The sequence below is a fragment of the Microbacterium sp. 22296 genome, from assembly GCF_052045385.1.
Classification (GTDB): domain Bacteria; phylum Actinomycetota; class Actinomycetes; order Actinomycetales; family Microbacteriaceae; genus Microbacterium.
This window is the reverse complement of record NZ_JBQEOS010000004.1, coordinates 62,275-108,745: the sequence shown is the minus strand read 5'-3', so window position 1 is coordinate 108,745 and position 46,471 is coordinate 62,275. Positions and strand designations below refer to the sequence as shown.

The following is a 46,471-nucleotide window of genomic DNA, read 5'->3' as shown; positions in this document are numbered from 1 at the left end:
CTCCCGCGGCGCCGCACTCTCACGGGCGCAGCAGCACCTTGCCCACGCGGGGCGAGTCGCTCGCGGTGACGGCGTCGACGATGTCGTCGAGGCCGAAGGTGGCGGCGACGGGGAGGGTCACGGTGCCGTCGGCGAGGTAGCGCGACAGCTCGCCGAAGAGGGCGCCGCGGGTGTCGGCATCCATCGTCTTGCTGACCACGCTGCCCCAGAAACCCTTCACGGTGGCCTGGCGGAAGATGATGTCGCCGGCCGAGAGCTCGAGCTTGCCCGCGCCCATTGAACCGAAGATCACGAGCGTGCCGTTCTCGCTCAGCAGCGACAGCACGTCGTTGCTGGCGGAACCTCCGACCGAGTCGACGCCCGCGACGATCTTCGCGCCGTCGGCGAGGGCGAGGGCCGTGTCACGCCAGTCGTCGGCGTCGGTCGAGACGACGTTGTCGATGCCCTGCTCGGCGAGTTCGGCGACGGCGCTCTGACGGCGCACGAGGCCGATCACGTGGATGCCGCGAGCCTTGGCGATCTGCGCGACCATGCGGCCGACGGCCCCATTGGCGGTGTTCTGCACGATCCAGTCGCCCGGCTTCAGGTCGAGCGAGTGGAGCAGGCTGATGGCGCTGAAGGGCATCGACACGAGCTGCGAGGCGACCTCGTCGCTCAGGCCGTCGGCGACGGGGATGAGGCCCGCGGCCTTGGTGACGACCTGTTCGGCCCAGACGCCGAAGGTTCCGCCGGTGGCCACGCGCTGGCCGACGGTGAGGCCCTCGACGCCCTCGCCGAGCTCCTCGACGATGCCGACCGCTTCGGTGCCGGCCGGCGCGGGCAGGTCGGGCTTGAAGCCGTAGGTGCCGCGGATGGTCCACAGGTCGTGGTTGTGGATGGGCGACAGCAGCACGCGCAGACGCACCTCGCCGGGGCCGGGGGTCGGGGTCTCGACCTCTTCGACGCCGAGGACGTCGGCGGGCTCGCCGAACTCGTGGTGGATGACTGCGCGCATGGAATGCCTCCTGTGGTTATTTTGTAACGACCGGTCTAATATAGACCCGGGCGCCTTGCCGCGCGACGGGAAGGCCCTGAGCGTGTCGATGGGTCCGGTGGCTTCGACAGGCTCAGCCACCTCGGCCCGAGCCGGAACGCAGGACCCTGAGCTCGTCGATGGGTCCGGTGGCTTCGACAGGCTCAGCCACCTCGGCCCGAGCCGGAACGCAGGACCCTGAGCTCGTCGATGGGTCCGGGGGCTTCGACAGGCTCAGCCGCCTCGGCCCGAGCCGGAACGCAGGACCCTGAGCTCGTCGATGGGTCCGGTGGCTTCGACGAAACCAGGAGATGGAGATCATGGGCAGGACGCCGAGCTTCGAGCGCACCGCCGTCGTCGACGCCGCACGCGATGTCTTCTGGCGTCGCGGCTACGCCGAGACCGGCATCGCCGAGCTCGAGGAGGCGACCGGCCTCACCCGTTCCAGCCTCTACAACGCCTTCGGCAGCAAGCGCGGTCTGTTCGACGCGGTCCTCGCCGCCTACCTCGACGACGTCGTGCGCACGCGTCTGCGTCCGCTGGGTGCGGGCGACCCCGGCGCGCTCGAGGCCTACGTCGCCGAGATGCACGCGGCGATCGCCGACGACGCCCCGCGCGCGCGTCTCGGCTGCCTGCTGCTGAACGCCGGGTCGTCGCCCCTCGCGAGCGACGACGCCGAGGTCCGCGCCCTCGTCTCGGGCTATGCGGCCGAGATGCGCGCCGCCATCCGCGCCGCTGTCGCCGACCGCCGCCCCGATCTGTCCCCGGATGCCGTGGACGCCCTCGCGGCGGTCTGCGCCTCGCTCGTGGTGGCCGGACTCACCCTCGCGCGCGCCGATCGCGATGCGGCGCTGGGGACCCTGGCATCCATCCCGGCGACGCTGGAGTCGTGGGGGCGGGGCTGATCGCGCGAGTCGCCAAAAGTTGTCGCCGCCGGGCCTCTCGAAGCGACAGATCGTGGCGAGTCGCGCGGTGAGGGTGCGGGCTCAGCCCAGCTTGACCGCGGTGCCGTAGGCGACGACCTCCTGGAAGTTCTGCGCCACCTCGCTCGTGTCGAATCGCATCGCGACGACCGCATCCGCCCCCATCGCCTGAGCGGCCTCGATCAGGCGCTGCTTGGCTTCGTCACGACTCTCCTGAAGTTGCTGAGTGAGGCCCTGCAGCTCGCCGCCGAAGAGGGACTTGATGCCGGCGCCGAACTGCACGCCGATGTTGCGGGCGCGCACGGTCAGGCCGGTCACTTCGCCGTAGACCTCGACGATCTGACGGCCGGGGACATCGTTCATGGTGGTCACGAGCATGGGCCCAGTGTGTCAGGGGGTTGCTGTCCGCGCGAGGGGTGATTTCTGCCGCTCTGTGTATACGCAAGTGGCCCAGCGTGCGTAACGTGAGCCATTTTCACGCGCGACTGCATACAATGAGAGGCGACGTGAGGGAGGTGCGACATGCGGGCGAGCGAACGCGCGTACGCGACCCTCCTCGACGAGATCCAGACCGGCGCCCTGGCGCCCGGAACGGTGCTGGGCGAGGTGGAGCAGTCCACGCGCCTGGGTGTCAGCCGCACGCCGCTGCGCGAGGCCCTGCGGCGGCTGGCCTCCGACGGACTCGTCATCCAGGCCTCGCCGCGGGTCACCGTCGTCGCCGGCATCGACGCCGACGACATCCGCGCCCTGTTCGACCTTCGTCGCGCGCTCGAGACGGAGGCCGCCCGCCTGGCCGCGCAGCGCGGCGACCGACGGGTGTTCCTCGCGCTGGCCGCGGAGTTCGAGCGTGTCGACACCGCGGATGCCGACGACTACTACGCCCTCATCTCCCGCTTCGACGCGGCGCTCGACGCCGCCGTCGACAACGCCTACCTCTCCGCGGCCCTGCGCAGCGTGCGAACCCACCTCGTGCGGGTACGACGGATGGCCCGCTTCAACCCCCTTCGCCTCTCGGCATCCGCCGGGGAGCATGGACTGATCGCGCGAGCGATCGGCGCCGGCGACCCCGAACTCGCCGCCCACGCCACCCACGTGCACCTGCACAACGCCCTGACCACCATCCTCGAAGCCCTCACGGAGGACCCCTCATGACGATCACCCACCACGTGCGCGTGCACCGCAGCGACGAGAACCTCGTCCGCGAGGGACAGCTCGCCTGGGCCCTCGCCCGGGTCGCGGTCGACCCGGTCCCCGTCGACGACGACGTGGTCGACATGATCGTCAACCGCCTCATCGACAACGCGGCCGTCGCCGCGGCGTCCCTCACCCGTCAGCCGGTGAGCGCTGCTCGTCAGCAGGCGCTCGACCACGCCGTGTCGATCGGCGGATCCGGCGCCACCGTGTTCGGGTGCGCGCTCGAGCGGCGCTCGAGCCCCGAATGGGCAGCCTGGGCCAACGGCGTCGCCGTGCGCGAGCTCGACTACCACGACACCTTCCTCGCCGCGGAGTACTCGCACCCCGGCGACAACATCCCGCCCGTGCTCGCGGTGGCCCAGCACACCGGCCGCGACGGCGCCGCTCTCGTGCGCGCGCTCGCGACGGCGTACGAGATCCAGATCGATCTCGTGCGGGCGATCTCGCTGCACAAGCACAAGATCGACCACGTCGCCCACCTCGGTCCCGCGGCCGCCGCGGGTATCGGCACCCTGCTCGACCTCGACCAGGAGACGATCTACCAGGCCATCGGCCAGGCCCTCCACACCACCACCGCCACCCGGCAGTCGCGCAAGGGCGAGATCTCGACCTGGAAGGCGCACGCCCCCGCCTTCGCCGGCAAGATGGCGATCGAGGCCGTCGACCGTGCGATGCGCGGCGAGACGAGCCCCTCGCCCATCTACGAGGGTGAGGACGGTGTCATCGCGTGGATGCTCGACGGGCCCGACGCCTCGTACGACGTCCCGCTGCCCGACGAGGGCGAGAGCAAGCGCGGCATCCTCGACTCGTACACGAAGGAGCACTCGGCCGAGTACCAGGCGCAGGCGTGGATCGACCTCGCACGCCGCCTCGGCACGGAGCGCCCCGACCTCCGTGACCCGGCGAACGTGGCATCCATCGTCCTGCACACCAGCCACCACACGCACTACGTGATCGGGTCGGGGGCGAACGACCCGCAGAAGTACGACCCCACCGCCTCGCGCGAAACGCTCGATCACTCGATCCCGTACATCTTCGCGGTCGCGCTGCAGGACGGCGCCTGGCACCACGTCGACTCCTACGCCCCCGAGCGCGCGGGCCGCGACGACACCGTCGCCCTCTGGCAGAAGGTCACCACGGCCGAGGATGCCGAGTGGACGCGCCGTTACCACTCCGAGGATCCGAACGAGAAGGCCTTCGGCGGTCGCGTCGTGATCACCCTGACCGACGGCTCGACGGTGGAGGACGAGATCGCCGTCGCCGACGCCCACCCCCTCGGCGCCCGTCCGTTCGCGCGCGAGGACTACGTCCGCAAGTTCCGCGTGCTGGCCGAGCCGGTACTGACGCCGGAGGAGATCGAGCGTTTCCTCGAGCTCGTGCAGCGTCTTCCGGAGCTGACTCCCGCCGAGGTCATGCAGCTCACGATCGTGGCCAAGCCGGGCGTGCTGGCGCTCGCGCCGGCGCCGAAGGGGCTGTTCTGATGCGCGGGGGCGGGTGCGCGCCAGTCCGGCCCGAGCCGCCGGCGCGCGAGCTGTCGCCGGCGAACACAACGCAGGAGATCCGAGCGGTTGACGCCGGAATGTTCCGCATCGCCCCGGCCCCCTCCGTCTTCTTCCTGCGTTCCGCCCCGCGGGAAGTGTGGGCCTGATGTCGCGGCCTGGGATGCGCCCGGCGCCCTCTGACAGCCGTGGGGGGAGCACAACGCAGGAGGTTTCAACAGCCCGAGGCTCGACCCTCGCAGAATCTCGGCTCCCCACCGCAGCCGTGACCGGACAACTCCTGCGTCATGTCGCGGCACGGCGAGGCGTGGCCACGGCAGAGAGGAGAGGGAACTGATGCTCTACGCCCAGACCACCCCGCAGCAGAAGCGTCGCGCGCTGCGCGAGAAGCTGGCATCCGGGGAGCTCGTGCGGATGCCGGGGGCCTTCAATCCGCTGTCGGCCCGGCTCATCGAGCGCAAGGGTTTCGACGGCGTCTACATCTCGGGCGCCGTGATCTCGGCCGACCTGGGCCTGCCCGACATCGGGCTGACGACCCTCACCGAGGTCGCGGGCCGGGGCCAGCAGATCGCGCGCATGACGGAGCTGCCCGCGATCATCGACGCCGACACCGGGTTCGGGGAGCCGATGAACGTCGCGCGCACGATCCAGACGCTGGAGGACGCGGGCCTCGCCGGCACCCACATCGAGGACCAGGTCAACCCGAAGCGCTGCGGTCATCTCGACGGCAAGAGCGTCGTGGATGCCGACACGGCGATCAAGCGCATCCGCGCCGCCGTCGATGCCCGGCGCGATCCGGACTTCCTCATCATGGCGCGCACCGACGTGCGCGCGGTGGAGGGGTTGGATGCCGCGATCGACCGCGCCAAAGCCCTGGTCGACGCCGGCGCCGACGCGATCTTCCCCGAGGCGATGCGCGACCTGGGCGAGTTCGAGGCGATGCGCTCGGCACTCGACGTGCCGATTCTGGCGAACATGACGGAGTTCGGAAAGTCCGAGCTGTTCTCCACGTCGCAGCTGCGCGACGCCGGCGTGAACCTCGTCATCTGGCCGGTGTCGCTGCTGCGGCTCGCGATGGGCGCCGCCGGTCGAGGGCTCGACGCCCTGGCATCCGAGGGTCACCTGCGCGACCACCTCGGCGAGATGCAGCACCGCGCCGACCTCTACGACCTCATCGACTACGAGGGATACACCCGCTTCGACGCCTCGGTGTTCGACTTCACCGTCGAGCGCTGAGGCGGCGGGGCCTGCGGTCGGAGCGGTTCGGCGAACCGTGTCCCGATCTGTGCAAACCGCGTCCCGATTTCGGCTGCCCGGGGCGGCTCCAGACAGCCAGAATCGGGACACGGCTCGCCTCGTCGCCCCGCCTCGCAGCCGAAATGGGGACGAAGTTCCCCGCACCGCGCCGGCAGAATCCGGCAGCATGAACACCGAGCACGACTCGAGGGAGACACGATGACCGACATCAAGAAGGGCCTCGCCGGCGTCACGGTCGACGAGACCGCCGTCAGCAAGGTGAACCCCGAAACCAACAGCCTCCTCTACCGCGGGTACCCCGTGCAGGAGCTCGCCGCCACCCAGCCGTTCGAGGCGGTGGCGTATCTGCTCTGGAACGGGGAGCTTCCGGATGCCGCACAGCTCGCCGACCTGCGCCGGATCGAGCGCGAGCATCGAGCGCTGGCAGACGACGTCCGCGCCGCGATCGACCTGCTGCCGACCAGCGCGCACCCGATGGACGAGGTCCGCACCGCCGTGAGCGTGATCGGCGCGCGCGAGACCGCGGGCATCGCGAACGTGATGGATGCCGTGGGCACCCCCGAAGAGAACCTCCAGCGGTCCGTGCGCCTGTGGGCCCAGCTGCCCGCGGTCGTCGCGTACGGCCAGCGCCGTCGTCGGGGCCAGGAGCTGACCGACCCCCGCGACGACCTCGACTACGCGGCGAACTTCCTCTGGATGACGTTCGGCGAGGATATCTGCGCACGCGCGGAGGGGGCTATGCCTGTCGAAGCCGCCGGGGGTGCGTCGGTGCCGGACCCTTCGACAAGCTCAGGGTCCTCGGCTGCGCGCTCGGGGTCCTCGGGGGCGAGCTCGGGTTCGGCGGAGGGGGCTGAGCCTGTCGAAGCCACCGGGGGTGCGTCGGTGCCGGACCCTTCGACAAGCTCAGGGTCCTCGGCTGCGCGCTCGGGGTCCTCGGCCGTTCCCGACCCCGTCGTCGTCGACGCCTTCAATCGCTCGATGACCCTTTACGCCGAGCACTCCTTCAACGCCTCGACCTTCACCGCCCGCGTCATCGCCTCGACGCTCAGCGACCTGTACTCGGCGGTGGTCGGTGCGATCGGCGCGCTGAAGGGGCCGCTCCACGGCGGAGCGAACGAGGCCGTGCTGCACGTGTTCACCGAGATCGGTTCGGCCGAGAACGTCGGCCCCTGGCTCGACGCCGCCCTCGCCGAGAAGCGCAAGATCATGGGCTTCGGTCACCGCGTCTACAAGCGCGGCGACTCGCGCGTGCCCACGATGAAGGCCGCCCTCGACACTCTCGTCGCCCACTACGACCGCCCCGACGTCGCCGCGCTCTACGACGCGCTCGAATCGCAGTTCGTCGAGCGCAAGGGCATCTACCCGAACCTCGACTACCCCTCGGGCCCGGCCTACGACCTGATGGGCTTCGACACCCTCACCTTCACCCCCCTCTTCGTCGCCGCGCGCGTCACGGGCTGGACGGCGCACATCCGCGAGCAGCAGGCGTCGAACGCGCTGATCCGGCCGTTGTCGGAGTACGTCGGCCCCGACGAGCGACACGTCGAGGGATACGTTCCGGATGCCGCCGCCGTCGAGGCGCAGGAGCGTCCCGAGGAGGCGGCGGGCTGATGTCCGAGCCGAAGATCGTCATCGTCTCGGGCGCCCGCACGCCCATCGGGTCGTTCGGGGGTGCGCTCTCGGGCGTCGACGCGTACGAGCTCGGGGCGGTCGCGGTCGCCGAGGCGCTGCGCCGCGCGGGCGTCGCCGCCGCAGACGTCGACGAGGTCGTCATGGGCTGCATCGCCCAGAACGGCCCCGACGCCTACAACGCTCGTCGCGTCGCGCTCGCCGCGGGGCTTCCCACCCGCGTCCCCGCCTTCACGGTGAACCGCCTGTGCGGCTCGGGGCTGCAGGCGATCTGGTCGGCGGCGCAGGAGCTGCGTTGGGGTGGCATCGACGTCGCGGTGGCCGGCGGCGACGAGAGCATGTCGCGCACACCCTTCCTCGATTACGGCGCCCGCGGCAACGCGCGGCTCGGCGACCGGACGCTCCTCGACGGAACGCTGGCGATCCTCACCGACCCGTTCAGCGGTCGGCACATGGGTACGACGGCCGAGGTCGTGGCATCCCGGTACTCCGTGTCGCGCGCGGAGCAGGACGCCTTCGCCGTCGAGAGCCAGCGTCGGGCCGCGACGGATGCCGCGCGTGCGGCCTTCGCGGAGGAGATCGTGCCCGTGACCACCGGTGGACGCAAGCCCGTCGAGGTGTCGGTCGACGAGCACCCGCGACCGGACACCACCCTCGAGGTGCTGGCGAAGCTGCGGTCGGCGTTCGAGAAGGACGGGTCGGTCACGGCCGGCAACTCCTCGGGCATCAACGACGGCGCCGCCGCGACCGTGCTGATGCGTGAGGACGACGTGCGCGAGAGGGGGCTGACGGGCCTGGCGACCCTCGAGGCGGTCACGACCGCGGGCGTCGACCCCGAGATCATGGGCTACGCGCCGGTCCTCGCTCTGCAGCGGCTCTGGGACCAGACGGGTCTGAGCCCCGCCGACGTCGACGTGATCGAGCTGAACGAGGCGTTCGCCGCTCAGGCCGTCGCGGTGATCCGCGATGCGGGCCTCGATCCCGAGCGGGTCAATCCCTACGGCGGCGCGATCGCACTGGGGCACCCGGTCGGAGCGACGGGCGCGATCCTGACTGTGCGCGCCGCACTCGACCTGCAGCGCCGAGACCTCAAGTACGCCGTCGTGACGATGTGCATCGGCGGCGGCCAGGCCCTCGCCGCGCTGCTGCGGCGGTACTGACCCGGGCGCTTTCCCGCGCGAGGGGTCGGAAACTGTCGCCCAGCCGTGCTCTGGGCGACCCGAGATCCGCGTGAGTCGCCGGGTTGTGTCGCCAGCGAGCCTGTCGAAGCGACAAACCATGGCGACTCACGCGCTGGGCGGCTGCCCCGGGATACTGGACGCATGAGCCTGTTCCTCCTCGGCGGTGGTCGCGACCTCGCGCGCTGCGGTGACCTGTTGCGTCCTTTCGTCGCCGAGGCTCGACATCGCGCCGCAGATCGCGCCCCCGTGATCGCCCTGTTTCTCGTGCTCGAGGCGGATGACGATTCGTCGGTCGCACGCTTCCTGGCGATGCTCGAGGCAGCGGGCGCGACAGCGGAGGAGATTCGCGTGGAGTCGATCGTCGAGGGTGAGGTGTACGACGCCGCAGCGATCGACGCCGACGCGCTGTTCGTCGGCGGGGGTCTCTCCCCGGCGTACCTGAACGCCTTCGCGCATGTCCGGGATGCCGTGATCGACCGAGTGCGCGAGGGGGTCCCGTACGCCGGTTTCTCTGCCGGATCGGCGATCGCGGCGGGACCCGCGCTCGTCGGCGGGTATCGCGTCCGCGGGGTCGAGGTCGTGTCGGAGGACGCGAGCGAAGAGCTCGACGCGATCGACGTGCGACCGGGTCTCGGACTCCTCGACTTCGCTGTGGACGTGCATGCCGCCCAGTGGGGCACCCTCTCGCGTCTCGTCGCAGCGGTCGACGCGGGGCTCGTCGCCGACGGTGTGGCGATCGACGAGAACACGGCCCTCGTGGTCTCGGCGCAGGCGGCCCCGGTCGTGCGCGGCAGCGGTCAGGTCTGGCGCGTCGAGTCCGCGGCATCCGGGGTGAACGTTCAGGTGCTCCGCCCCTGAGGGGCGATATGCGCGTGAGGGGTCGAGAAGTGTCGCTCGGCGCGGTCGCAGGCCACATGTCCCGACCCCTCGCGCGAACGGCAACGGCCCCCACCCGAAGGTGAGGGCCGTCCCGGTGCGGTGCGTCAGACGCGACGGCGGCGAAGCGCGACGGAGAGGCCGCCCGCGACCACGAGGAACCCGCCCGCGAGGGCGATGCCCCATGGCAGCTCGGTGCCGGTCTTCGCCAGCGTTCCCGTGCCGGCAGCTGCCGCGCTCGGGCTGGCCGACGGCGATGCGGTCGGCGTGCCCGTCGGCGTCGCCGTCGGCGTGGGGGTGGCCGTCGGCGTGGGCGTCGGCGTCACCGTGCCCTCGTCGACCGGGCTCGAGCCGAGCAGGTACGCGCGACCGAGCGGCGACGGTGCGACCGTCCCCTTCGCGGTGAAGTAATCGACGGTCGCCTGCAGGTCGATCTGGCCCGAGTCGGCTTTGCCGGTGCCCTGCGCGAAGGTGGTGAAGTTGTCACCGCCGGCGGCGAGGAACGAGTTGGTCACCACGCGGTACGATGCGGCCGGGTCGACCGCGACGCCGTTCAGGGCGATCGACGAGATGCGCGATCCCGTGGCGGCGTTGGGGTCGTACGCGAAGGTGAAGCCCTTCGAAACGCCCAGCGCGAGCACCGGTCGCGACGCGCCCGCGGGTTGCCACTGCTGCTCCAGCACGCTCTTCAGCTGCGCTCCGGTGAGCGAGACCGTCACGAGCGTGTTGCCGAAGGGCTGCACGTTCGCGGCCTCGCGGTAGGAGACGGAGCCGTTGTCGGTGCCGTAGAGCAGGTCGGCGCGGAGTCCGCCGGGGTTCATGAACGCGATCTGCGCGTCCTGCCCGTTGAACGAGGGGTTCTCGCTCGTCGCCCACAGGTAGACGTCGGCGACGGTGTTGCCGAGCGTGGAGTACGAGCCGCGGTCCTCGCCGCCCGATGCGTTCTTGGCGCGGGTGATATCGGTCGTGATCTTGCCGACCTCGACCTGGCCCTTCACATCGGCCGTGGCTTTCGCCTTCGCCACGATCTCGGCCGTCTCGGCCTGCGGGTAGGCGATGTACTGGCCCACCGTGGTGTCGTAGAGCGAACGCACCCCGGGCGTGATCGAGACGAGGTCGCCGGCGGCGTCCAGGTCGACGTCGAGGGTGCCGAGGTTGGTGCCGTACTGCCCGGCCTGGATGACCGGGCGACCGCCGATGGTGCACGCGTACTTCTGGTGCGTGTGCGCCGAGACGATCGCGTCCACGTCGCTGGAGGCGCCCCGGACGAGGTCGCCGTAGTCTCCGGACTCGACCGCGATCTTCGAGCAGTCGGTGCCTTCAGAGCCCTCGTGGGCGAGCAGCACGACGATGTCGGCGCCGGCGGCGCGGGCGTTCTTCGCCTCGCGGTTGGCCGCTTCGACCTGGTCGCCGAACTCGATCTGGGTGATCTTCGACGGGTCGACCATGCCGGCCGTCTGGCGCGTGACCGTGCCGACGAAGGCGACCTTCGTGCCGTCGACGTCTTTGATCGTGTAGGGCTTGAGGGCGGGGGTCTTCGTGCCCTTCTCGTACACGTTCGCTCCGAGGGCGTAGTCGCTGAACGCGTCCGCCTGCGGGTCGCCCTCGTAGCGGGGGATGACGCGGTCGGTCAGGTCGGCGAAGCCGCGGTCGAACTCGTGGTTGCCCACGGCGCTGACGTCGAGGGTCGCCGCACGCAGGGCGTCGATGGTGGGGTTGTCCTGGTCGATGAACGACTCGAATGCGCTGGCGCCGATGTTGTCGCCGGCCGAGACGAAGAGCGTGTCCGGGTTCTGCTGGCGGTACCGCTCGACGGCTCCCGCCACCACGGCTGCTCCCGCGACGCCCCCGGTCTCCTGCAGCAGGCGGCCGTGGAAGTCGTTGATCGTGAGGATCTGCAGGTCGGGCGTCTTCGGCTGCGTCGGCCGCACCTCGAACACCGTGGTGGTGCCTGAGACCTCGTTGCCCGTGATCAGCAGCGGCACACCGGTGGGCGATCGCAGCGACGAGACGAAGGTGATGCCCTCGGGTCCGAGGTCGCCCGCCGCGGCGGTCTTCACGTCGGCCGACGCGTCGCGGTTGTTGATGTACGTGACGTACGCGGGCTTCTTCGGGTCGGTGATGTCGTAGACCATCACGCCGCCCGCCCGCTCGAGACCGATGAACGCGTAGGGTCGCCCGTCGACGACGCCGACCGTGACGTTCTCGGGCTCCGGGCCCTTGTCGTCGCTGCGGTCGTCGACGGTGTTGTTGTCGTTGGAGACGTTGAACAGCTGAGGAGCGACCTCCTTGAGCTTCTGCTCGAACTGGTCGCCCGAGTCGAAGACGAGAGTGCCCTTGGTGTCCCAGATCGAGAACGAGCGCGCGCCGTAGGCGTACAGCTCGCTGTAGCACCCGTCGGCGGTGACCCCGAGGTCGGTGACGACCTTGAGACGGCCGAGGTCGGTGTCGGCGGCGCGTCCCGCGAGCGGCGACGTCGCACAGACGGGCGCGAGTCCGTCGACGCCGAGGTCCTTCACCCGGGCTTCGTCGATGAAGGAGCCCCATTCGCGTCCGTCGCCCTCGTTGGCGGTGACGAGGTAGGTGGATGCCTTGCCGTCGACGCTCGCCGAGTACGAGGCGATGCCGTCGGGCATGTACAGGCCCTTCAGGCCCGGCACGGTGCGGATGTTCGCGCCGTCCTTGTCGCTGGGGTCGAGTCCCACGGTGCCCCAGTCCTTGTAGCCCAGGGGCAGGATTCCGGTCACCTCCGCCTTCGCGAGGTCCACCGTCGCGAGCGCATTCGCCTCCTGCAGGGCGACGTAGGCGACGGTCCCGTCGACCGTGATGTACTCCGGCTCGAGGTTGCGCGAGACGCGGTTGCTCGAGAGGGTGGTCGGATCTTGTCCGGGCGCGGCCACGTCGGGCCCGAAGACACGGACCTTCGCGTCGAGGGTCTTGGTGCCGCCCGGCTCGAAGGCGCCGAAGCCGGCGGTCTTCACCGCGCTCTGCGCGGGTGCCGCGACGCTCGTGCTCAGGGCGACCACGCTCACCGAGCCCTCGGGGTCGACCGAGAAGTCGTCGGCCGGTTCGCCTTCGTTCGCGACGACGGCGTACGCGCCGTCCTTCGAGAACGTCACCATGTCGGGAAGGGCGCCCACGGTGATCTCGCCGAGCGTGGCGCTCGTGGCATCCGACGTGCCGGCGTCGAAGAACACGAGGTGGCCGGGGTCGGTCTTGGTCTCCGCCTCGAAGGCGATGACGCCGAGACCGTCGTCGCGCACGGCGACGGAGTTGGCGACACCGGTCGAGGAGATGTCGAAGAGCTCGACGGGCTTCGCGGGGTCGCTGTTGTCGAGAACCGAGACGGTGCCCGCTTCGGCGTTGACGACGAACAGGCGGTCGCGCCAGGCCTGCACGATCTCGGCGGCCGACTTCTTGTAGATGCCGGTGTCGTACGAGCCCACGGGGGTGACGGTGAGGGCTGCACCCGGAGCGCTGTTCGAGACGGGCTGGGAGACGATCGCGGCGGATGCCGCCGTGGCGCTCGACAGGGCGAGTGCGCACACCGCCGCGGTCGTCGCGGTGAACGCGGCGGCGCGGCGAAGGAGGGTCGAAGGCATGGCTGTGTCCTCGGATTCGGGTGGGGGATGCGATCGCGCGGGCGGCGCGAACTCGTGGATTCTGCCTGGATGCGGTGACGCCCGGGTGAACGGAGCGGGAACGGGGCGCCCGCTCGCTGCGTGTCGCCCCGGCCGGAGAGAGCAGCGGCCCTGGACGCCCGTGGCGGTCGTACTCTCGTGACATGAGCCAGGATGCCGCCGGCGGACCGCCGCCCGGAGCGCACACCGACGAACCGCACCGCCAGGGCCTCTCGCAGCGCCTCAACGGGCTGCGCGCCGGAGTGCTCGGCGCCAACGACGGCATCGTGTCGACCGCGGCGGTCGTGGTGGGCGTCGCGGGGGCGACGACCGCGACCGGACCGGTCCTGGTGGCGGGCCTTGCGGCCCTCGTCGGCGGCGCGATCTCGATGGCTCTGGGGGAGTACATCTCGGTGTCGAGTCAGCGCGACAGCGAGCACGCGCTCATCCAGAAGGAGCGCCGCGAACTCGCGGAGGATCCGGATGCCGAGTTCGCGGAGCTCGTGGGCCTGTACGAGGCTCAGGGGCTCTCGCGCGACACCGCGACGCGCGTCGCGACCGAGCTCACGGCATCCGATGTCCTCAAGGCCCACCTCTCGGTCGAGCTGAACCTCGACGCCGAAGACGTGGTGAGTCCGTGGACGGCGGCGCTGGCCTCGGCGGTGGCCTTCACCGTCGGAGCCGTCCTTCCGCTGCTCACGATCCTGCTCGCGCCCGTCGAGGTGCGCATCGCCCTCACCTTCGTGGCCGTGCTCATCGCCCTCGCGGTCACCGGCTACCTCGCCGCGTGGATCGGCGGAGCGCGGCGCGGGCGCGCGATCCTGCGGACCGTGATCGGCGGCGCGCTGGCCCTCGGCGCGACCTATCTCGTGGGTTCGTTGTTCGGCGTGGCATCCGCGTAGATCTTGCGCTCGCGCGTTCCCGTGGGGTCGTTGTTCGGTGTGGCATCCGCGTAGTGCTGTCTCATCGTGAGAAACGCTCTCGCGCGCAGGACACGCCTCGTCATCGCGTTTCTCGCGCGGCGGAGCGTTTCTTGGACGTGCGTCGACCGGCTTTTGCTCGTGTTCCCTATCAATTACTAGGACGTCCAGCTAATCTGGGAGGTGCGACGACGCCGTCGCCCTCACGAAGGAGAGCCGCATGGACACCACCCCTGCTCCCGCGCTCGACGCCCCGTCCGCCGGAACCCTCTCGGCCGACGAACGCGCCGCCATCCTCGACGCCGTGCGCGATTTCGCCGCGACCGAGCTCGCTCCGCACACCCTCGAATGGGATGCCGAGAAGCACTTCCCCCGCGACGTCCTCCGCCGCGCGGGGGAGCTGGGCCTCGGCGGCGTCTACGTCAACGACGACGTGGGCGGCGCCGGGCTGACACGGGCCGACGCGGTCGCGATCTTCGAGGAGCTCGCGTACGGCGATCCCACCGTGACGGCCTACATCACGATCCACAACATGGTGGCCTGGATGATCGACGCCTACGGCACCGACGCCCAGCGCGAGCGCTGGCTCCCCGGCCTCGTCGCCATGGAGGATCTCGGCGCCTATTGCCTGACCGAACCGGGCGCGGGATCGGATGCCGCGGCCATCACGACCTCCGCGATCCGTCACGGCGACACCTACGTGCTCACCGGCGTCAAGCAGTTCATCTCGGGCGCCGGCGAGGCGTCCGTCTACGTCGTCATGGCCCGCACGGGCGAACCGGGGGCACGGGGCATCAGCGCCTTCCTCGTGCCCGCCGACGCCGCGGGACTGTCGTTCGGGCCGAACGAGAAGAAGATGGGGTGGAACGCGCAACCCACGCGTGCCGTCGTGCTCGACGAGGTGCGGGTGCCGGCCGAGAACCTGCTCGGCGGGGAGGGCCGCGGGTTCTCGATCGCCATGACGGCGCTGAACGGCGGGCGTCTGAACATCGCCACCTGCTCCCTGGGTGGGGCGCGGTGGGCGCTCGACCGCGCCGTCGCGTACGTGCACGAGCGGTTCACGTTCGGCGAACCGCTGGCCGAGAAGCAGTCGGTGGTGTTCGCCGTGGCCGACATGGCCACCGAGCTCGAGGCCGCACGACTGCTCGTGCGCGATGCGGCGCTCGCCCTCGACGCCAAGGCCCCCGACACGGCCACCCGCTGCGCCATGGCGAAGCGCTTCGCGACCGATGTCGGCTTCCGCGTCGCCAACGAGTCGCTGCAGCTGCACGGCGGCTACGGGTATCTGCAGGACTACGGCATCGAGAAGGTCGTGCGCGATCTGCGGGTGCACCAGATCCTCGAGGGCACGAACGAGATCATGCGGCTGATCGTCGGCCGGAGCGTCCTCGCGGCGTGAGCGTGCGGTCGGCGGGGTTTGGGCGCCGGTCAGGGAATCCCTCGATAGATGTCGGGGGTGCGTGCAAGCATTCGGGGGCGGCAGTGTCCGCATCGCCCGAGACCTGAGACGACGGGAGTCACCATGACCGACCAGGATGCCGAGTACCAGACCATCCGCGTCGAACAGCGCGGCCGGGTCGGGTGGATCACGCTCGACCGCCCCGAGGCGCTGAATGCGCTCGACACCCGGACGATGCGCGAGGTGGTCGCGGCGGCCGAGGCGTTCGACGCCGACACGGGGATCGGAGCGATCGTGGTCACCGGCAGCGAGAAAGCGTTCGCCGCGGGCGCCGACATCAAAGAGATGGAGCAGAAGTCGGGCCTCGACATGACGCTCACCGATCACTTTGGTGCCTGGGCGCGTTTCGCCGCCGTGCGTACGCCCGTGATCGCCGCGGTCTCGGGGTACGCGCTGGGTGGAGGATGCGAGCTCGCGCTCATGTGCGACGTGATCCTGGCATCCGAGCGGGCGAGATTCGGTCAGCCCGAGGTGCAGCTGGGAGTCATTCCCGGCATGGGCGGCACCCAGCGGCTCGTCCGCGCCCTCGGGTATTACAAGGCCGCCGAACTCGTGCTCACCGGGCGCATGATCGACGCCGCCGAAGCCGAGCGCGCGGGGCTGGTGTCGCGCGTCGTCCCTGCCGACGACCTGCTCGACGAGGCCGAGGCCGTCTCTCGCACGATCGCCGAGAAGCCCCTGCCCGCGCTGTACGCGGCCAAGGCGGCGCTCGACGTGGCCCTGGAGTCGACGCTCGCCGAGGGTGTGCGCTTCGAACGGCAGGCCTTCGCCGGTCTCTTCGACACCGCCGACCAGAAAGAGGGGATGGCGGCGTTCCGCGAGAAGCGTCCGCCGTCCTTCACCCATCGATGAACGCCTCTGCGCGGCGTCGTCCCCCGGCCGGCGTTCACGCCGGGCGGGTGGGGCCGTCGTGCGCCGAGAGCGCTCTGCGGCCTCAGAGCGGCTCGGGCACGGGCGCCGGGTCGGCGAAGTCGCCGGCACCCTTGCGGAAGCGCGCGATGATGCGCACCAGCGCGATCGCGTCGTCGTCGTCGAGACCGAGGTCGGCGAACACCACGTTCAACGCCTCGGTCGCCTCATCGACCCGGCTCCGGCCCGCGTCGCTCAGCACGAGCAGGGCCGCTCGTCCATCGGTGGGATGCGGCTCGCGTGAGATCAGCCCGTCGCGGGTCAGGCGCTCGACACTGTTCGTGACGCTCGTGGGGTGCACCTGCAACCGCGTGATGGCGCTGGCCATCGGCATCCGTCCTTCGCGGGTGAAGGCGAGCAGCCGGAGCATCTCGAAGCGCGAGAACGACAGGTCGTACGGCTTGAGCGCGCGGTCGATGGATGCCATGAGCAGCTGGTGCGCCCGGATCACCGAGGTCACGACCGTCATGCCGTCGGCGGCCTCGTCCCACCCGTGTGCCAGCCACTGGCGCTTGGCCTCGGCGATCGGGTCGACCGGCAGTCGTCGCGTCATCGGTCCTCCTTCGGCTTCACGGTACCGCTCGCGCGCCGCCGGTGCCCGGCGGCGGGGTTCGGCGCGGCTCCCGGCCCGCACGGGCACTCGCCGTCGGCGGTGGGGGACGCGGCTCCCGGCCCATTCGGGCGCCTCGCGCTCGGGAAGGCAGCCGTGCGGGCTTCCGCCCCTCCGCCACGAACCCGGCCGCGGCGCCGCCGCTGCGGCATCCCTCCCCTCGACGAAGGAGACGCATCGATGAAGATCGTGGTCCTGATCAAAGAAGTGCCCGACACCTGGGGCGAGCGTCGACTCGACCTCGAGACCGGACTCGCCGATCGTGGCGCGTCGGCGCCCGTGCTCGACGAGATCGACGAGCGTGCGGTCGAGGTCGCCCTTCGGCACGCCGACGCGCACCCCGGCACCGAGGTGACGGTCGTGTCGATGGCACCCGCGTCGGCCACCGCGACGATCCGCAAAGCACTCGCGATGGGGGCGAACTCGGCCGTGCACATCGTCGACGACGCCCTGCGCGGGGCCGATCTGCTGCTCACCGCCGAGGTGCTCGCCGCCGCCGTGCGCCGCATCGACTACGACCTCGTGATCGCGGGAAACGTCTCGACCGACGGAGGCGGAGGCGTGATCGCCGCGATGGTCGCCGAGCTGCTCGGTCTACCGCAGCTCACCGGGCTCGCCGCCCTCGAGCTGTCCGACGGGGCGGTGTCGGGGGAGCGGGTGAGCGACGCGGGCACGATGCGGGTCACGGCCGAGCTCCCCGCGGTGGTGTCGATCACCGAGGCGCTCCCCGAGGGGCGGTTCACGACGTTCAAGGGCATCATGGCGGCGAAGAAGAAGCCGTACGAGACCCTGGATGCCGCCGCCCTCGGCATCGAGCCCGATGATCCGACCGTCGCCCGCTACATCATGCTGTCGGTCGCCGAGCGACCCCCACGGACGGCCGGCACGAAGATCGTCGACGAGGGTGACGCCGGCGAGAAGCTCGCCGCGTTCCTCGTGGCCGAGGGGGTGGCGTGATGGGCGTCGCGCTGGTCCTGCTCGAGGTGCTTCCGAGCGGCGTGCTCGCGGCGACGACGCCCGGCCTGCTGGCGGCCGCTGCGCGGGTCGGCGACCCGGTCGCCCTCGTCGTCGCCGCCCCCGACGCCCTCGCCGGGGCCGCGGCCGAAGCCGCCGGGATGGGCGCCGTCCGCGTGCTGACGGCGACGACGGCGCCCGACGCCCTCACGGTCCCCATCGTCGACGCACTCGTCGCGGCCCTCGATCGCGAGCGCCCCGACCTCGTGCTGGCCTCGAATGCCGTCGAACCGCGCGACGCGCTGGCCCGACTGGCCGCTCGTCGTCGGCTGCCCCTGGCCACCGACATCGTCGGCGTCGATCGCGATGAGATCGGCGTCCTGGCGCACCATTCGGTTCTCGGCGGCGCGTTCACCGTCGAGGGCGCCCCCACCTTCGGCCCGATGCTGGCCACCTTGCGGCCGGGCTCGGTCGACCTGCGTCTCGAAGCGCAGCCGCTCCTCCACGAGGAGCTCGAGGTGACGGCATCCGGGGTCCGCGCGGCCCGCGTCGAGGGATTCGCCGAGACCTCCGCGCCCTCTTCGCGCCCGGAACTCCGCGGGGCCACCGCGGTGGTCGCGGGAGGGCGGGGTGTCGGCTCGCGCGAGGACTTCGCCCTCGTCGAGCGTCTCGCCGACGCGCTCGGCGCGGCGGTCGGCGCCTCGCGCGCGGCGGTGGATGCGGGCTACGTCCCCGCGAGCGCGCAGGTGGGCCAGACCGGAGTCTCGGTGTCACCGCGCCTGTACATCGCCCTCGGCATCTCGGGGGCGATCCAGCACCGCGCGGGGATGCAGACGGCCGGCACGATCGTCGCCATCGACAAGAATTCCGACGCGCCGATCTTCGACATCGCCGACTTCGGTATCGTCGGAGATCTGTTCACCGTCGTCCCGCAACTCATCAGCGCGCTCGAGGCCCACAAGAAATAGATGGCGTCCACACCACGCACCCCGCGTCCCGGGCTGCCGCGCGTCCCCGGCGGGGAGCCCTGGCCGCCCGCGGCCTCCGGCGTGCCCGCGGCCTCCGGCGCTTCCGAGGACGTCGAGGACAGCGTGGTCGACGCCTCATCCCTGGCCGCCGGTACGCCCCGCACCGCGGGTTCCGAAGCGAACGGCCGCGAGGCGGCGCCCCGTTCGGCGCAGGCCTCGCATACGGGTGCGGATCCCGCGGATGCCACGCGGAATGCTGCGATCATCGGCTCCTTCTCCGAGGATGTGCGCGCGGATGCCACGGACGCGACGTATGCGCGGGCGGATGCCACGGACGCGACGTATGCGCGGGCGGATGCCACGGACGCGACGTATGCGCGGACGGATGCCACGGACGCGACCGCGCTGCCCGCCGCCGCGCCGCATCCGGTCGCCGGTTCGCACCCGGGTCCCGCCCCCGACCCGATCGCCGCCCACGGCACTGACGCCTCGCCCGCGGTGGCGACGGTGCGCCGTGGTCTGCCGCGCGAGCCGGGCGGTGAGCCCTGGCCGCCGGCGCCCCCGGCCGTCGCGGATTCGGCTTCCGGCGGTCCCGCGCCGACTCCCGCGGTTGCGGATCCGGCTTCTACCGGGCCCACGCTGACTGCTGCGTCCTCCACGGTTGCAGATACGGGCCCCTTCGTGCCGGCGCCGGCTGCCGCGTCTTCGGCCGTTGCGGAGTCGGACGACGGCATCCGGACGGAGGGGTCGGCCGGATCCGTCGCGGCATCGGTCGCACGCGATGATCCGGCGCGCGCCTCGGGTTCCGCCGCGGTCCCCGCGCTTCCCGACGCAGACCATCCTCGTCGCGGACTTCCCCGCGAGCCGGGCGGTCAGCCCTGGCCCCCCGCGCACGAGTCCGGTGCCCCTTCGCCCCGCCCGGTCGCGGCCGTCGATGCTTCGCTGCCCGGGGCTGCGGCATCCGGCTCGCCCCGTGATGCGGACGGTCCGCCGCCCGAGGTCGCGGCATCCGGCTCGTCCCGTGATGCGGACGGTCCGCCGCCCGAGGTCGCGGTATCCGGATCCCGCCCGGCCTCGGCGGCCCCTCCCGTCGCGGCGTCCCCTCCGCCGGAGGCGACCACGCCGATCGACGCCGCCCCGTCCGACCCCCCGTCGCAGGACGCGCCCACCGCACCGCGCGCCCCGCTGACCGTGCGGCGGACCGTCTGGCCGGGGGCCGCCGCCTCCGCTGAGCGACCTTCGAGGACGGAGCCGAAACGCGTCGGCCCGTTCACGCCGCTGCAGTGGCTCGGCTCCACCGCGGTGCTCGGCGTCTTCGCGCTCGCCCTCGCGGGTATCACGGTGCTCGTGGCGCGGTTCCTCCTCGCGCTCGGTCCGGGCCAGGAGTTCCTCGCCGCCTACCCGGGCGAATACCACCTGCCCGATTCCGCGCCCGTCGGCATCCCCGCGTGGCTCAACTGGTCGCACTTCCTCAACAGTTTCTTCCTGTTGTTCATCATCCGCACGGGCTGGCAGGTGCGCAGCGAGAAGCGCCCCGCGGCGTTCTGGTCGCCGCGGAAGAACAAGCGCCGCCGCATCAGCCTGACGCTGTGGTTCCACCAGGCGGTCGACATCCTCTGGATCGCGAACGGCGTCGTCTTCGTCGTGCTGCTGTTCGCCACCGGACAGTGGATGCGGATCGTGCCGACTTCGTGGGAGGTCTTCCCCAACGCGCTGTCGGCGGCGCTGCAGTACGTCTCGCTCGACTGGCCCACCGAGAACGGGTGGGTGAACTACAACAGCCTGCAGCAGCTGTCGTACTTCGCGATCACCTTCCTGGCCGCTCCCCTCGCCATCGTGAGCGGCGTGCGGCTGTCGGGCGTTTGGCCGAAGGATGCCGAGCGGCTCAATCGGCTGTACCCGGTCGAGTGGGCGCGCAAGGTGCATTTCCCCGTGATGCTGTTCTTCGTCGCGTTCATCGTGGTGCACGTCGCTCTCGTCCTGGCCACCGGCGCGCTGCGCAACCTCAACCACATGTACGCCGCCCGCGGCTCGGTCGACCCCGACGCCTTCACGAGCGACCCGACCGGTCTGCTGATCTTCGCGGCATCCCTGCTGGTGATGGCCGTCGGCTGGGCGGCTGCGCGTCCCCGCGTTCTCGTGCCGATCGCCCGTCTCTTCGGCGACGTCAAGCAGCGCTGACCCGGCTCGCCGACCCGTGCCGTTTCGCCGAGATGACTCGTTTCGCGCGAGATGACCCCGTTCTTGGCCGAATCGCGGGTGATCTCGAGCGGATCGCGTGATCTCGGCGTGGGGCGATCGATCAGACCCGACCGCGCGCTCGCAGGCCGGCGACGATGAGGTCGAGGCCGAAGGCGAAGTCGTTGCTCGCGAGCCCCGCGGCACCGACGTCGCCGTTCGTCGCACCGTGGGGCGCCGCGCCCTCTTCGCGCGCTCCGACGCTGTCGTAGTGCAACCGCTGCTGCTCGTGCCAGACGAAACCGAGCACGTAGTGCAGCACCGTCGTCGCGCTGCGGCGCGCGGTGTCGGCGTCGAATCCGTCTGCGGCGACCGCGGTCGTCAGCCGGTCGTGCGCGAGAGAAGAGCCCAGGCCGAGAGCGAGAGTGCTGGACACGACCTCGGCGCCGTCTCGGTAGGCGAGCATGGCCTCGCGCAGGGCGCCGGCCTCGGTCCGAAGATCCACCGCGGTACCGGATGCCATCCGCGCCACGATGCGGTCCGACAGCTCGGCGAGCAGCGTCTGCTTGTTGGGGAAGTGCCAGTACAGCGCGCTGGGCTGCACCTCGAGGGCGGTCGCGAGCCGCCGCATCGTGAGGTCGGGGAGGCCGTGATCGTCGAGGATCCGCAGCGCGGTGCGGGCGACGTCGTCGGCGGAGTGTCCGCGAGGAGCCATGGTGTGAGTATAGTGAACGCCGTTCAGGTGAACAGTGTTCAGGAAGGACTCTCATGCGTACAGCCGATGCCACCGACCTCGCCCGCATCGCCGTCTTCGCCGCGCTCATCGCGGTGCTGGGGCTCCCCGGCAGCTTCCCCGTGTTCGGCGGGGTGCCGATCACGGCGCAGACCCTGGGGGTGATGCTCGCCGGCGCGGTGCTCGGCCCCTGGTTCGGGGCGCTGTCGGTCACCGTGCTGCTCGCGCTCGCGGCGGTGGGGCTGCCGGTGTTGGCCGGAGGACGAGGGGGGATCGGCGTCTTCCTCGGACCCACCGCGGGGTACGCCCTGGGCTGGATCCTCGGGGCGATCGTCATCGGGCTGATCGTGCACGCGGGCGGACGTCGCCCCGTCGTCTGGCGCACCGCGCTGGCGATGCTCGCCGGCGGGATCGGCGCGATCTACGCCCTCGGCATCCCGGTCCAGAGCCTCGTCACGCGCCTGCCGCTCGCTGAGACGGCTCTCACCAGCCTCGTCTTCGTGCCCGGCGATCTGCTGAAAGCCGCGGTCGCCACGGTCGTGGCGACGACCCTCGTCAGGGCGTACCCGCGCGGTTTCCGGCGCGAATGGAGCGCACCCGCTCCGGGACGGCGACCGGCCGAGGTCGCGGTCGACGCGTGATCCGGTGCGCCGGCGTCGGTGCGCACCTCGGACAGCGCGAGGTGCTCCGGGGCGTCACCCTCGACCTGGACGCGCGGACGATCGCGGTCATCGGCGACAACGGCTCGGGCAAGTCGACCTTCGCTCGACTCGTCGCCGGCCTGGTCCGCTCCTCGGTCGGCGAGCTGCGCGTGCTCGGACTCGATCCGCACCGGGATGCCGCGGAGCTCCGCCGCCGCGTGGCGCTCGTGCTGAGCAACCCCGACGCGCAGATCGTCATGCCGACCGTCGCCGACGACGTCGCCCTCTCGCTGAGGGCGGAGCGTCTGCCGCGCGAGGTGCGCGATGGTCGGGTCTCCGCGGCGCTCCGACGCTTCGGTCTCGACGGGCTCGCCGATCGTCCCTCGCACGATCTCTCGGGGGGCCAGAAGCAGCTCCTCGCGCTGTGCGGCGCCTTCGTCCGTGCGCCGCGCCTGGTCGTCGCCGATGAACCCACCGCCTTCCTCGATGCGCGAAACGCCCGCCTCGTCGCCGATCACCTGCTCGCCGACACCGGGCACGCGCTGCTTGTCATCACTCACGACCTCGCCCTGGCGCGCCGCTGCGAGGAGGCCGTGCTCTTCGCCGAGGGGCGGGCCGTGGCATCCGGAGCCTCCGCCGAGGTCGTCGACGCGTACGCTGCGGCCGTGGCGTGCTGAGCCTGTACCGCCCCGGTGGCGGGTGGATGCACCGGATGCCGGCGGGCCCGAAACTCGCGTGCCTGACCCTCGTGGCCCTGGTCCTCGCGGCGCTGCCCTCGACCTGGGCGACGGCTCCCGTCGCGGCGGGGGTGTCGTGCGTCCTGTATGCCGGAAGCGGCATGGGCGTGCGGGCCGGCTTCCGGGTCCTCGGATGCCAGGTGGGGGCGCTCCGCTGGGTCATCGTCGTCACGGCTATTGGGCAGCTGCTGTTCCTCGGTCCGGAGGCCGCCGCCGCCAACACGGCCCGGGTCGCCGCCGCTCTGCTCGTGGCGGCACTCGTTCCGCTGACGACCCCCGTCGCGGCGATGCTCGACGCCCTCGAGCGCGGGCTGCGGCCCCTGCGTCGGGTCGGTGTCGATCCGGCGCGCATCGCGCTGCTGTGGACGATCGCCCTGACCACGATCCCGGTGCTGTCGAAGCTGGCCGGCGATATCCGCGATGCTCAGCGTGCGCGAGGCGTGCGGCCCTCCCTCGCGCACGGCGCACTGCCGTTCCTGGTGGTGACCCTGCGTCACGCCGACGATCTCGGCGACGCCCTCGCCGCCCGCGGCATCCGCTGAGCGCCGCCGTCCCCCGCCCCCCCCGAGATCACCGGTCGGCGCGAGATCACCTCTCGTGCGGGTGCGCGGACGCGTGATCTCGTGCCGGACGTGTGACCTCGCGCGCGCCGCTCTCGCGCCTGAAGAGGCTCAGTCGCGGGCGGCGCGACCCGCCGCGAACCCGTCGGAGTACGCCTCATCGGCCCCCTGGCGGAACATGTCGCGGGCGGGGTCCCGCACGATGGAACGGGCCCCGGGCAGATCGAGGTCGCCGACCAGGTCGCCGCGGCCGCGCACGATCGCGACGGGGCGGCGCGACGCCTTGCCCTTGACGAGGTCGGTAGCGGCGGCGATCTCGTCGGCCACGCACGGCAGGGTCACCACGAGGGGGCGGCCCTCGGCATCCGTCGTCCCGCGGAGGTCCTCGAAGACATGGATGCCGGCGGCCCCGATCGCGTGATCGGTCTGGCCCTCGCGCCACGCGCGCCCGAGCGTGTCGGTGATGATGACGCCCACGCGGGCGACGGCACGCAGTCCCTCGGCGAGACGCCGGGCCGACGCGTCGGGGTCGACGGGCAGCAGCAGGACGGTGCCCTCGGGGGTGTTGCTGGCGTCGACGCCGGCGGCGGCCGAGACGATCCCGAGGGGGTTCTCGACGATGCGCGTGACGTGTCCGGTGGGGGAGGTCCGGGATGCCACGAGACGCACGGTCTCACGCGTGATCGCGTCTTCTCGGTCGTCGGCCTGGATGATCCGGCCCTCGGCCTTCGACACGATCTTGCTCGTGACGACGACGATGTCGCCGTCCTGCAGCGGGTCGACCGAGGCGTCGAGGATCACCCCGACGAGGTCGTCTCCCGGGGTGATCTCACGGATGCCGTCGAGGGCCCAGACCTGCAGCACGTCAGCGGACGAAACGCACCTCGGTGAGCTCTTCGCCGAGGAAAGGCTCCACGTGCGAGGCGCCGTCGAGCGAGAAACCGTTGCGCGTGTAGAAGCGGTGGGCGCGCGGGTTGTCGTCGGCGACCCAGAGGTACAGGCCCTCGCCGTCTTCGACCGCGGCGTCGAACAGTTGCTGGCCGATGCCGGTGCCGTGATGCGCGTCGAGAAGGTAGATGAAGTACAGCTCGCGCTCGCGCGGTGCGTCGTCGTCACGGGCGGGGCCCGAGCCGACGAAGCCGACGATCTCGCCGTTCACGAGCGCGGCGTGCATGCGGTAGTCATCGCCCTGCGAGGCCCAGTGGGTCCACAGCTCGGCCATGCGTCGGGGGGAGACGGCCTCGAGGGCCGCTTTGCTGATCAGGTGGTCGTACGTCTCGTGCCAGCAGGTGGCGTGCACGCGGCCCAGGGCCTCGGCATCCACGTCGCGCACCGGACGGACGACGATGTCGGTTCGGATTTCCGCAGTCATGGCGCGACTCTACGCGCGGGATCGGCCTGGGTGAAATCCGGCGAAAGACCCCTCCCGATGCGCTAATGGACGCGTCGGCAGGCGTCGGCTCCGGATGCCGCGACGCGCGCATCCAGCCCCTTCGTCGGGTGTCCACGACACGCCGTCGGCGGTGGCGACCCGCGGCGTTTTCTGGACACTCGGCACCTGCGGACGCGACCTGGGACGGCTGAGAACCCGGTGGTCTTGTCGATCAAGGACAACCCGATGGCCGATCCGTCGTCGGATCGCTACGCTCGCACCTCGTGAACGTCCTGTGGCGCACCCTCCTCGTGCTCTTCCGTGCCCGCCGTCGCCTGCGTCGCGAGGGGCCCCTCGATCCGAACATGGTGACCCGGATGCCGATCCGCGTGCTGCCCACCGACATCGATCTGCTCCGCCACCTCAACAACGGACGGTATCTGTCGCTGTTCGACCTCGGTCGATGGGATCTGCTGACGCGGACGGGCCTGGTGGCGGCGATGACGCGGCAGGGCTGGTACGCCGTGGTGGCGGCCGAGACGATCACCTTCCGCCGCTCCCTCGAGCTGTGGCAGCGGTTCGACCTCGAGACGCGCCTGATCGGCCACGACGACCGCGCGGTGTACCTCGAGCACCGCGCACTGGTGGGCGACGAGATCTACGCCCGCGCGATCATCCGCGCGCGGATCCTGCGCCGCTCCGGCGGCACGGTGCCCCACGACGAGTTGTTCGCCGCGGTGGGGCGCCCCGAGGGGCTGCCCGACATCGAGCCGTGGGTGCACGACTGGGCCGACGGCTCGTCGCTGCCGTCGACGAAGCGGCCGGCGCCCAGCGTCTGGGAGTAGTCGTCCGGGGCGCCCCGCGGCCTCGGAGGGAGAGCGGCGCCGCGTGGCCGGGCGATAGCCGGGTCAGCGCCCGAAGCGCGCGTCGAGCCAGGCCACCTGCCGCATCCAGTGGCGGTATCCGCCCCCCTCGTGGCCGTTGTACGGGTACTCCTCGATCGCGGCATCTTCGGACGCCACCGCATGGAACGCCGCGAACACCCCCGACGGCAGGACGACATCGTCCATGAACGCGACCGAGAAGTAGGCCGGCACCCGGATGCGGCGCGCGAGCACCGCACCGTCGACGTGCGACAACGTGTGCAGCACCCGATCGGCCTCGTCGCGGTGCACCGCGAGGAAGCGCGTGATCTCGGTGAACGGCGCGGAGGGCGTGCGCACGATGGCGTTCGGGAAATCGCAGAGGAACGGCACGTCGGGCATGACGGCAGCCACCGCTTCGCCCGAGAGGGCCGCGGCGGCGATCGCCAGACCCCCGCCCTGGCTCACGCCGGTGACGGCGATCCGGTCGGCATCCACCCCGGGCAGCGCTCGTACTTCGTCGACCAGGCGGACCGCGTCGGTGATGAGCCGGCGGTAGTAGTACTCGTCGGGGTCCAGGATGCCGCGGGTCATCACGCCCGGGTACGCTGCGGCCGACCCGTGCGGGTCGGGGGTCGCTCCCACGCTCCACGCGGAGCCCTGGCCCCGGGTGTCCATCACCACGTGCACGTAGCCCGCCGCCGCCCAGTTCACGCGCTCGCCGGGGAGTCCTCGCCCGCCGCCGTAGCCGATGTACTCGATGACCGCGGGGAGCACCTCCTCGCCGTGCGGACGCACCACCCAGCCGCGGATCTCATCTCCGTCGAATCCCGTGAAGGTGAGGTCGGACACGTTCAGCGACCGCACCGGCGCCGCGACGGGTGCGACGCGGGTCGGACCGGCGGCGGCACGCGCCGCGGAGAGGGTCTCGGTCCAGAACGCGTCGAGTCCGACGGGTTCGGCGAGATCGGGGTGGTACGCGCGCAATGCCTCGATCGGCATGTCGGTGAAGGTCACGGCCATGGACACCGACAGTAGCGTCCCCGCGCGATCGGGCACCCGGTCGCCACGCACCCGGGGCGACCCCGATGACGCCCCGACCGCCGGGACGTCCTCCTGACGAGGTCGCTCCCGTGAGCGCGATGACGCCCCGACCGCCGGAGAGGCGGCCGGGGCTTCGGGTACCCGCGGGGGATCAGCTGGTGAGCAGGCGCAGGCCGTAGGTCTGCAGGATCTCGTTGACCGGCTGGAAGTACGTCGTGCCGCCGGTGGTGCAGTCGCCCGAGCCGCCCGAGGTCACACCCTGCGCCTGATTGCCGGCGAGCAGCGAGCCGCCCGAGTCGCCCGGCTCGGCGCAGACGCTCGTGCGGATGAGGCCCGAAACCGAGCCTTCGGCGTAACGCACGGTGGAGTTGAAGCCCTGGATCTGCCCGCAGTACCAACCGGTGGTGGAGCCCGAACGGCACACGGTCGCGCCCACGGCGGCCTGCGTCGAGCCCTTCACCGCGACGGTGCCACCGGAGTAGTCCATGACCTGCCCGACGGGGGTGTGGTTGGGCGTGGCCACCCAGGCGTAGTCGTTGCCGGGGAAGGACGAGCCGCGGAAGGTGCCGTAATTCGTGCTGTCGCCGGTGACGCCGCAGTGGCCGGCGGTGACGAAGCCGCCCTGCACGGCGAAGCCGACGGAGCACCGGCTGGCGTTGTTGATGAGGTAGGACATACCGCCGCGGATCGTGGCGAACGTCTCGGGGGCCTCGACGCCCGTCTGCACGCGGACGGCATCGGCCGGCGCGTCGAGCGAGGCGACGAAGTCGGTCGCGGCCTGCTCGCCGCCGGCGACGACGTCGACGACGACGTCGTTCGCCTCGACGTCGATCCACCACGAGGGGATCGTGTCGGGAACGTCGCTCGTCTCGATCTGCGCGGTGATGGCCTCGAGCTCGGCGAGCGAGTACTCGGCGGCGACGGGCACGGCGCCCGCGTCGGAGGCCGCGGTCAGAGCCGAGTCGGTGGTCGCCGCGGCGTACACCGTCTGCGTGGACTCGTCGAGCCAGGTGCCGGCGAATGCGTCACCGGCGGCGTCGGCGACTTCGTCGGCGGTCCCGGCCGCATCGGCCTGGAAACGCAGCACGTCCTGTGCGCCCGAGACGTCGGTGCCGAGGTCGGCCGCCATCGCTTCCAGCAGCTGCGCGTCGACGCCGTCGACGGCCGCATCGGGGGATGCAGTGGGGGTCTGCGCCAGCGCGGGAGCACTGGCGGCGGTGGTCAGGAACAGGCCGATCGCGGCAGCGCCGACGACCGTCTTCGAGAAACGGTTCACGTGGAGTGACCTTCCATCCAGGGGGGATAAATGGTGGGGTACCCACGGCTATCGAAACACGAGAGGGCCGAAATGCGAAGGAATTCCTGCTAATTGATGGTTACAGTCCAAAAACTGTCGGTCATTTGGGGGACAGGCCGTCGCACGTCTCTCGGCGTCGATCCTCGACGTGCGCGGCGGGCCGCCGACGTGGCGCGGGCGCGGTGCTTAGGCTGACGGGCATGAGCACGAACGACCCTCGCGTCACCGGTCCAGCGCTCTCCTCCGACCTGGGATCACGGGCCGCCGCCGAGATCCGGACGTTCTCGGCGCGCGTGGAAGCCCTCGCCCCCGCGCACCGCGGCGCCCTGCCGACCGACCCCGACGCCGCGGCCTTCGTCGCTCGGGTGTGCGACGGCGTCGTCCGGCCCGAGAGCGTGACGGCTGCGGCGGCGGCACTGCATCGCCTCGCCACCGAGATCCCGTCGACGCTGCCCTGGTTCGTGCGCGGCGCCCTGCAGATCGGGGCTGCCGTCGCCCCGGTGCTTCCCACGCCGGCGGTGCCGATCGCCCGCCGTGCCCTGCGCGAGCTGCTCGGCTCGCTCGCACTCGACGCGCGTCCCGAGCGACTCGGGGCGGAGCTCGCCGCGGCCGCCGAGAACGGGGCGATCCTCGACGTGCGCCTGACCGGGCCGGCGGTGCTCGGTGAGACGGGCGCGCGGCGGCGCCTCGACGGCATCCGTTCCCTCGTCTCGCGTGAAGACGTCGATCGCGTGTCGTTCGCCCTGTCCGAGGTGTCGGTGCGGCGGGCTCCCTGGGCCTTCGCCGCCGATGTGGAGCATGTCGCCGAGCGTGTGCTGCCGGTGTTCCTGGCCGCCCGCGCTGCGGGAACGCACATCACGCTCGTGGCCACCGGTCGCGATGACCTGGATGCCACGATGTCGGTGCTGACGCGTGTGCTCGAGGAGCCGCGGCTCGAGGGTCTGCGCGCCGGTATCGCTCTGCCGGTCGCCGTGGCCGAGACGATCGACGCCGTGCGCGAGCTCGCCGCCTGGGCCCGGGTGCGCGTCGCCCAGGGCGGTGCGCCGTTGACGCTCCGCCTCGGCGACGAGGCCGTCGACACCTCCGAGGTGCTGGCCGCCGCGCGCCACGGGTGGACGCCCCCCGCGCCCACTTCGCGCGACGAGGTCGACGCGGGCCTCGTGCGGGTCGCGCGCGAGGCCGTCGCGCCGCGCGGCGTCGAGGGCCTGCTGCTCGAGATCGCCACGGTCGACCCCGAACGCGCGGCCCTCGCCCGCGCCCTCGCCGCGGAGGCGACCGCCGAGGTGCGACTCGTGCTCCCGCGGGCGACGCCCTGGACGCCCGATGTCGAGCACGTGATCACCGTGGCCGTCGTGCATCCCGATGATCTGGATGCCGTGGCCGGTCGCCTCGCCTCGGAGTACGCCGCGGCGGTCGCCGCGGCCCCCGCCCTGCCCCCGGCGGCACCCCCGGTCGCCGATGTCCCGGTCGCCGATGTCCGGGTCGCCGAGGACGCCGACGTCGAGGGAGCCGACGTCGAGGGCCCCGCCGTCGAGGGCGCCGACGCCCAGGGCGCCGACGGCGAGGATCTCGTCACGGGCACCGCCGCGGACACCGACGGCGACGCGATCGACATCGACGAGCCGGAGACCTCGGCCGTGTCCGCGCGGGCGCGTCGGGCCCTCGCTGCCGCCGACGGGCCGACCCCGATCGCCCGCGGCCCGCAGCGCCGAGGCGAGGACGACCCCGCGATCCTGCGCGACCGCGCCGCCGACGACCCCGCCGAGCCCGGGCTGACGCAGGCGGTGCTTGGCATCGCGCGTGAGGCGGCGGCATCCGGGGACACCTCCTCGCTCGGACCCGACGTGCAGCAGATGCTCTTCGGCGGGCAGCCCTTCGTCGACACCGCGGTGTTCTCGGCCCGGGAGAGCGCCGAGCTCGCCGGCGGGGCACCCGGTTTCCGGAACGTCGCCGACACCGACCCGACCGTCGCCGACGACCGCGAGTGGGCGACCGACGTGCTCGCGCGCGTGGCCGCGTCCACGGCGGGGGACGCGACGGCCGCGGCCGGACGCATCGACGACGAGGAGGGGCTCGATGCCGCCGTGCGGCGCGTGCGCGAGGCCGCCGAGCCCTGGGGTGCGTTGGCGGCAGCCGACCGCGCGGCCGTGCTGCAGAGCGCGTCCCGGACCCTCGCCGCGCGCCGCGCCGAGCTCATGGAGGTGCTCGCGGCCGAGGGCGGGGCGCTGCTGGCGGAGGCCGACGCCGAGGTGAGCCAGGCGGTGGACGCCGCCGCGTACTACGCCGCGACCGCGAAAGAGCTCGACCGCGTGCCGGGAGCCGTCTTCCTCCCCGACCGGGTGAGTGTCGTCGCCCCGCGGTGGAACGCCCCGGTGGGCCTGTGCGCCGCCGAGACGATCGCCGCGCTCGCCGCGGGGTCGGGCGTCCTGCTCACGCCGTCACCCCGCGCCCGGAGGGCCGGGGCGGTCGTCGCCGAAGCGCTGTGGGCGGCGGGGATCCCCCGCGACCTGCTCGTCTACGTCGATATGAACGAAGAGGCGTCGGGGCGCGCGTTGGTCGCGCACCCCGGTGTCGACCGCGTGCTGCTCGCGGGGGCTCGCGCGACCGCCGAACGTTTCGCCGCCTGGCGCCCGGCCGCGAAGCTGCAGGCATTGACCGCCGGGCGCAACGCCGCGATCGTCGCGCCCTCCGCCGACCTCGACGCCGCGGTGTCGGACATCGTGGCGGGAGCCTTCGCGCGGGCGGGGCAGGCGGCGACCGCCGTGTCGCTCGTCATCCTGGTGGGAGCGGTCGGCCGGTCGACGCCGTTCCTCGAGCAGCTCGCCGACACCGTCTCGTCGTTGCGAGTCGGACCCGCCGACGATCCGTTGTCCGACATCGGCCCGCTCGTGGCGGAGCCCGTGGGCGAGGTCCGCCGGGCACTGACCGTGCTCGGGGAGGGCGAGCGCTGGCTCGTGGAACCGCGCGAACTCGACCTCGGTGCCGAGACGGCCGGGCGGTTCTGGTCGCCGGGCGTGCGCACGGGGGTCACCGCGGGTTCGCACCTCACCCGGGCCGCCGTCGCGGCTCCCGTGCTGGGAATCCTGCACGCGCCCACCGTGACCCGGGCGATCGAGCTGCAGAACGCCATCGGTTCCGGATTCGTCGCGGGACTGCACACGCGCGACATCGGCGACCTCGAACTCTGGCTCGACACCGCCGAGGCCGCGGTGCTGCGCGTCAACCGTCCCTCGACGGGCGGGGTCGTGCAGCGCGAGCCGCTCGGCGGCTGGGGAGAGGCGTCGGTGGGTACCGGCGCGATGTCGGGCGGGCCGAACCGCCTGGTGACCCTCGGCTCGTGGCGGCCGTCGACGGGCGGCGCGTCGTCGTCGACGCTGCACCTGCGCGGGCTCGACAGCCGCATCGCCGCCCTCATCGAGGCGGCCCAGCCGACCCTGTCGTACGAGGCGTTCGAGTGGCTCCGTCGCGGGGCGCTGTCGGACGCCGTGGCGTGGGACCGGGAGTTCGGCCGCGTCACCGACGTCTCGCGTCTTCGGGTCGAGCGCAATCTGCGCCGCTACCGACCGGCCGACGTCGCGGTGCGCGCCACCGGCGATGCGGCCTGGCAGGCGGTGCTGCGCGTGCTCGTCGCGGCGGTGCGCTCGGGCTCGACGTTCACGCTCAGCACGCCCGTGGGGCTCCCCGCGGCCGTGCGCCACCTGCTCGGTGAGGCGAACGTCGCGGTCTCGGTCGAGAGCGACACGGAGTGGTTGCAGCGCCTGGCGGGTGGTATCCCGGATGCCGACCCGGCCGGCGCCCTGGTCTCGCCGATGCGGCCGCAGCGTATCCGTCTGGTGGGCCCGGCCGAGACGGTCGTCGCTCTCCGCGCGGCGGTCATGGAGACCGTGGGGGCCGACCTGTCGCCGACCGTGTACGCCGACGAGGTCACCACCGCCGGTCGCCTGGAGCTGCTCCCGTTCCTGCGCGAGCAGGCGGTGTCGATCGCCGCGCACCGCTACGGCCGCCCCGACCCCTGGTCGGCCGCCGTCATCTGACGCCCCGCGCCGCGGCGCCGGTGCCGCGCGGCCGGTGCCGCTTCGGAGCGCCCGCACCGCACCGACACCCGAACGCACTGCGTCGGAGCGCCCCGCCCCGCTCGGCAGCACACTCGGCAGCGCCGCTCAGCGCTCGACCGTGGTCTGCGTGAGGAGGGCGATCTCCTCCTCGGTCCACCCGTGGTCGACGCGGAGGGTGTCCTTCAGAGCCGTCGCCGCTCCCGTCTGCGACAGCCCCGCGCCGCCGAACACCGCCACCGAGCCGGAATCGATGGCCGCGGCAGCCTCGCGCACGTCTTCGACCAGCTCGCGGAAGCGCGGCAATCGGCCGGCGTCGCCGGGTCGTCGGCCCGGCACGATCACGAGCACGGCGGACGACCCCGCGGCCGCCAGGAGACTCTCCCGACGCACGGCGAGCCAGAACGTCGAGATCGCACCGGTGACAGCGACGATGACGACGACTCCCACCGCGATGGCGACCGTGTCGGAGAAGATCCCGCCGGCCGCGCCCGCGTCGTCCCGGACGACGACCGCGGCGATGGCGGTCCCGCGGGCCGCGCAGTACAGCGAGTACACGCACAGCGTCCCCGCGAGCACGCGGATCGACGCCCGCCGCGCTTCCCGGGAGGAGAGGGCCGCCGCCGCGCCGCACACGCCGACGATCGCGAATGTGAACGCCTGCACGACGACGGCCTCGAGCGCCGGGAGCAGGAACGAGGTCGTCGCGACCACGACCACACCGGCCCCGGCGACCAGGGTGGACCAGAGGGTCACCCGGGTGGGGCTGAGCGAGTGGACGGCCAGGGGGATCATCGCGGGTCCCAGGACCATCAGGGCGTTGGCGACGGCGAACGCCGCGGACCCGCCGACGTTGACCCAGACGAGGTAGATCGCCGATGCGCCGACCTCGGCGACGCCGGCGATCGCGGCGTACTGCAGCGACCTGCCGGGCGGACAGTCGCGGCCGACGAGCAGCAGCCCCACGAGCAGCAGGGCGCCGGTCGCGATGAGGCACGTCACCGACAGCACCATCACGGACGCCACCATGGGCCGACCCCCTCACCGCGTGTGCGGACGACATGACGGTATTGCGGCGTGCGAAGCCGCCGCAAGCCTCGGAGCCCACCGCGATCGCGCTGCGGCGTACCCGGCTCGCCTCTCGTGCGGAACGCCCCCGTCGGCCGCATGCGGACCGCCGGTCTCGACGGCTCCCCTGACGCGGACCCGCCGGCGCATGCCCGCCCACGCGGAACGCCCGCCCCCACGGCATCCGGAGGGATGCGGCGGGAACGGGCGTTCGCGGGGAGCGGGATCAGACGAGCTGTGCGCGACGCTCCGCCAGCTGGTCGAACGAGGCGAACGATTCCGCGATCGGGCTGCCGGTGAAGTGACCGACCCAGCCGTCGTCGTCGTGGAAGAAGCGCACGCTGACGTAGTGGGGCGAGGTGCCCATGTCGAACCAGTGCGTGGTGTTCGCCGGCACCGAGATCAGGTCGCCCGCCTCGCAGTACACCGCGTGCACCTTCTCGTTCGCGTGCAGGTAGAAGACCCCGGCGCCCTTGGCGAAGTAGCGGTCCTCGTCGTCGTCGTGGGCGTGCTCCGACAGGAACTTCTCGCGGAACGGCGTCTTCAGCTCGTCGTAGTCGGCCTGCGCGGGGTCGAGGGCGACGACGTCGACGAGGGTGTAGCCCTCGCGCTCCTTCACCTCGCCGATCTCGTCGGCGTACAGCGCGAGCACCTCGTCCTGCGAGGCGCCGGCGGCGACGTCCTTGACCTCCCAGCGCGAGAAGCGGGCGCCGAGCTCGGCGAGGGCCTCTCGGATCTCGCTCTCATCGGTGGTCTCGAGCACGGGCGTGCTCGGGTCGGTCTCTTTCCAGACGGTCAGCAAGGTCATGGCCGCTCCTTTCGTTGGGGTGGGGAGGATGGATGCCGGTGGCTCAGCGCGTCGCGACGGTGAAGCGCAGCAACCACTCGGTGATCTCGAGGTGACGACGGGCCGCTGCCACGTCGCTGCCCCAGGCGTACATGCCGTGGTTCGCGACGATCAGCGCCGGAACCTCGGGTACCTCCGCGGTGGCGGGACGGTAGACCTCGTCGAACCAGCCGGCTTCGACGGTCATGTCCTGGTGGTTGCGGATGACGGGGATGGTCACGGTCTCGTCGTCGGCGAGATGGCCGATGCCCTTGAGCATCTCCATGTCGCGGATCTCGACGCCGTCCGGCCACCGGTGTCCGGCGACGACCGCGTCGAACGCGTGCACGTGGAACACCGCGTTCGCGCCCGTTCGCGCGGCGATGTGGGCGTGCAGACCCGACTCGGCCGACGGGGGGCGCTGCTCGTCGGGGTCGATCGCCTCGCCGTTCGCGTCGATGAGCACGACGTCGGCGTCGGTGAGCAGCGACTTGTCGAGGCCCGAGGCGGTGACGGCGAGCACGAGCGGGTCGCGGTCGACGACGACCGAGAGGTTGCCCGAGGTGCCGCGCATCCAGCCGTAGCCCGAGAAGCGCGAGGCCTCGGCCGCGAGGGCGGCACCGGCTGCCCGCACCAGATCGCGGGAGGGGAGAACGGTCATCGGGTCACCTCGATCGCGTCGAAGGATGCCACGGCGGGGGCGGCGAAGGCGGTTCCGGCCCACGGCTCGCCGACGCGGTCGAGGGCGATCACCTGCCAGCCGGCCGCGAGAGCCGCCGTCACCTCGTCGGGGTGGTCGGTGAGGAACAGCGCGCGCTCGGGGGCGACGTCGAGGGCGGAGGCGATCGCGTCGAAGGACGCGCGTTCCTTCTTCGGTCCGGCCTTCACCGTGTCGAAGAAGTCCTCGACGAGGGGGGTGAGATCGCCCTGCGGCGCGTGCCGGAACCACGGCACCTGCGAGGCGACCGAGCCGGAGGAGTAGACGGCGAGGCGGATGCCCTCCTCGTGCCAGGCGCGCAGGCGCGGCGGTACGTCGTCGAAGAACTGCGAGTGGATCTCGCCCGCGGCGAAGCCCTCGGCCCAGATGATCCCCTGCAGCGTCTTCAGCGGGGTGGACTTCACGTCCTTCGCCATCAGTCCGCGCAGCGCCTCGGCGATCTCGGCGTCGGAGGCGTCGGCATCCAGCCCCGTCTCGGCGATCGCATCGATGCGGGCCGTGCGAACGGCGTCGTCGTCGCGACCGAGCACCTCGTCCAGACGCGGGCGCGCGTAGTCGTAGAGGTCGCCGAGGATGAACCCGGCGGCGGACGTGGTGCCCTCGATGTCGAGCACGACCACGTCGGCGGTGGCGGTGGCGGTCATGAGTTCTCTTTCGTGTCGATGAAGGATGCCACGGCGGCGGCCGCGAGGCGGGAGTGCTCGACGACCACGTCGTCGGACGCCCCGGCGATGTGCGGGGTGAGCGTGACGTTCGGGAGCCGCAGCAGCTCGTCGTCGGGGCTGAGCGGTTCGTCGTGGAACACGTCGAAGCCGGCGCCGGCGATGCGCGCCTCGCGCAGCACCGCGACGAGGGCGTCGCGGTCGACGAGAGCGGCGCGGCCGGCGTTGATCAGATAGGCGTCCCGGCGCAGCAGCGCGAGCTCGCGCGCGCCGATCAACCCGGTGGTCTCGGGGGTGAGCGGCACGTGCAGGGTGACGATGTCGCTCGTGGCGAGCAGGTCGTCGAGCTCGAGGTGCGCGACGTCGTCGCCCAGGGCGCCGGGGGCGAGGAAGGGGTCGTAGACGGCGACCCGCATACCGAACCCCTGGGCGCGGCGCACGACGCGTCGACCGACCGCTCCGCCGCCGACGACGCCGAGCTGCCGGCCCGTGAGGCCGATCCCGCGGAACCGCGCGTACGGCTCGAAGACGTCGTCGGTGCTCCAGTTGCCCTCGCGCAGCCAGGCCGACGCCGCGGGCACGTGGCGCACGGTCGCGAGCAGCAGGGCGAGGGTGAAGTCGGCGGTCACGTCGGCGTTGCGGCCCGGTGTCGTGCGCACCTCGACGCCGCGCGCGGCGCACGCGGCGAGGTCGACGTTCGCGGGGTTGGCGCGGCAGGCCACGACGAGCGACAGGAGCGGGGCGGCTGCCAGCGCGGCGTCGTCGATGCGGTCGAGCTCGGCGATCACGACGTCGGCGGCCGCCAGAGCTTCTGCGAACGCGGGATCGGAGGCGGCGCGGTCACCGAGCGACTGGCCGGTCTCGGCCTCGGATGCCGTGACCACCTCGCCCGGGAGATCGGCGGCGATGCGCGGGTCGAACGGGGCGGTGATAACGGTACGGGTCATGCGGGAGTCCTCTCGGGGGCGGGGACATCGAGGGCGGGGTCGTCGAGGTGCGCGGCGGCCGCGCCCGCGTCGACGCGCTCGGTACCGGCGCGGTCGGCGTCCGCGGCTGTGCCCGCCGGGGTCGCAGACGCCCGGGTCGCGTCGTCGCCGGGAGCCGCACCGACCGCGGCCGCACCCGGGTGGGATCCGTCGTCGTCCGGCGTCACCCGACCGAGCGCGCGCAGCGCCGGCCACTCCGGCCGCAGCGCCGCCCGCACGCGGGCGAACACCTCTCGCGCCGACGACAGTGCGGCGGAGGGACGCGGGGCGAACTCGACCGCGTCGGCGGGGAAGACCCGCACCGCGGCCTCCAGGTCGACGGCGAGCCCCGCGGCCACCAGGGCCACGGTCGCCGCTCCCCGCGCTCCCACCTCGGGGTCGGTCGTGCGCACGATCGTGCGACCCGACACGTCGGCCAGCAGCTGGCACAGCAGGTCGCTGCGCGCGCCGCCGCCGCACACGGGCACGCGCTCGGCGGCATCGAGCAGGTCGAGGCACTCGGCGACCGAGAACGCGAGGCCCTCGAAGACGCTGCGCAGCACCTGCGCGGGAGTCGTCGTGACGTTCATGCCGACCCAGGATGCCGACGCCGCGGCATCCACGAACGGGGCGCGCTCGCCGCTGGGCGAACCGTAGGGCAGGTAGATCACCCCGCCGCTGCCGGGCGGCGCGGTGCGCGCGAGGCGTTCGAGATCGCTCCAGCCGCGGTCCGCGAGGCCCAGGGTGTCGCGCACCCAGTCGAGGTTGGGCGTGCCGACCATCGACGACAGTGCCTCGAGCACCTGGGTGCCGCGGCCGGTGGGGATCAGGATGCCGATCCCGCTGTCGGCGGCGGCGCGGTCGGCGCGGTTGACGGCCACGGTGGCGGTCGTGCCGAGCACGACCCAGCCGTCCTGATCGGCGAGGGCGCCGAGTCCCACGGGGCAGGCCGCGGAATCGACGAGCCCCGTGGCGACGGGGACGCCGGCCCGGAGCCCCAGCTCGACCGCGGCGGTGTCGGTGAGAGTGCCGGCGCTCTCGTGCGGAGCGCGCACGGGGGCGAGCAGATACGCGAAGCGGCGGTGCCCCAGCGCGTCGATCATCTCGTCGGAGTAGGCGAGGGTCGCCGGATCCAGGTACGTGCGCGACGCCTCGGAGGGGTCGGTGGCGACCACGCCGGTGAGCCGGTGACGCACCGCGTCCTTGCAGTTGAGGTGGTGGGCCGCGCGGGCGAGGGTCTCGGGCTCGGTCTCGGCGAAGCCGTCGAGGAGCACGGGGAGCGTCCCCGGGAAACTCGCCGAACCCGTGGCGGCGATCACCGCGGCATCCCGGCCGTCCTGCTGCCAGGCGGTCACGCGGTCGGCGCCCCGCCCTTCCAGCCACAGGGCGGCGGGGCGCACGGGACGTCCGTCGGCATCGATGAGCCACGCCCCGTCGCCCTGGCCGGTGACGCCGATCGCGACGACGTCGGGCCCGGCACTGCGGGCCTGCGACAGGGCCTGACGGACGGCGCCGACGACGGCCTCCCACACGAGGTCGATGTCGCTCTCGGCCGCCCCGTCAGGCGTGCGGACCACCGTGACGGCACGGTGACCGGCGGCGAGCGTGTCGCCCTCGAGCGAGTACAGCACGGCCTTGACCGCGGTGGTTCCCGCATCGATGCCCAGGACGGCGGGGGTCACGGGGTGCCGCCCGGGGTGGTGTCGGGGGTCTTCGCCACGGGCTTGCGCTCCGCCGCCGCCCGCGCGCGCTGCGCGACGGTGTACGCCAGCACGAGGGCGACCAGCAGCACGACGCCCTGCACCGCGGCCTTGACGTTGAAGTCGAGACCGAGCAGGTCGAGGCCGTTCGCGAGCACGCCGAGGAACAGCACGCCCACGACGGTGCCGGGAACGTTCGGCCGCGAGCGCGGGTGCATCGAGGCGCCGATGAAGACCGCGGCGATGGCATCCAGCAGGTAGCTGAAGCCCGCGAGGGGGGTGTACAGCCGGAGGGACGCGCTGAGCAGCACCCCGCCCGCCGCGCACAGCACGCCCGCACCGATGTAGACGAGCACCCGGATGCGGCGGGTGCGGAGACCGGCGACGACCGCCGCACGATCCTGCAGGCCCATCGCCTGGATGCGCACGCCCGCGGGGGTGCGGTGCAACAGGATGCCGACGCCCACGGCCGCGACCGCGGCGATGATCACCGGGATGCCGACACCCAGCACGTCGCCGGAGCCGAGGAAGGTGAAGCCCTCGGGGGCGGCGCGGAAGCTGACGCTCGCCCCTCCGTTCGTACCGATCTGCTGAGCGCTGCGGCCGATGAAGAAGGTGCCGAGGGTCGCGAGGAACGGCGTCACGCCGAGGCCCACGATGAGGAAGGCGTTGAGCGCGCCGATGAGCGCACCACCGAGGAGCCCGAGCAGGACGGCGACGGGCCACGGCATCCCGAACGACATCATCGACACGATCGCGAACCACGCGCCGAAGTCCACGGCGACCGCGGCCGACAGATCGATGCCGCCGGAGGACACCACCACCGTCAGGGCGAGGGCCACGAGCAGCAGGATCGCGACGCCGTCGAGCACGTTCAGCAGGTTGCTCGGACGCAGGAAGGCGTCGCTGGCGAACGAGAAGAACACGACCAACAGGGCGAAGGCGGCGACGAAGCCGTAGCGGGTGACGGTCGCGGCGGCGGAACCGGCGACCCCCGACCAGCGGGTGCGGGTGGCGGTGGTGCTCACGCGCGGGCCTCCTCGCTCTTGCGCGCTGCGGCGGCGGCGACGACGAGCAGGATCAGCACGCCCTTGAAACCGTCGACCCACGCGTTGGCGACGCGCGAGAGGATCAGGCCGTTCGACAGCAGCGCCACGAACACCGCGCCCAGCACGGAGCCGAAGACCGTGACCGTGCCGCGGCGGGTGAAGGCGGCTCCCAGGAAGGTCGCCAGGACCATGTCGACCATGAGGCGCTCGTCGATCCCCGGGCTGCTGCCCGAACCGCGCGCCACGAGCAGCAGCGCGCTGAGGCCCGCGACCACGCCCGCGATGACGAACGTCGACATGATGTAACGCCGGGTCGGGATGCCGGCGAAGGTCGCGGCATCCCGGTTGCCGCCGACGGCCTGCAGACGCCGGCCGTACGGGGTGCGCGCCATGACGAAGACGAGCACGGCCGCGACGACGAGCATGAGCACGGCGGCGAGGGGGATGCCGGCGATCCGGGTGTCGCGGACGGCGACGATGAGCGGGTCGGTCACATCGATCCGGCGGTTGCCGCTGACCACGCGCGTGATGCCGACGACGGCGACGTACACGGCGAGGGTGGCCAGGATCGACGACAACCCGACCCACCCGACCAGTACCGCGTTGAGAAGACCGAACACGGTGGTGACCACGATGCCGAGGGCGAAGGCGACGGCGAACGGGGTGCCGTACGTGGTGAGTTGATCGCTCACGATGGCGGTGGCGAGCGCCGCGGTGGCGGGGATCGACAGATCGATCCCGCCCACCACCACGTCGTCGCCGCCGCCGATCACGACGATGGCGAGTCCCATCGCGACCAGCGCCACGGGCGCCGCTTGCGTGAGGCTCGCCGTGACGTTGGCGATGCCGAGGAAGCCCCTCGCCGAGACGGCGAGGTAGACGGTCATCGCGAGCACGACCAGAAGCGGCCCGCGACGCGCCAGCAGGCTGCGTACGCGCGGGGCGAGCGCGGTGCGTTCCACGGTCAGGGCGCTCATGCGGCATCCCCTTCGGTTCGTTCGGAGGAGGCGGCGGCACCGGTGCTCCCGGTCACCAGCGCGCTCAGGTGCTCGAGGGTCAGACCCTCGGTCGTCACCTCGTGCGCGACGCGCCCGCGCTCCAGCACCACGACGCGGTCGCTGAGACCGAGCACCTCTGCGGGGTCGGTCGAGACGATCACGACCGCCGTCCCGGATGCCGCCAGCTCCGCCAGCAGACGGTAGATCTCCTGCTTCGCGCCGATGTCGACGCCCACCGTGGGTTCGTCCAGCACGATGACCCGGGCGCCGGCGGCCAAGCTTCGACCGAGCACGACCTTCTGCTGGTTTCCTCCGCTGAGCAGGCGGGTCTGCACGCTCGTGTCCCGCGGGCGGATGTCGAGGCGTTCGGCGAGGCCTTCGGCGCGCGTGCGCGACGCGACGTCGTCGAGGAGTCCCGCGCGGGTGCCCTCGGCGAGGGTGGAGAGGGTGAGGTTGCGCTGCGTGGAGAAGTCGAGCACGACACCGTCGTGGCGGCGATCGCGGGGCACGAGCACGACACCGGCCTCGAGGGCGGCGGCCGGGCTCGACGGTCGGAACCGGCGGGCGAGCAGCGACAGTTCGCCCGCGTGGCGGTGCAGCCCCACGAGGGCCTCGCCGAGTTCGGACGCTCCGGAGCCGAGCAGGCCGGTGAGACCCAGGATCTCGCCCGGGCGCACGTCGAGGTCGACGCCGTGCACGACGGCGCCGACCCGCAGGCCGCGCGCGCGCAGCACCGGCTCGGTCGTGACGACCGGACGACGCGGGGGGTAGAGGTCGTCGATCTCGCGTCCGATCATCAGGCGGACCATCTCGCGGCCGCTGTCGGGTCCGACCGCCTCGATGCGGCCCACGTCGAGACCGCCGCGGAGGATGGTCACGCGATCGCAGATGCGCGTGACCTCGCCCAGATAGTGCGAGATGTACAGGCTCGAGATGCCGCGTTCGCGGAGGCGCCCGATGATGCCGAGCAACTGCTCGGCCTCGGCGCTGGCGAGCGGGGCGGTGGGCTCGTCGAAGACGATGAGGCGCGTGTCGTCGTCGACCAGTGCGCGGGCCACCTGCACGAGCTTGCGCTCGGCGGGACCGAGGTCGCGGACGAGCCGGGTGGGGGAGAGCCGGATGCCGAGGACCTCGTGCAGCACCTCGGTCACGCGGGCCTTCATGGCGCGGCCGCGGAGCACCCCGCCCGCGCTCCGCTCGTTGCCGAGCCAGACGTTCTCGGCCACGGTCATGTCGGGCACGAGCTGCAGCTCCTGATGCACGAACCGGATGCCGGCCGCGTGGGCGTCGGCGGGAGTGAGCCTGTCGGCATCCGTCCCGCCGATGACGACCGTGCCGCCGTCCCGCTCGTAGATGCCGGCGAGGATCTTGATGAGCGTGGACTTGCCTGCGCCGTTCTCGCCGACGAGGCCGTGCACCTCGCCCGGGCGCACGTCGATCGAGGCGCCCCGGAGAGCCGGGACGCCCGCGAACGCCTTCGTGACGCCGGTCATACGCAGCACCGGCGTCACGAGGGGGGAGGAGCTTTCGGTCACTGGGTGTATCCCAGCTCCTTCGCGACCTTGGTCGCCTCGTCGGGACCGGCGACCGGGATGGTGTCGACGTAGCTGACCTTCTCGACCTCTTCGCCGAGGAAGTACTTGCCCACGTTGTCGGCTGCGATCGTGGCGATCTTGCGGGGCAGCTGCGCGATGTTGCCGACGAACGGGCTGTTCGGCTCGCTCATGATCTCGAGGGTGTCGGGGCCCGCGTCGAAGGCGGTGACCTTCACATCGGTGCGGCCCGAGTCCTCGATCGCCTGCACCACGCCGATGGCCGGCTGGTCCCAGCACGCGACGTGGATGTCCTGGATCGTGCCGACCGGGTACTTCTCCAGCAGCGCGAGGGTCTGCTGACGCGCGTCGTCGGGGGCGTTGGCGAACTGCTCGGCGAGCTCGGGCTCGATCAGCTTGATGTTCGGGTAGTTCGTCGACAGCTCGTTCTTCCACGCGTCGTAGCGCTCGCCGCAGAACGACAGGCTCGAGCCGAAGGCGTTGAACACGGCGATGTTGCCCTCGCCGCCGAGGGCGTCGCCGGTGATCTTGCCGAGGGCGGTGCCGCCCACCTCGTTGTCGGACTGGGCGTTGTTGACCGCCCACTCCGAGGCGTGGTCCACACCGAAGACGGGGATGCCGGCGTCGTGCAGCTGCTGCAGCTTCGGGTCGACGGAGGCGTCGCCGAGGATCGTGATGACCGCGTCGACGTTCTGGGCGAGGAAGATGTCGTGGTTCTGCGCGTGCAGGGTGTTGTCGCGGTTGCCGTCGGTGGTGAGCGGGGTGCCGCCGAGCTTGGTGACCTCGTCGACAGCGCCCTGGAAGGCCTCGCGGTCCCAGAAGTGCTGCGTGCCGACGACGGCGATGCCGATGGTCTTGCCCGCGAGCGGCTGGCTGGCGTCGACGCCCTCGCCGTTCGGCGCCGAGGCGTCGGACGAGACGGTGCTGCAGCCGGCGAGGGCGAGGCCCGCCGCGACGACGATCGCCGGAAGGGCGTAGAGGGACTTTCTCACGGTGGGCTCCTGTGGGGCCGGTGGGCGCTCGCGTCGGTGCGCGCGTCGCCGCGGATGCTGTGTGGGTTCCGCCGGGTGGCGGTGCTTTCAGCGTAGGGAGTGCCCGAGACAACGTTCGACCCGGCCGTCACACGATGACATGAAACCGGTCCACCCCGGGCGCTCAGTAGGATTCGCCCGTTCCCCCGAGCCGAGGAGACTCATGTCCGCACTCACCCGTCGCGTCGTCACCGTAGGGCTCCACGTCGCCGACGTGCTCGGCCGCTACGTCGACGCCATCCCGCCCGGACAGGGCCTCGCGCTGCTGGACGAGATCCGTCTGACCGTGGCCGGCACCGCCGCCGCGACCGCCGTCGACCTCGCGCGCCTGGCGGTTACGGTGGCGACGGTGGGCGCGGTCGGCGACGACGCGCTGGGCGTGTTCCTGAGATCGACCATGGCGGGGGAGGGCGTCGACGTCACGGGGCTGGTGGTGCGGCCCGAGCGCCCGACCTCGGCGACCATGCTGCCGATCCGCCGCGACGGCAGCCGTCCGGCCCTGCACGTGATCGGGTCGAACGCCGCGATCCGCGCCGACGACCTGGCATCCATCGATCTCAGCGATGTCGCGGTGCTGCACCTGGGCGGCACGTGTCTGCTGCCCGGCATCGACGGAGCGCCCAGCGTCGAACTCCTGCGCCGCGCCCGTGCGGCGGGCGTGGTGACGACGATGGACTTCATCCCGACGGGGGCGTCGGCGGACCGCGACGCGGTGCTGCCCTGCCTGCCGTTCGTCGACTACCTCTTCCCGAGCGAGGAGGACGCGCTGTCGTTCGCCGGCGCCTCCACCCTCGACGAGGCCATCGCCTTCTACCTGGATGCCGGCGTCTCGACCCTCGTGATCACCCGCGGCGCGGCGGGCGTGAGCATCAGCACGCGCACGTCGCGCGATATGCGGCTGCCGGCATATGCCGTCGACGTCGTCGATACGACGGGCTGCGGCGACGCGTTCAGTGCGGGCTTCATCTGGGGGCTGATCGACGGCGCGGACGTCGCCGAGGCCGCGGAGCGCGGGCTGGCGTGCGGCAGCCTCGTCGCCACGGGTCTGGGCTCCGACGCGGGCCTGCACACCGCGGCGGACGTGTCCCGGCTGCGGGCGGAGGGCGTGCGCGGCCCGGTGTGAGCCGGCATCCGGGGGCAGCGCTGTTGGCGCGCCCGCGCACACGCGTGCGAGAATGGCCACGGCGTGCTCGGACCGACCTTTCCCCGCACGGCGCACACGCGCCGCCGGGTTCGAAGGGCCACCGGGCCCCAGGACAGCGTCCGCCGCACCTTTCCTCCGAGGAGCAGAGATGTCCGCTACCCCTACCGCCGCCACCGCCGAGGCCACGTCCACCGAGCGCGTGCAGCAGCACCGTCGCTACCTGATGTGCCGGCCCGCGCACTTCACGGTGAGCTACAGCATCAACCCGTGGATGGAGCCCTCGCGCCCCACCGACACGAACCTCGCCCTGCAGCAGTGGCAGTCGCTGTACGACACCTACACCTCGCTCGGGCACGAGATCGAGCTGATCGACCCGGTCGAGGGTCTGCCCGACATGGTCTACACCGCCAATGGCGGCTTCGTCATCGACGGTGTCGCGTACGGTCCGAAGTTCCGCTTCCGCGAGCGCGCGGCCGAGGCTCCGGCGTTCATCGACTGGTTCGCCGCCAACGGCTTCGAGGTCGCAGAGCCCGTCGAGGTCAACGAGGGCGAGGGCGACTTCCTGCTCGTGGGCGACACCATCCTCGCCGGTACCGGGTTCCGCTCGACCGGTGACAGCCACCGCGAGGTGGGCGAGGTGTTCTCCCGCGAGGTCGTCTCGCTGACCCTCGTCGACCCGCGGTTCTACCACCTCGACACCGCGATCGCCGTGCTCGACCCGGTCGAGGGCCCGGGCGGGGTCGAGAAGGCCAACATCGCCTACCTTCCCACCGCGTTCGACGAGCGCAGTCAGACGATCCTGCGCGAGCGCTACCCGGATGCCATCCGCGTTTCCGACAGCGACGGCTCCGTCTTCGGTCTCAACTCCGCCAGCGACGGCAAGAACGTGATCATCTCGCCCCGCGCCGTGGGCTTCGAGGCGCAGCTGCGCGAACGCGGCTACACCCCCGTGATGGTCGACCTGTCGGAGCTGCTGCTCGGCGGCGGCGGGATCAAGTGCTGCACGCTCGAGCTGCGCGGCGGTGCCCGATGAGCACGACCGTCGACACGCTCGGCGAGCGTCTCGTCGCCGAGGAGGGCGCCCACCTCGCCCACAACTACCACCCGCTGCCCGTCGTCGTCTCGCGCGCCGAGGGCGTGTGGGTCACCGACGTCGAGGGCAAGCGCTACCTCGATCTGCTCTCGGCCTACTCGGCGCTGAACTTCGGCCACGGGCACCCCGCGATCCTCGCCGCCGCCCGCGAGCAGCTCGACCGCCTCACTCTGACCAGTCGGGCGTACCACAACGACCGTCTCGGCCCGTTCGCCACGGCGCTGTCGCAGCTGTGCGGCAAAGACCTCGTCCTGCCGATGAACACCGGTGCCGAGGCCGTCGAGACCGGCATCAAGGTCGCGCGCGCCTGGGGCTACCGCACGAAGGGCATCGCCCCGGATGCCGCGACCATCATCGTCGCGAACGGCAACTTCCACGGCCGCACGACGACGATCGTCGGTTTCAGCGACGACCCCGTGGCCCACGACGACTTCGGTCCGTACGCGCCCGGTTTCGTGCACGTGCCCTACGGCGACGCGGATGCCATCGCCGCGGCGATCGACGAGAACACCGCCGCCGTGCTCATCGAACCCATCCAGGGCGAGGCCGGCGTGGTCATTCCGCCCGAGGGGTTCCTCCGGCGGGTGCGGGAGATCTGCACGCAGAACGACGTGCTCTTCATCGCCGACGAGATCCAGTCGGGTCTCGGCCGCGTGGGCGAGACGTTCGCGTGCGATCGCGAGGGCGTCGTGCCGGACGTGTACCTGCTCGGCAAGGCGCTCGGCGGCGGCATCCTGCCCCTGTCCGCCGTCGTCGCCGACGAGGACGTTCTGGGCGTCATCCGCGCGGGCGAGCACGGCTCGACCTTCGGCGGCAATCCGCTGGCCGCGGCGGTGGGCCTGCGCGTGGTCGAGATGCTGGCATCCGGTGAGTTCCAGACCCGCGCGAAGGCGCTGGGCGCGCACCTCGAGCCGGCGCTGCGGGCGCTCATCGGGCACGGGGTGACCGCGGTGCGCATCGCGGGCCTGTGGGCCGGCGTCGACATCGACCCCGCGTACGGCACCGGCCGTGAGGTCGCCGAGAGGCTGCTCGCGCGCGGAGTGCTGGTGAAGGACACGCACGGCCAGACGATCCGCATCGCCCCTCCGCTGACGATCCGCGCGACCGAGCTGGATTGGGCCGTCGAGCAGCTGAAGCACGTGCTCGCGGCCTGACCGCCCTCGCCATCGCGTGAGG

The 46,471-nt window shown here is 72.1% G+C and carries 40 protein-coding genes; 21 read left to right on the top strand and 19 right to left on the bottom strand.

Annotated elements, in window-relative coordinates:
* Positions 1 to 19: 19 nt before the first annotated feature.
* Positions 20 to 994 carry a zinc-binding dehydrogenase gene (locus ACTJJP_RS09650; protein ID WP_440774801.1) on the bottom strand — a complete coding sequence of 325 codons (975 nt, stop codon included), beginning with the start codon at positions 992 to 994 and terminating at the stop codon, positions 20 to 22.
* A 338-nt stretch (positions 995 to 1,332) separates the two neighbouring features.
* On the opposite strand from ACTJJP_RS09650, the gene ACTJJP_RS09645 reads away from it, so the two are divergent.
* Entirely contained in the window at positions 1,333 to 1,917 is a 585-nt protein-coding gene (locus tag ACTJJP_RS09645; protein WP_440774800.1) for a TetR/AcrR family transcriptional regulator, read from the top strand.
* An 81-nt stretch (positions 1,918 to 1,998) separates the two neighbouring features.
* Here the strand turns inward: ACTJJP_RS09645 and ACTJJP_RS09640 are convergent, their stop codons facing one another.
* Positions 1,999 to 2,313 carry a YbjQ family protein gene (locus ACTJJP_RS09640; protein ID WP_440774799.1) on the bottom strand — a complete coding sequence of 105 codons (315 nt, stop codon included), beginning with the start codon at positions 2,311 to 2,313 and terminating at the stop codon, positions 1,999 to 2,001.
* A 144-nt stretch (positions 2,314 to 2,457) separates the two neighbouring features.
* Here ACTJJP_RS09640 and ACTJJP_RS09635 point away from each other — a divergent pair, with 144 nt between their 5' ends.
* The 6 genes from ACTJJP_RS09635 to ACTJJP_RS09610 all read left to right on the top strand — a co-directional run bounded on the left by ACTJJP_RS09635 (position 2,458) and on the right by ACTJJP_RS09610 (position 9,553).
* The gene (locus ACTJJP_RS09635) at positions 2,458 to 3,087 is read left to right on the top strand and encodes a GntR family transcriptional regulator (protein ID WP_440774798.1); all 630 of its coding nucleotides are present in this window, start codon (positions 2,458 to 2,460) and stop codon (positions 3,085 to 3,087) included.
* A complete protein-coding gene (locus ACTJJP_RS09630; protein WP_440774797.1) occupies positions 3,084 to 4,610 on the top strand; it encodes an MmgE/PrpD family protein in 1,527 nt (508 codons plus the stop codon). Before ACTJJP_RS09635 ends, ACTJJP_RS09630 begins: the two co-directional genes overlap by 4 nt.
* A gap of 354 nt (positions 4,611 to 4,964) precedes the next feature.
* The gene (gene prpB, locus ACTJJP_RS09625; protein WP_440774796.1) at positions 4,965 to 5,864 is read left to right on the top strand and encodes a methylisocitrate lyase; all 900 of its coding nucleotides are present in this window, start codon (positions 4,965 to 4,967) and stop codon (positions 5,862 to 5,864) included.
* A 219-nt stretch (positions 5,865 to 6,083) separates the two neighbouring features.
* The gene (locus ACTJJP_RS09620; protein ID WP_440774795.1) at positions 6,084 to 7,496 is read left to right on the top strand and encodes a citrate/2-methylcitrate synthase; all 1,413 of its coding nucleotides are present in this window, start codon (positions 6,084 to 6,086) and stop codon (positions 7,494 to 7,496) included.
* Positions 7,496 to 8,674: a thiolase family protein gene (locus tag ACTJJP_RS09615; RefSeq protein ID WP_440774794.1), complete on the top strand. Its 1,179-nt coding sequence runs from the start codon at positions 7,496 to 7,498 to the stop codon at positions 8,672 to 8,674. The genes ACTJJP_RS09620 and ACTJJP_RS09615 overlap by 1 nt, the downstream gene beginning before the upstream one ends.
* Before the next feature lie 162 nt (positions 8,675 to 8,836).
* Positions 8,837 to 9,553, top strand: a complete 717-nt coding sequence (locus ACTJJP_RS09610; protein ID WP_440774793.1) for a Type 1 glutamine amidotransferase-like domain-containing protein — start codon at positions 8,837 to 8,839, stop codon at positions 9,551 to 9,553.
* 125 nt (positions 9,554 to 9,678) lie between these two features.
* Here ACTJJP_RS09610 and ACTJJP_RS09605 read toward each other — a convergent pair whose 3' ends face one another.
* Complete coding sequence (locus tag ACTJJP_RS09605; RefSeq protein ID WP_440774792.1) at positions 9,679 to 13,173, bottom strand: choice-of-anchor I family protein; 3,495 nt, start codon at positions 13,171 to 13,173, stop codon at positions 9,679 to 9,681.
* Positions 13,174 to 13,355: 182 nt separating this feature from the next.
* On the opposite strand from ACTJJP_RS09605, the gene ACTJJP_RS09600 reads away from it, so the two are divergent.
* The 3 genes from ACTJJP_RS09600 to ACTJJP_RS09590 all read left to right on the top strand — a co-directional run bounded on the left by ACTJJP_RS09600 (position 13,356) and on the right by ACTJJP_RS09590 (position 16,422).
* Positions 13,356 to 14,093 (top strand): VIT1/CCC1 transporter family protein, encoded by a 738-nt coding sequence (locus ACTJJP_RS09600; protein WP_440774791.1) that lies wholly within the window; start codon positions 13,356 to 13,358, stop codon positions 14,091 to 14,093.
* A 238-nt stretch (positions 14,094 to 14,331) separates the two neighbouring features.
* Entirely contained in the window at positions 14,332 to 15,510 is a 1,179-nt protein-coding gene (locus ACTJJP_RS09595) for an acyl-CoA dehydrogenase family protein (RefSeq protein ID WP_440774790.1), read from the top strand.
* A 123-nt stretch (positions 15,511 to 15,633) separates the two neighbouring features.
* Positions 15,634 to 16,422, top strand: a complete 789-nt coding sequence (locus tag ACTJJP_RS09590; protein ID WP_440774789.1) for an enoyl-CoA hydratase-related protein — start codon at positions 15,634 to 15,636, stop codon at positions 16,420 to 16,422.
* An 82-nt stretch (positions 16,423 to 16,504) separates the two neighbouring features.
* Here ACTJJP_RS09590 and ACTJJP_RS09585 read toward each other — a convergent pair whose 3' ends face one another.
* Complete coding sequence (locus ACTJJP_RS09585) at positions 16,505 to 17,032, bottom strand: MarR family winged helix-turn-helix transcriptional regulator (RefSeq protein ID WP_440774788.1); 528 nt, start codon at positions 17,030 to 17,032, stop codon at positions 16,505 to 16,507.
* A 237-nt stretch (positions 17,033 to 17,269) separates the two neighbouring features.
* On the opposite strand from ACTJJP_RS09585, the gene ACTJJP_RS09580 reads away from it, so the two are divergent.
* Genes ACTJJP_RS09580 through ACTJJP_RS09570 form a run of 3 tightly spaced genes read left to right on the top strand, consistent with a single transcriptional unit; the run spans position 17,270 to position 21,192 of the window.
* Complete coding sequence (locus tag ACTJJP_RS09580; protein WP_440774787.1) at positions 17,270 to 18,046, top strand: electron transfer flavoprotein subunit beta/FixA family protein; 777 nt, start codon at positions 17,270 to 17,272, stop codon at positions 18,044 to 18,046.
* A complete protein-coding gene (locus ACTJJP_RS09575) occupies positions 18,046 to 19,011 on the top strand; it encodes an electron transfer flavoprotein subunit alpha/FixB family protein (protein WP_440774786.1) in 966 nt (321 codons plus the stop codon). Before ACTJJP_RS09580 ends, ACTJJP_RS09575 begins: the two co-directional genes overlap by 1 nt.
* A complete protein-coding gene (locus ACTJJP_RS09570) occupies positions 19,012 to 21,192 on the top strand; it encodes a cytochrome b/b6 domain-containing protein (RefSeq protein WP_440774785.1) in 2,181 nt (726 codons plus the stop codon).
* A 121-nt stretch (positions 21,193 to 21,313) separates the two neighbouring features.
* On the opposite strand, the gene ACTJJP_RS09565 is transcribed toward ACTJJP_RS09570, so the two are convergent.
* Complete coding sequence (locus ACTJJP_RS09565) at positions 21,314 to 21,904, bottom strand: TetR/AcrR family transcriptional regulator C-terminal domain-containing protein (protein ID WP_440774784.1); 591 nt, start codon at positions 21,902 to 21,904, stop codon at positions 21,314 to 21,316.
* A 53-nt stretch (positions 21,905 to 21,957) separates the two neighbouring features.
* Here ACTJJP_RS09565 and ACTJJP_RS09560 point away from each other — a divergent pair, with 53 nt between their 5' ends.
* Genes ACTJJP_RS09560 through ACTJJP_RS09550 form a run of 3 tightly spaced genes read left to right on the top strand, consistent with a single transcriptional unit; the run spans position 21,958 to position 23,842 of the window.
* Positions 21,958 to 22,563 (top strand): biotin transporter BioY, encoded by a 606-nt coding sequence (locus ACTJJP_RS09560; RefSeq protein WP_440774783.1) that lies wholly within the window; start codon positions 21,958 to 21,960, stop codon positions 22,561 to 22,563.
* Complete coding sequence (locus ACTJJP_RS09555) at positions 22,509 to 23,240, top strand: energy-coupling factor ABC transporter ATP-binding protein (protein ID WP_440774782.1); 732 nt, start codon at positions 22,509 to 22,511, stop codon at positions 23,238 to 23,240. Before ACTJJP_RS09560 ends, ACTJJP_RS09555 begins: the two co-directional genes overlap by 55 nt.
* The gene (locus tag ACTJJP_RS09550) at positions 23,234 to 23,842 is read left to right on the top strand and encodes an energy-coupling factor transporter transmembrane component T family protein (protein WP_440774781.1); all 609 of its coding nucleotides are present in this window, start codon (positions 23,234 to 23,236) and stop codon (positions 23,840 to 23,842) included. Before ACTJJP_RS09555 ends, ACTJJP_RS09550 begins: the two co-directional genes overlap by 7 nt.
* Positions 23,843 to 23,971: 129 nt before the next feature.
* On the opposite strand, the gene cofE is transcribed toward ACTJJP_RS09550, so the two are convergent.
* On the bottom strand, positions 23,972 to 24,724 hold the full coding sequence (gene cofE / locus ACTJJP_RS09545; protein WP_440774780.1) for a coenzyme F420-0:L-glutamate ligase: 753 nt from the start codon (positions 24,722 to 24,724) through the stop codon (positions 23,972 to 23,974).
* 1 nt (position 24,725) lies between these two features.
* Complete coding sequence (locus tag ACTJJP_RS09540; protein WP_440774779.1) at positions 24,726 to 25,232, bottom strand: N-acetyltransferase family protein; 507 nt, start codon at positions 25,230 to 25,232, stop codon at positions 24,726 to 24,728.
* A 284-nt stretch (positions 25,233 to 25,516) separates the two neighbouring features.
* Here ACTJJP_RS09540 and ACTJJP_RS09535 point away from each other — a divergent pair, with 284 nt between their 5' ends.
* Positions 25,517 to 26,077: an acyl-CoA thioesterase gene (locus ACTJJP_RS09535; protein ID WP_440774778.1), complete on the top strand. Its 561-nt coding sequence runs from the start codon at positions 25,517 to 25,519 to the stop codon at positions 26,075 to 26,077.
* 63 nt (positions 26,078 to 26,140) lie between these two features.
* Here ACTJJP_RS09535 and ACTJJP_RS09530 read toward each other — a convergent pair whose 3' ends face one another.
* Together ACTJJP_RS09530 and ACTJJP_RS09525 are read right to left on the bottom strand one after the other, a co-directional pair.
* Complete coding sequence (locus tag ACTJJP_RS09530; RefSeq protein WP_440774777.1) at positions 26,141 to 27,118, bottom strand: acetylxylan esterase; 978 nt, start codon at positions 27,116 to 27,118, stop codon at positions 26,141 to 26,143.
* Between the two features lie 172 nt (positions 27,119 to 27,290).
* Positions 27,291 to 28,415, bottom strand: a complete 1,125-nt coding sequence (locus tag ACTJJP_RS09525; protein WP_440774776.1) for a S1 family peptidase — start codon at positions 28,413 to 28,415, stop codon at positions 27,291 to 27,293.
* Positions 28,416 to 28,636: 221 nt separating this feature from the next.
* Here ACTJJP_RS09525 and ACTJJP_RS09520 point away from each other — a divergent pair, with 221 nt between their 5' ends.
* Positions 28,637 to 32,470, top strand: a complete 3,834-nt coding sequence (locus ACTJJP_RS09520) for a proline dehydrogenase family protein (RefSeq protein ID WP_440774775.1) — start codon at positions 28,637 to 28,639, stop codon at positions 32,468 to 32,470.
* A 126-nt stretch (positions 32,471 to 32,596) separates the two neighbouring features.
* On the opposite strand, the gene ACTJJP_RS09515 is transcribed toward ACTJJP_RS09520, so the two are convergent.
* The 10 genes from ACTJJP_RS09515 to ACTJJP_RS09470 all read right to left on the bottom strand — a co-directional run bounded on the left by ACTJJP_RS09515 (position 32,597) and on the right by ACTJJP_RS09470 (position 43,019).
* Complete coding sequence (locus tag ACTJJP_RS09515; protein WP_440774774.1) at positions 32,597 to 33,517, bottom strand: hypothetical protein; 921 nt, start codon at positions 33,515 to 33,517, stop codon at positions 32,597 to 32,599.
* Positions 33,518 to 33,782: 265 nt separating this feature from the next.
* Positions 33,783 to 34,364: a 1,2-dihydroxy-3-keto-5-methylthiopentene dioxygenase gene (locus ACTJJP_RS09510; protein ID WP_440774773.1), complete on the bottom strand. Its 582-nt coding sequence runs from the start codon at positions 34,362 to 34,364 to the stop codon at positions 33,783 to 33,785.
* Between the two features lie 43 nt (positions 34,365 to 34,407).
* On the bottom strand, positions 34,408 to 35,043 hold the full coding sequence (gene mtnB / locus ACTJJP_RS09505; RefSeq protein ID WP_440774772.1) for a methylthioribulose 1-phosphate dehydratase: 636 nt from the start codon (positions 35,041 to 35,043) through the stop codon (positions 34,408 to 34,410).
* A complete protein-coding gene (mtnC, locus tag ACTJJP_RS09500) occupies positions 35,040 to 35,744 on the bottom strand; it encodes an acireductone synthase (protein ID WP_440774771.1) in 705 nt (234 codons plus the stop codon). The genes mtnB and mtnC overlap by 4 nt, the downstream gene beginning before the upstream one ends.
* Positions 35,741 to 36,709: an NAD(P)-dependent oxidoreductase gene (locus ACTJJP_RS09495; RefSeq protein WP_440774770.1), complete on the bottom strand. Its 969-nt coding sequence runs from the start codon at positions 36,707 to 36,709 to the stop codon at positions 35,741 to 35,743. The genes mtnC and ACTJJP_RS09495 overlap by 4 nt, the downstream gene beginning before the upstream one ends.
* Positions 36,706 to 38,409 carry an FGGY family carbohydrate kinase gene (locus ACTJJP_RS09490; RefSeq protein WP_440774769.1) on the bottom strand — a complete coding sequence of 568 codons (1,704 nt, stop codon included), beginning with the start codon at positions 38,407 to 38,409 and terminating at the stop codon, positions 36,706 to 36,708. The genes ACTJJP_RS09495 and ACTJJP_RS09490 overlap by 4 nt, the downstream gene beginning before the upstream one ends.
* Positions 38,406 to 39,455 (bottom strand): ABC transporter permease, encoded by a 1,050-nt coding sequence (locus ACTJJP_RS09485; RefSeq protein ID WP_440774768.1) that lies wholly within the window; start codon positions 39,453 to 39,455, stop codon positions 38,406 to 38,408. Before ACTJJP_RS09485 ends, ACTJJP_RS09490 begins: the two co-directional genes overlap by 4 nt.
* Positions 39,452 to 40,453, bottom strand: a complete 1,002-nt coding sequence (locus ACTJJP_RS09480) for an ABC transporter permease (RefSeq protein WP_440774767.1) — start codon at positions 40,451 to 40,453, stop codon at positions 39,452 to 39,454. The genes ACTJJP_RS09485 and ACTJJP_RS09480 overlap by 4 nt, the downstream gene beginning before the upstream one ends.
* Positions 40,450 to 42,009 (bottom strand): sugar ABC transporter ATP-binding protein, encoded by a 1,560-nt coding sequence (locus ACTJJP_RS09475; RefSeq protein WP_440774766.1) that lies wholly within the window; start codon positions 42,007 to 42,009, stop codon positions 40,450 to 40,452. Before ACTJJP_RS09475 ends, ACTJJP_RS09480 begins: the two co-directional genes overlap by 4 nt.
* On the bottom strand, positions 42,006 to 43,019 hold the full coding sequence (locus ACTJJP_RS09470) for a sugar ABC transporter substrate-binding protein (protein WP_440774765.1): 1,014 nt from the start codon (positions 43,017 to 43,019) through the stop codon (positions 42,006 to 42,008). The genes ACTJJP_RS09475 and ACTJJP_RS09470 overlap by 4 nt, the downstream gene beginning before the upstream one ends.
* A 202-nt stretch (positions 43,020 to 43,221) precedes the next feature.
* On the opposite strand from ACTJJP_RS09470, the gene ACTJJP_RS09465 reads away from it, so the two are divergent.
* The 3 genes from ACTJJP_RS09465 to rocD all read left to right on the top strand — a co-directional run bounded on the left by ACTJJP_RS09465 (position 43,222) and on the right by rocD (position 46,449).
* On the top strand, positions 43,222 to 44,181 hold the full coding sequence (locus tag ACTJJP_RS09465; RefSeq protein ID WP_440774764.1) for a carbohydrate kinase family protein: 960 nt from the start codon (positions 43,222 to 43,224) through the stop codon (positions 44,179 to 44,181).
* A 169-nt stretch (positions 44,182 to 44,350) separates the two neighbouring features.
* On the top strand, positions 44,351 to 45,235 hold the full coding sequence (gene ddaH, locus ACTJJP_RS09460; protein ID WP_440774763.1) for a dimethylargininase: 885 nt from the start codon (positions 44,351 to 44,353) through the stop codon (positions 45,233 to 45,235).
* Positions 45,232 to 46,449, top strand: a complete 1,218-nt coding sequence (gene rocD, locus ACTJJP_RS09455) for an ornithine--oxo-acid transaminase (RefSeq protein ID WP_440774762.1) — start codon at positions 45,232 to 45,234, stop codon at positions 46,447 to 46,449. Before ddaH ends, rocD begins: the two co-directional genes overlap by 4 nt.
* The last annotated feature ends 22 nt before the right edge of the window (positions 46,450 to 46,471 follow it).

Excerpts from the sequence above, each read along its gene's own strand:
- ACTJJP_RS09650 (WP_440774801.1), bottom strand. The coding sequence starts at position 994 with ATGCGCGCAGTCATCCACCACGAGTTCGGCGAGCCCGCCGACGTCCTC.
- ACTJJP_RS09645 (WP_440774800.1), top strand. The coding sequence starts at position 1,333 with ATGGGCAGGACGCCGAGCTTCGAGCGCACCGCCGTCGTCGACGCCGCA.
- ACTJJP_RS09640 (WP_440774799.1), bottom strand. The coding sequence starts at position 2,313 with ATGCTCGTGACCACCATGAACGATGTCCCCGGCCGTCAGATCGTCGAG.
- ACTJJP_RS09635 (WP_440774798.1), top strand. The coding sequence starts at position 2,458 with ATGCGGGCGAGCGAACGCGCGTACGCGACCCTCCTCGACGAGATCCAG.
- ACTJJP_RS09630 (WP_440774797.1), top strand. The coding sequence starts at position 3,084 with ATGACGATCACCCACCACGTGCGCGTGCACCGCAGCGACGAGAACCTC.
- prpB (WP_440774796.1), top strand. The coding sequence starts at position 4,965 with ATGCTCTACGCCCAGACCACCCCGCAGCAGAAGCGTCGCGCGCTGCGC.
- ACTJJP_RS09620 (WP_440774795.1), top strand. The coding sequence starts at position 6,084 with ATGACCGACATCAAGAAGGGCCTCGCCGGCGTCACGGTCGACGAGACC.
- ACTJJP_RS09615 (WP_440774794.1), top strand. The coding sequence starts at position 7,496 with ATGTCCGAGCCGAAGATCGTCATCGTCTCGGGCGCCCGCACGCCCATC.
- ACTJJP_RS09610 (WP_440774793.1), top strand. The coding sequence starts at position 8,837 with ATGAGCCTGTTCCTCCTCGGCGGTGGTCGCGACCTCGCGCGCTGCGGT.
- ACTJJP_RS09605 (WP_440774792.1), bottom strand. The coding sequence starts at position 13,173 with ATGCCTTCGACCCTCCTTCGCCGCGCCGCCGCGTTCACCGCGACGACC.
- ACTJJP_RS09600 (WP_440774791.1), top strand. The coding sequence starts at position 13,356 with ATGAGCCAGGATGCCGCCGGCGGACCGCCGCCCGGAGCGCACACCGAC.
- ACTJJP_RS09595 (WP_440774790.1), top strand. The coding sequence starts at position 14,332 with ATGGACACCACCCCTGCTCCCGCGCTCGACGCCCCGTCCGCCGGAACC.
- ACTJJP_RS09590 (WP_440774789.1), top strand. The coding sequence starts at position 15,634 with ATGACCGACCAGGATGCCGAGTACCAGACCATCCGCGTCGAACAGCGC.
- ACTJJP_RS09585 (WP_440774788.1), bottom strand. The coding sequence starts at position 17,032 with ATGACGCGACGACTGCCGGTCGACCCGATCGCCGAGGCCAAGCGCCAG.
- ACTJJP_RS09580 (WP_440774787.1), top strand. The coding sequence starts at position 17,270 with ATGAAGATCGTGGTCCTGATCAAAGAAGTGCCCGACACCTGGGGCGAG.
- ACTJJP_RS09575 (WP_440774786.1), top strand. The coding sequence starts at position 18,046 with ATGGGCGTCGCGCTGGTCCTGCTCGAGGTGCTTCCGAGCGGCGTGCTC.
- ACTJJP_RS09570 (WP_440774785.1), top strand. The coding sequence starts at position 19,012 with ATGGCGTCCACACCACGCACCCCGCGTCCCGGGCTGCCGCGCGTCCCC.
- ACTJJP_RS09565 (WP_440774784.1), bottom strand. The coding sequence starts at position 21,904 with ATGGCTCCTCGCGGACACTCCGCCGACGACGTCGCCCGCACCGCGCTG.
- ACTJJP_RS09560 (WP_440774783.1), top strand. The coding sequence starts at position 21,958 with ATGCGTACAGCCGATGCCACCGACCTCGCCCGCATCGCCGTCTTCGCC.
- ACTJJP_RS09555 (WP_440774782.1), top strand. The coding sequence starts at position 22,509 with ATGGAGCGCACCCGCTCCGGGACGGCGACCGGCCGAGGTCGCGGTCGA.
- ACTJJP_RS09540 (WP_440774779.1), bottom strand. The coding sequence starts at position 25,232 with ATGACTGCGGAAATCCGAACCGACATCGTCGTCCGTCCGGTGCGCGAC.
- ACTJJP_RS09530 (WP_440774777.1), bottom strand. The coding sequence starts at position 27,118 with ATGGCCGTGACCTTCACCGACATGCCGATCGAGGCATTGCGCGCGTAC.
- ACTJJP_RS09520 (WP_440774775.1), top strand. The coding sequence starts at position 28,637 with ATGAGCACGAACGACCCTCGCGTCACCGGTCCAGCGCTCTCCTCCGAC.
- ACTJJP_RS09515 (WP_440774774.1), bottom strand. The coding sequence starts at position 33,517 with ATGGTGGCGTCCGTGATGGTGCTGTCGGTGACGTGCCTCATCGCGACC.
- ACTJJP_RS09510 (WP_440774773.1), bottom strand. The coding sequence starts at position 34,364 with ATGACCTTGCTGACCGTCTGGAAAGAGACCGACCCGAGCACGCCCGTG.
- mtnB (WP_440774772.1), bottom strand. The coding sequence starts at position 35,043 with ATGACCGTTCTCCCCTCCCGCGATCTGGTGCGGGCAGCCGGTGCCGCC.
- mtnC (WP_440774771.1), bottom strand. The coding sequence starts at position 35,744 with ATGACCGCCACCGCCACCGCCGACGTGGTCGTGCTCGACATCGAGGGC.
- ACTJJP_RS09495 (WP_440774770.1), bottom strand. The coding sequence starts at position 36,709 with ATGACCCGTACCGTTATCACCGCCCCGTTCGACCCGCGCATCGCCGCC.
- ACTJJP_RS09480 (WP_440774767.1), bottom strand. The coding sequence starts at position 40,453 with ATGAGCGCCCTGACCGTGGAACGCACCGCGCTCGCCCCGCGCGTACGC.
- ACTJJP_RS09465 (WP_440774764.1), top strand. The coding sequence starts at position 43,222 with ATGTCCGCACTCACCCGTCGCGTCGTCACCGTAGGGCTCCACGTCGCC.
- ddaH (WP_440774763.1), top strand. The coding sequence starts at position 44,351 with ATGTCCGCTACCCCTACCGCCGCCACCGCCGAGGCCACGTCCACCGAG.
- rocD (WP_440774762.1), top strand. The coding sequence starts at position 45,232 with ATGAGCACGACCGTCGACACGCTCGGCGAGCGTCTCGTCGCCGAGGAG.